The 57671-nt window shown below is 55.7% G+C and carries 56 protein-coding genes and 1 tRNA gene (2 of these 57 only partly in view); 28 read left to right on the plus strand and 29 right to left on the minus strand.

Features of this window, described 5'->3' with window-relative positions:
* Together IEW66_RS00925 and IEW66_RS00930 are read right to left on the minus strand one after the other, a co-directional pair.
* Positions 1-26: the 5' portion of a MoaD/ThiS family protein gene (locus IEW66_RS00925; RefSeq protein WP_188679530.1), read on the minus strand. 220 nt of this gene lie to the left of the window's left edge; only the first 26 of its 246 coding nucleotides appear in the window; the start codon lies at positions 24-26; its stop codon lies beyond the left edge, outside the window.
* Between the two features lie 47 nt (positions 27-73).
* Complete coding sequence (locus IEW66_RS00930) at positions 74-1672, minus strand: bifunctional N(6)-L-threonylcarbamoyladenine synthase/serine/threonine protein kinase (protein WP_188679532.1); 1599 nt, start codon at positions 1670-1672, stop codon at positions 74-76.
* Between the two features lie 52 nt (positions 1673-1724).
* Here IEW66_RS00930 and IEW66_RS00935 point away from each other — a divergent pair, with 52 nt between their 5' ends.
* Together IEW66_RS00935 and IEW66_RS00940 are read left to right on the plus strand one after the other, a co-directional pair.
* Entirely contained in the window at positions 1725-2300 is a 576-nt protein-coding gene (locus IEW66_RS00935) for an XTP/dITP diphosphatase (RefSeq protein WP_188679534.1), read from the plus strand.
* A gap of 363 nt (positions 2301-2663) precedes the next feature.
* Complete coding sequence (locus tag IEW66_RS00940; RefSeq protein WP_075057237.1) at positions 2664-3032, plus strand: DUF3198 domain-containing protein; 369 nt, start codon at positions 2664-2666, stop codon at positions 3030-3032.
* Between the two features lies 1 nt (position 3033).
* Here IEW66_RS00940 and speE read toward each other — a convergent pair whose 3' ends face one another.
* On the minus strand, positions 3034-3858 hold the full coding sequence (gene speE, locus IEW66_RS00945) for a polyamine aminopropyltransferase (protein WP_188679536.1): 825 nt from the start codon (positions 3856-3858) through the stop codon (positions 3034-3036).
* Positions 3859-4211: 353 nt separating this feature from the next.
* On the opposite strand from speE, the gene IEW66_RS00950 reads away from it, so the two are divergent.
* On the plus strand, positions 4212-4481 hold the full coding sequence (locus tag IEW66_RS00950; protein WP_188679538.1) for an HU family DNA-binding protein: 270 nt from the start codon (positions 4212-4214) through the stop codon (positions 4479-4481).
* 7 nt (positions 4482-4488) lie between these two features.
* Here IEW66_RS00950 and IEW66_RS00955 read toward each other — a convergent pair whose 3' ends face one another.
* Together IEW66_RS00955 and IEW66_RS00960 are read right to left on the minus strand one after the other, a co-directional pair.
* A complete protein-coding gene (locus IEW66_RS00955) occupies positions 4489-4779 on the minus strand; it encodes a DUF5611 family protein (protein ID WP_075057236.1) in 291 nt (96 codons plus the stop codon).
* A gap of 3 nt (positions 4780-4782) precedes the next feature.
* Positions 4783-5805 (minus strand): TIM barrel protein, encoded by a 1023-nt coding sequence (locus IEW66_RS00960; protein WP_188679540.1) that lies wholly within the window; start codon positions 5803-5805, stop codon positions 4783-4785.
* Positions 5806-6256: 451 nt separating this feature from the next.
* Between IEW66_RS00960 and dnaG the strand changes: the two genes are divergently transcribed.
* The 6 genes from dnaG (at position 6257) to IEW66_RS00990 (ending at position 13262) form a co-directional block, all read left to right on the plus strand.
* On the plus strand, positions 6257-7612 hold the full coding sequence (gene dnaG / locus IEW66_RS00965; RefSeq protein ID WP_188679542.1) for a DNA primase DnaG: 1356 nt from the start codon (positions 6257-6259) through the stop codon (positions 7610-7612).
* On the plus strand, positions 7594-9093 hold the full coding sequence (locus tag IEW66_RS00970; protein ID WP_188679545.1) for an ATP-binding protein: 1500 nt from the start codon (positions 7594-7596) through the stop codon (positions 9091-9093). The genes dnaG and IEW66_RS00970 overlap by 19 nt, the downstream gene beginning before the upstream one ends.
* Positions 9094-9138: 45 nt before the next feature.
* Positions 9139-10914, plus strand: coding sequence for a M61 family metallopeptidase (locus IEW66_RS00975; protein ID WP_188679547.1), 1776 nt, complete (start codon positions 9139-9141; stop codon positions 10912-10914).
* Between the two features lie 129 nt (positions 10915-11043).
* Positions 11044-11637 carry a regulator gene (locus IEW66_RS00980; RefSeq protein WP_188679549.1) on the plus strand — a complete coding sequence of 198 codons (594 nt, stop codon included), beginning with the start codon at positions 11044-11046 and terminating at the stop codon, positions 11635-11637.
* A 40-nt stretch (positions 11638-11677) separates the two neighbouring features.
* A complete protein-coding gene (locus tag IEW66_RS00985) occupies positions 11678-12628 on the plus strand; it encodes a transcriptional regulator (RefSeq protein WP_188679551.1) in 951 nt (316 codons plus the stop codon).
* Between the two features lie 4 nt (positions 12629-12632).
* Positions 12633-13262, plus strand: a complete 630-nt coding sequence (locus tag IEW66_RS00990) for a hypothetical protein (RefSeq protein WP_188679553.1) — start codon at positions 12633-12635, stop codon at positions 13260-13262.
* Here the strand turns inward: IEW66_RS00990 and IEW66_RS00995 are convergent.
* Both IEW66_RS00995 and gcvH read right to left on the minus strand, forming a co-directional pair.
* Complete coding sequence (locus tag IEW66_RS00995) at positions 13233-13838, minus strand: SAM-dependent methyltransferase (RefSeq protein ID WP_188679554.1); 606 nt, start codon at positions 13836-13838, stop codon at positions 13233-13235. The genes IEW66_RS00990 and IEW66_RS00995 overlap by 30 nt on opposite strands.
* Positions 13835-14218, minus strand: a complete 384-nt coding sequence (gcvH, locus tag IEW66_RS01000) for a glycine cleavage system protein GcvH (protein ID WP_188679556.1) — start codon at positions 14216-14218, stop codon at positions 13835-13837. Before gcvH ends, IEW66_RS00995 begins: the two co-directional genes overlap by 4 nt.
* A 251-nt stretch (positions 14219-14469) precedes the next feature.
* Here gcvH and thpR point away from each other — a divergent pair, with 251 nt between their 5' ends.
* Positions 14470-14979 (plus strand): RNA 2',3'-cyclic phosphodiesterase, encoded by a 510-nt coding sequence (gene thpR, locus IEW66_RS01005; protein WP_188679559.1) that lies wholly within the window; start codon positions 14470-14472, stop codon positions 14977-14979.
* Here thpR and IEW66_RS01010 read toward each other — a convergent pair.
* Positions 14967-15245 (minus strand): hypothetical protein, encoded by a 279-nt coding sequence (locus IEW66_RS01010; protein WP_188679561.1) that lies wholly within the window; start codon positions 15243-15245, stop codon positions 14967-14969. The genes thpR and IEW66_RS01010 overlap by 13 nt on opposite strands.
* Positions 15246-15416: 171 nt before the next feature.
* Here IEW66_RS01010 and IEW66_RS01015 point away from each other — a divergent pair, with 171 nt between their 5' ends.
* The gene (locus tag IEW66_RS01015; protein WP_188679563.1) at positions 15417-16124 is read left to right on the plus strand and encodes a type I 3-dehydroquinate dehydratase; all 708 of its coding nucleotides are present in this window, start codon (positions 15417-15419) and stop codon (positions 16122-16124) included.
* On the opposite strand, the gene IEW66_RS01020 is transcribed toward IEW66_RS01015, so the two are convergent.
* Positions 16097-16732 (minus strand): MarC family protein, encoded by a 636-nt coding sequence (locus tag IEW66_RS01020; protein WP_188679565.1) that lies wholly within the window; start codon positions 16730-16732, stop codon positions 16097-16099. The two genes, IEW66_RS01015 and IEW66_RS01020, sit on opposite strands and share 28 nt — an antisense overlap.
* Positions 16733-17079: 347 nt before the next feature.
* Between IEW66_RS01020 and IEW66_RS01025 the strand changes: the two genes are divergently transcribed.
* The 5 genes from IEW66_RS01025 to IEW66_RS01045 all read left to right on the plus strand — a co-directional run bounded on the left by IEW66_RS01025 (position 17080) and on the right by IEW66_RS01045 (position 20134).
* Positions 17080-17763, plus strand: a complete 684-nt coding sequence (locus tag IEW66_RS01025; RefSeq protein WP_188679567.1) for a DUF47 domain-containing protein — start codon at positions 17080-17082, stop codon at positions 17761-17763.
* 23 nt (positions 17764-17786) lie between these two features.
* Positions 17787-18692: an inorganic phosphate transporter gene (locus tag IEW66_RS01030; protein WP_229657404.1), complete on the plus strand. Its 906-nt coding sequence runs from the start codon at positions 17787-17789 to the stop codon at positions 18690-18692.
* Between the two features lie 59 nt (positions 18693-18751).
* Complete coding sequence (locus IEW66_RS01035) at positions 18752-19006, plus strand: MarR family transcriptional regulator (RefSeq protein WP_229657405.1); 255 nt, start codon at positions 18752-18754, stop codon at positions 19004-19006.
* Between the two features lie 179 nt (positions 19007-19185).
* Positions 19186-19797 (plus strand): peroxiredoxin, encoded by a 612-nt coding sequence (locus IEW66_RS01040; RefSeq protein ID WP_188679569.1) that lies wholly within the window; start codon positions 19186-19188, stop codon positions 19795-19797.
* A 1-nt stretch (position 19798) separates the two neighbouring features.
* Complete coding sequence (locus tag IEW66_RS01045) at positions 19799-20134, plus strand: carboxymuconolactone decarboxylase family protein (protein ID WP_188679571.1); 336 nt, start codon at positions 19799-19801, stop codon at positions 20132-20134.
* An 8-nt stretch (positions 20135-20142) separates the two neighbouring features.
* Here IEW66_RS01045 and IEW66_RS01050 read toward each other — a convergent pair whose 3' ends face one another.
* The 3 genes from IEW66_RS01050 to IEW66_RS01060 all read right to left on the minus strand — a co-directional run bounded on the left by IEW66_RS01050 (position 20143) and on the right by IEW66_RS01060 (position 22953).
* Positions 20143-21414, minus strand: a complete 1272-nt coding sequence (locus tag IEW66_RS01050) for an aspartate aminotransferase family protein (protein ID WP_188679574.1) — start codon at positions 21412-21414, stop codon at positions 20143-20145.
* On the minus strand, positions 21368-22507 hold the full coding sequence (locus tag IEW66_RS01055; protein WP_188679576.1) for a glutamyl-tRNA reductase: 1140 nt from the start codon (positions 22505-22507) through the stop codon (positions 21368-21370). Before IEW66_RS01055 ends, IEW66_RS01050 begins: the two co-directional genes overlap by 47 nt.
* Before the next feature lie 62 nt (positions 22508-22569).
* Complete coding sequence (locus tag IEW66_RS01060) at positions 22570-22953, minus strand: hypothetical protein (RefSeq protein WP_188679578.1); 384 nt, start codon at positions 22951-22953, stop codon at positions 22570-22572.
* Between the two features lie 275 nt (positions 22954-23228).
* On the opposite strand from IEW66_RS01060, the gene IEW66_RS01065 reads away from it, so the two are divergent.
* Positions 23229-23459, plus strand: a complete 231-nt coding sequence (locus IEW66_RS01065) for a nucleotide-binding protein (protein ID WP_188679580.1) — start codon at positions 23229-23231, stop codon at positions 23457-23459.
* Here IEW66_RS01065 and IEW66_RS01070 read toward each other — a convergent pair whose 3' ends face one another.
* On the minus strand, positions 23460-24134 hold the full coding sequence (locus IEW66_RS01070) for a GNAT family N-acetyltransferase (protein WP_188679582.1): 675 nt from the start codon (positions 24132-24134) through the stop codon (positions 23460-23462).
* Positions 24131-24835, minus strand: a complete 705-nt coding sequence (locus IEW66_RS01075; protein WP_188679584.1) for a metallophosphoesterase family protein — start codon at positions 24833-24835, stop codon at positions 24131-24133. The genes IEW66_RS01070 and IEW66_RS01075 overlap by 4 nt, the downstream gene beginning before the upstream one ends.
* A gap of 165 nt (positions 24836-25000) precedes the next feature.
* On the opposite strand from IEW66_RS01075, the gene IEW66_RS01080 reads away from it, so the two are divergent.
* From IEW66_RS01080 to IEW66_RS01090, 3 genes are all read left to right on the plus strand, one after another.
* Positions 25001-26011 carry an alcohol dehydrogenase catalytic domain-containing protein gene (locus IEW66_RS01080; RefSeq protein ID WP_188681126.1) on the plus strand — a complete coding sequence of 337 codons (1011 nt, stop codon included), beginning with the start codon at positions 25001-25003 and terminating at the stop codon, positions 26009-26011.
* A gap of 111 nt (positions 26012-26122) precedes the next feature.
* Positions 26123-27772, plus strand: a complete 1650-nt coding sequence (locus IEW66_RS01085) for a B12-binding domain-containing radical SAM protein (protein WP_229657406.1) — start codon at positions 26123-26125, stop codon at positions 27770-27772.
* 7 nt (positions 27773-27779) lie between these two features.
* Positions 27780-28889: a Cdc6/Cdc18 family protein gene (locus tag IEW66_RS01090; RefSeq protein ID WP_188679587.1), complete on the plus strand. Its 1110-nt coding sequence runs from the start codon at positions 27780-27782 to the stop codon at positions 28887-28889.
* On the opposite strand, the gene IEW66_RS01095 is transcribed toward IEW66_RS01090, so the two are convergent.
* The 6 genes from IEW66_RS01095 to IEW66_RS01120 form a co-directional block, all read right to left on the minus strand.
* Complete coding sequence (locus IEW66_RS01095; RefSeq protein WP_194446407.1) at positions 28861-30837, minus strand: type B DNA-directed DNA polymerase; 1977 nt, start codon at positions 30835-30837, stop codon at positions 28861-28863. The genes IEW66_RS01090 and IEW66_RS01095 overlap by 29 nt on opposite strands.
* Positions 30815-31072, minus strand: a complete 258-nt coding sequence (locus tag IEW66_RS01100) for a hypothetical protein (protein ID WP_188679592.1) — start codon at positions 31070-31072, stop codon at positions 30815-30817. Before IEW66_RS01100 ends, IEW66_RS01095 begins: the two co-directional genes overlap by 23 nt.
* A complete protein-coding gene (locus IEW66_RS01105; protein WP_188679594.1) occupies positions 31065-31475 on the minus strand; it encodes a hypothetical protein in 411 nt (136 codons plus the stop codon). The genes IEW66_RS01100 and IEW66_RS01105 overlap by 8 nt, the downstream gene beginning before the upstream one ends.
* Positions 31476-31696: 221 nt before the next feature.
* Entirely contained in the window at positions 31697-35737 is a 4041-nt protein-coding gene (locus IEW66_RS01110) for a thermopsin family protease (RefSeq protein WP_188679596.1), read from the minus strand.
* 60 nt (positions 35738-35797) lie between these two features.
* Entirely contained in the window at positions 35798-36880 is a 1083-nt protein-coding gene (locus IEW66_RS01115; RefSeq protein WP_188679598.1) for a site-2 protease family protein, read from the minus strand.
* Between the two features lie 242 nt (positions 36881-37122).
* Positions 37123-39672: an ATP-dependent helicase gene (locus IEW66_RS01120; RefSeq protein WP_188679600.1), complete on the minus strand. Its 2550-nt coding sequence runs from the start codon at positions 39670-39672 to the stop codon at positions 37123-37125.
* Between the two features lie 86 nt (positions 39673-39758).
* Here IEW66_RS01120 and IEW66_RS01125 point away from each other — a divergent pair.
* Positions 39759-39831 (plus strand) — tRNA-Val (locus tag IEW66_RS01125).
* Between the two features lie 488 nt (positions 39832-40319).
* Complete coding sequence (locus IEW66_RS01130) at positions 40320-42443, plus strand: ABC transporter substrate-binding protein (RefSeq protein WP_188679602.1); 2124 nt, start codon at positions 40320-40322, stop codon at positions 42441-42443.
* Positions 42444-42981: 538 nt separating this feature from the next.
* On the opposite strand, the gene IEW66_RS01135 is transcribed toward IEW66_RS01130, so the two are convergent.
* The 5 genes from IEW66_RS01135 to IEW66_RS01155 all read right to left on the minus strand — a co-directional run bounded on the left by IEW66_RS01135 (position 42982) and on the right by IEW66_RS01155 (position 47281).
* Positions 42982-43398 (minus strand): PH domain-containing protein, encoded by a 417-nt coding sequence (locus IEW66_RS01135; RefSeq protein WP_188679604.1) that lies wholly within the window; start codon positions 43396-43398, stop codon positions 42982-42984.
* Positions 43376-44296: an ABC transporter ATP-binding protein gene (locus IEW66_RS01140; RefSeq protein ID WP_188681128.1), complete on the minus strand. Its 921-nt coding sequence runs from the start codon at positions 44294-44296 to the stop codon at positions 43376-43378. The genes IEW66_RS01135 and IEW66_RS01140 overlap by 23 nt, the downstream gene beginning before the upstream one ends.
* A gap of 34 nt (positions 44297-44330) precedes the next feature.
* Complete coding sequence (locus IEW66_RS01145) at positions 44331-45299, minus strand: ABC transporter ATP-binding protein (RefSeq protein WP_188681130.1); 969 nt, start codon at positions 45297-45299, stop codon at positions 44331-44333.
* A gap of 9 nt (positions 45300-45308) precedes the next feature.
* A complete protein-coding gene (locus IEW66_RS01150) occupies positions 45309-46175 on the minus strand; it encodes an ABC transporter permease (RefSeq protein WP_373286578.1) in 867 nt (288 codons plus the stop codon).
* A 77-nt stretch (positions 46176-46252) separates the two neighbouring features.
* Complete coding sequence (locus IEW66_RS01155) at positions 46253-47281, minus strand: ABC transporter permease (protein WP_188679608.1); 1029 nt, start codon at positions 47279-47281, stop codon at positions 46253-46255.
* A 410-nt stretch (positions 47282-47691) separates the two neighbouring features.
* Between IEW66_RS01155 and IEW66_RS01160 the strand changes: the two genes are divergently transcribed.
* Positions 47692-48450 (plus strand): DNA-methyltransferase, encoded by a 759-nt coding sequence (locus tag IEW66_RS01160; RefSeq protein ID WP_188679610.1) that lies wholly within the window; start codon positions 47692-47694, stop codon positions 48448-48450.
* A gap of 78 nt (positions 48451-48528) precedes the next feature.
* On the opposite strand, the gene IEW66_RS01165 is transcribed toward IEW66_RS01160, so the two are convergent.
* Entirely contained in the window at positions 48529-49212 is a 684-nt protein-coding gene (locus IEW66_RS01165; protein ID WP_188679611.1) for a hypothetical protein, read from the minus strand.
* A gap of 161 nt (positions 49213-49373) precedes the next feature.
* Between IEW66_RS01165 and IEW66_RS01170 the strand changes: the two genes are divergently transcribed.
* Together IEW66_RS01170 and IEW66_RS01175 are read left to right on the plus strand one after the other, a co-directional pair.
* A complete protein-coding gene (locus IEW66_RS01170; protein WP_229657409.1) occupies positions 49374-50489 on the plus strand; it encodes a hypothetical protein in 1116 nt (371 codons plus the stop codon).
* Complete coding sequence (locus tag IEW66_RS01175) at positions 50486-51310, plus strand: hypothetical protein (RefSeq protein ID WP_188679613.1); 825 nt, start codon at positions 50486-50488, stop codon at positions 51308-51310. The genes IEW66_RS01170 and IEW66_RS01175 overlap by 4 nt, the downstream gene beginning before the upstream one ends.
* On the opposite strand, the gene IEW66_RS01180 is transcribed toward IEW66_RS01175, so the two are convergent.
* On the minus strand, positions 51307-52095 hold the full coding sequence (locus IEW66_RS01180; RefSeq protein WP_188679614.1) for a hypothetical protein: 789 nt from the start codon (positions 52093-52095) through the stop codon (positions 51307-51309). The genes IEW66_RS01175 and IEW66_RS01180 overlap by 4 nt on opposite strands.
* Positions 52096-52180: 85 nt before the next feature.
* Here IEW66_RS01180 and menC point away from each other — a divergent pair, with 85 nt between their 5' ends.
* Together menC and IEW66_RS01190 are read left to right on the plus strand one after the other, a co-directional pair.
* Entirely contained in the window at positions 52181-53272 is a 1092-nt protein-coding gene (gene menC, locus IEW66_RS01185) for an o-succinylbenzoate synthase (protein ID WP_188679615.1), read from the plus strand.
* Between the two features lies 1 nt (position 53273).
* Positions 53274-54377, plus strand: a complete 1104-nt coding sequence (locus tag IEW66_RS01190; RefSeq protein WP_188679617.1) for a M20 family metallopeptidase — start codon at positions 53274-53276, stop codon at positions 54375-54377.
* Here the strand turns inward: IEW66_RS01190 and gcvPB are convergent.
* A complete protein-coding gene (gene gcvPB / locus IEW66_RS01195; protein ID WP_188679619.1) occupies positions 54366-55784 on the minus strand; it encodes an aminomethyl-transferring glycine dehydrogenase subunit GcvPB in 1419 nt (472 codons plus the stop codon). The two genes, IEW66_RS01190 and gcvPB, sit on opposite strands and share 12 nt — an antisense overlap.
* Positions 55785-57116 carry an aminomethyl-transferring glycine dehydrogenase subunit GcvPA gene (gcvPA, locus tag IEW66_RS01200; RefSeq protein ID WP_188679621.1) on the minus strand — a complete coding sequence of 444 codons (1332 nt, stop codon included), beginning with the start codon at positions 57114-57116 and terminating at the stop codon, positions 55785-55787.
* Positions 57117-57201: 85 nt separating this feature from the next.
* Between gcvPA and IEW66_RS01205 the strand changes: the two genes are divergently transcribed.
* Positions 57202-57671: the 5' end (the start) of a mevalonate-3-kinase gene (locus IEW66_RS01205; protein ID WP_188679623.1), read on the plus strand. The gene runs 487 nt beyond the window's last position; only the first 470 of its 957 coding nucleotides appear in the window; it begins with the start codon at positions 57202-57204; its stop codon lies beyond the right edge, outside the window.

The following is a 57671-nucleotide window of genomic DNA, read 5'->3' on the forward strand; positions in this document are numbered from 1 at the left end:
GCAAAGTACCTGACAGTGACCTTCATGGATGGATAATGCCAACATTGCTTATAAGTAGGTGAGTGGCAGGCCCTCAGACGTACCTCCTGCGACCCTCGATCTCCTCTATCTTTCTCATCACACCCTGTGCATCTCCACCGGCCTTCCGGTATCCCTCCATGAACATGGAGAAGAGGCTCTGGTGCTCCGGGTGCTGGCTCCTCAGGCACTCGTAGAGCAGGAATACGTCCGTGGCGGTATCCTCCGCCCCAGCCGCCAGGCTCCCCATGCTCGGGTCTATCAGCCACACCTGTCCCTCAGCACCGACCAGGACGTTGTTGGTGGTCAGGTCCCCGTGGCTGACACCCAGGGAGTGCATCCTTGCCACCAGCGAACCCAGGGCCTCCATCACAGCGCTCCCTTCGTGGGCCATTAGGTACTCCCTCAGGGTCACTGCGTGGAGCCTCTCCATGGTCAGCGAGAGGGCCTCCATGTCCACATCGTATAGAACTGGCACGGGCAGTCCGTTCTCCATGAGTCGGAGGAGTATAGAGGCCTCGTTCCTTGTCCTCTCCCTCCTGAGCGCTGTGTCAAGGCCAGCTTCCCTGTACCCCTTCGGGAGCCTCCTCTTCGTTATGGCTTCCCTTGAGAAGAAGCGCAACACTTCGATCCTTGACTCCGCGCCCACCATGGAGAAGCCGCTGCCCTGCACCTCCGCCACCCAGGGTGCTGGTACCGAGTCGATCCTCTGCCTCTGCTGTATGCCAGTCTCCTCCAGTCTCTGCCTGATGCCAGACGTGAACATGAGGAGGCCAGCCTGTGCTATCATCGCCCCGTTGTCCATGCAGTATTTCGGGTCCGTCATGTAGGCCCTCACGCCCGCATCCCTGGCCATGGAGGAGACCATTTCCCTCAGCCTGGAGTTCAGGGCCACACCACCTGCTAGCAGTATCTCCTCCTTGTCAAGGACGTACAGGGCCCTCTCCAGTACCTCAACGAGCATAGAGAAGGCGGTCTCCTGTATGCTGAACGCTATGTCCTCCCTCCTCTCCCCTTTCCTGATGTGCCTCAGGGTGGCAGTGTACATTCCGGAGAACGAGGTGTCCATCCCCTTGACAGAATACGGAAGATGGAGCAGTTTCCTTCCATCCCTGGCGAGCCTTTCTATTTCAGGTCCCCCCGGGAAAGGTATGCCCATGTCCCTGGCCACCTTGTCCAGGAGGTTGCCCACCCCGATGTCCATGGTCTCACCGAAGACTCTGTACCTCCCGTACCTGTGGGCTATCACCTGGGTGTTGCCGCCAGAGACGTAGAGCATCACCGGGTCAGATGCCCCTGACAGCTTGCGGCCGATCTCTATGTGCCCAAGCGGGTGGTTCACGCCGAGGAGAGGTAACCTGTACTTGAGTGCCAGTGCCCTGGCTGCAGTTGATACCACCCTTAGGCAGGGGCCAAGGCCCGGGCCCTGGGAAAAGGCCACGAGGTCTATGTCATTCATGGTCAGTGAAGCCGCACTGAGTGCCTCTTTAACCACCCTGGTGACGTTCTCGAAGTGGTGTATTGATGCTTCCCTCGGGTGTATGCCTCCCCTCTCGGGCCTGTAGGTCGAGGAGACGTTGGAAAGGACGCGTTCTCCATCAACGATGCCAGCGCTCACCGTGTGTGCAGTCCCCTCTATGCCCAGCACTCTCATTTCCCCGAAGCATGTCAACCACATTTTTATCCGTTTCATCATACTGCCAGCCATGCGCATCAGGTTCGTCACCAGCAACCAGTGGAAGTTCAACGAGATCTCAGAGGCATGCAGGCGTAAGGGCATCGAGGTCGAATGGGTGAGGATGAAGTACGAGGAGATACAGGCAGACGACACCGAGGAGATAGCGAGAACAAGCTGTGAGAGGGTCTCCGCCCAGCTGGGAAGCGGCTTTTTCCTGGAGGACACAGGGCTATACGTTGGGGCCCTGGGCGGCTTCCCTGGCCCCTACTCCTCATACGTATCTAAGACCATAGGCAATGCAGGGCTCCTGAAGCTGCTTGAGGGAAAGGAGAGGGGCGCGTACTTCCTCACCGTGATAGCCTACTTCGACGGTACCGTGGTGAGGACATTCAGGGGCATTCTGGAGGGGACGATCGCCGATGCTCCGCGTGGGAGCAACGGCTTCGGCTTCGACCCTGTGTTCATACCCTCTGGGCACAGTAGGACACTGGCAGAGATGTCCACTTCAGAGAAGAACATGATATCACACCGTTCGTCTGCACTGTCCAGGTTCCTTGAATACCTTGCAGGTAGGGGCAACGGGAAGGCCGTGCATGGACAGTAAACGGTCAAGGTCAATCGAAAAACTGTGGCGGTGGGCTGAAATGCTGTACCGCATTGATTTTGTGGGCCGGCATAATGAGGCAGTTCCAGTGCGGGAAAACTGTGCCCTTCCCCTGCCCTGGCCTGTGGGCCTGGCATGACGGGCAATACTCTTATCCATTGAGTGTGGTCGAGCCATCTCCCTCCTGAGGTGTGGCGCCATAACGGTTCTCAGGTTAAGATCCGCCCTGTTAGTGCACGGAGACAGGGCGATTGGGTGGACGGGGCATACGGTACAGGTGGTGTAGTGGCACCCGCAGGGCCATGGCCCTGCAGAGACTAAAATAGCTCATTTTTATAAGATGGAATTCCATTAAGTCGGTGGATGACATCGAAGATTAGGGAATACCAGTTCCAGATCTACCTCGCACTCGGCGTCCTCGGGCTCATACTTTTCATAATCTCCTCAAACGATATCCTCTTCAGGAGCCCGTACCTGGACTCCGTATCCCTGAGCTACATTGGGAACTGGGACTACTGGGTGTTCGCAGTGGGCATTATCATGGCATGTGTCTTCCTGTACCTGACCTACAAGGTCGCCAGAGATACCCGCTGGTTCCAGGAGATACTCAGCGGGAACAGCAAATCCCTGTTCGTGAAGAACCTGAAGGAGCTCGAGAGAATATCCAGGTACCTGGGCCCGAGGTTTGAGGACGAGCTGAACCTGGCAAAGGAGAGGTGGAAGGTGAGGTGAGCTAATCACCTATTATCTCATGCACGAACTGCGGGAGAAGGAAGCAACCCCTCATTATATCACCGTTGAAATACCTGCCCACGCGGACGCCCTTCGGAGACGAGAACTCGGCATCGCTCCCCATGGTGAAGGACCAGAACCCGCTTGGGTATGTGGGTATGAAGGCCGTATAAACCCTGACGTTCCTGAACACTGACCGCATACCCCTGTAGGCCATCTCCAGGGCCCTTGGCTGGTAGAATGGAGACCCGGACTGCGTGACCGCAATGCCTCCTGGTCTCAGGGCTTCCTTCAGGTTCCTGTAGAATTCCTCCTGGAAAAGGCCCTCTGCAGGCCCCACCGGATCGGTTGAATCGACTATCGCGAGGTCGTACTGTGCCTTCTTCCCCCTTAAGAACTTCACGCCGTCGCCGATGACCAGGTTAACGCCAGGCTTCGAGAAGGAGCCTGCAAGGTCCGGAAAGAACCTCCTTGAGACCTCAACAACCTGGTTGTCTATCTCCACGTTGTCTATCCTCTCAACACCCAGCGAGAGGAGCTGGCCTGCGGCCCCTCCGTCCCCGCCACCTATGATGAGGGCACTCCTCACCGGTATGCTTGAAGAATAGAAAGGAACGTGGGTTATCATCTCGTGGTAGACGAACTCGTCCCTCTCGGTCAGCTGCACGGTACCGTCTATGGAGAGGAGCTTGCCGAAGTCATAGGTATCGAAGACATCTATCCGCTGGAAGTCCGTCCTCACGGAAAGCAGCTGGTCCTTTATCCTGAACGAGAGCTGCAGGTTATCAGAATAGCGTTCCGAGAACCAGTTCTCAATCATCTTCATTGGCCCTTGGATTGAGAATGCATATTTAACCTAACCTTCCTGGATGCGGGGCAGGAGACAGGCCAACCTTTCATGCTGCCCGGCCGCTGGAGCAGGCGTTCAAGATGTCACCTGTCAACGGGCAGGTTGCCCGGTATGGGAGTCAGCTTGTAGACCCAGTTGTCAAGCCTCAGAGAGAGATCTACGTCTGAAAACCTGCCATTTTACTATATTCGTAGCATTTTAATTTAACATGCATTAATTTTATTATAATTTCTGAATACCCCAAGACCCTTACTTTTTCGCATCTTATTAAATCACCGACACAAATATTTTAATATTGGAATGTACATTATACACTGGAGGTAACCGAGATGGTCGGAATTAGCGAACTGTCGAAGACCGTTGCCAAGAAGACCAACACAACGCAGAAAGTGGCAAGGAATGTAATCAAGACATTTCTTGACACAGTGATAGCAGAGGCCGACAGGGGCCAGAAGATAAACCTTGCTGGCTTTGGCATTTTTGAAAGAAAGAAGCAGAAGGCAAGGACAGCCAGGAACCCGCAGACAAAGGCCATGATCAGGGTTCCCGAGAAGAACAAGTTCGTCTTCAGGGCTTCCAGCAAGGTAAAGTACAAGTGAGCGGGGCTCACTTGGTCAACATCTTTTTTCTCTCTTTCGCGGAATAACCTGTGAGGTCCTCAATGAGCGCGTTGTATATCTTGACCGTCTTCTCAGGTTCCCTGTAACCCGTGTCTGTTTCCGTTGTAACGAAGATCTTTTTGCCTTCGGCATATATCTCTATTCGCTTTAGGCCTGGGACGGACATGAAGATGTGCCCATCCCGTGCATTGGCCTCCGGGTCGTAAGTCCTGCACTTGGAGAGCAGGGTTTCCAGGTCTGTCTTGAAGTTCCTCTTAACAGGATAGTCCCTGACCATGCCTCATGCCACCTGCTTCTTCGTCACGGATTTCTTCTGCATGTGCCTGGAGTAGCTCCTCATGAATATTATGTTCATGTACTGCGCATCGTGCTCCAGGAGCGGGGAGAAAGAGATCACAGTCATGTCGTCATCGTAGTTCATCATAGCCTCCGCCAGCGTCTCAAACTTCAGGTCACCGTGCTTTATTGCCGTGATCTTTTTCTCGTTCCCATCTGCGTATTCCACACCTGCGAATTCGGTGTATAGGTCTCCCTTCTTGTACCTGCTGAACTCCTCCATCACCTTCTCGAAGTCGCTGACCTCTAGGAGGGATCCGTTGCCCAGGGAGTGGACATGCGGGAAGTTGAGTATCGGCTCGATGTCAGGTATCTTCTTGGCCAGGGATATGACTTCCTGCTCCGTGCCGAATATCTCGGTCTTCCCTGAGGTCTCTACGCCCAGGTACGGGTATCCCCTCTCGGTTGAGAACTGCGAGGTTATCCTTGTGTAGACCTCCATGGCCTTCTTCAGGCTCTCCTTCTTACCACCCCTGTAGAAGCCTGTGTGCGTGATCACTCGCTTGGCCTCCATGGCCTTGCCTATAATCAGGGACCACCTCAGGTGTGTGTAAGATTTGTCGCCTATCTCCTCGTCATTCAGAAGGTCCATGTAGTAAGGCGCGTGTATGGACAGGAGGACGTCAAGTTCCTTTGCCAGCTCTCCGCCATCGTGGAGTTCGTCATAGTTCCTGGCAAGGTTCCAGAAGAGTTCCTCAACTATGTCGCCCTCCTCTATCACTGTGTCCACACCGATGCCCTTGTATATGCCGTCCTCGTCCTGCCTCAGGACGTCCACGATTATGCAGTCCTCAACGTCCCTAGGCCTCATGCCGGAGTATTCCTCTGCGGGGACAGACTGGACGTTGACCCTTAAAAGCTGGACCTCCAGGGCATTGAGGCCCAGGTTATGCGTGTCCTCAACCGAGTCTATGAAAGTCCTTCCCTTACTGGTCAGCGGGATCCCAGCCAGACCGAACCTGAACATGAAGATGCAGCATAGAAATACACTACCGATTATTTAACATCTATGCCGGGTGTTGTGATCTTCCGGGGGCTTCCGCATCAACCGGCTGAAGTGCCCCGGTATGCGCAATGGAGATCCAGCCATACCATGGAGTCCATGCCCCTGATCGGTATGGGCGATGACATCCAAACCTGCCGGTGAGCAGCAGTGGACTATCCGGGTTATGTGGTGCAGCCTGCATGGGACGCAAGGAGTGGAAAGGATCACTCCGGATCCACCCGGATCACCCGGGGCAGAGGCCCAAGGTGCTCTGATCGTATATCGCTGCATTGACTTGACCGTTTTATCCGGAAATCTTTGCCCTCAGGGTTAAGATTAAATACAGTTTAGGAATACAAAAGCCAGATGGTGATAGATAAGAGAAATGTGAATTTCTCGTTATCCCACATCAGAGGTACTCAAGGTGATGATTGTGAATGTAGATCCAAATATAACGAAATACCTGATCAAGGCAAAGATATCTACAGATGGGGTGGTTGAGAAACCCGATGTCGTCGGAGCTATTTTTGGTCAGACGGAAGGGTTGCTCGGAGACGAGCTTGATCTCAGGGATCTCCAGAAGAGCGGCAAGATCGGTAGGATAGAGGTCGAGATAGACAGCAAGAAGGGGAGGACAGAGGGATACGTCCTGATCCCTTCCGGGCTCGACCAGGTTGAGACCTCGATCCTGGCAGCGGCCCTGGAGACAATAGACAGGATAGGTCCTTGCAAGGCCAAGGTAGAGGTTGAGAGCATTGAGGACGTCAGGGTACAGAAGAGGCAGAGGATCATAGAAAGGGCAGAGGAACTCTACAAGAAGATGAGCGAAAACGGCAAGAGTGTCAGCGAGAGCATAATAAGTTCAGTCCGCGAAGAGGTGGAGAAGGGAGAGATCATAAGCTACGGTGAGGAGAAGCTCCCGGCTGGCCCGGCGATAAAGGACTCCGATTCAATAATAGTGGTGGAGGGCAGGAGCGATGTGCTTAACCTCCTGCGCTACGGTATAAAGAACACCATAGCCGTGCAGGGCACCAACATACCGAAGACCGTCCAGAAACTCTCCAAGGAGAGGACAGTTACGGTTTTCCTTGACGGTGACAGGGGTGGTGACCTCATCCTGAAGGAGATGCTCCAGGTGGCAGAGGTGGACTTCGTTGCCAGGGCACCGCCAGGGATGGAGGTTGAGGAACTCACATACAAGCAGATAGTGAAGGCCCTCAGGTACAAGACGCCTGTGGAGCAGTACCTGGCCATGCGCGGCATGACTGAGGAACTGAAGGAACTGACCGAGAGGAACAATGCGGAGAAGAACGGCAAGAAGAAGGCGCAGGAGAGCGTCAGTGAGCCCGCTGTTATCGTCCCGCAGACAGGTGACAGGGCCCAGGCGGCGAAGGTCGTCACCGCGGAGGAACACGCGGAGGAGCAGAAGGAGGAGAAGGACGGGGAGCAGCAGGGCGGCCAGGTGGCGGAAGCTGTACAGGAGGAGAAGGTCAACCTTGCGGACCCCAGGTCTGTGGAAAGAAGGGGCCAGGTACTGAACCAGGAGAAGACCATGGAACTCTATGATGAGGCAGGTAACGTTATAGCCTCGCTCCCACTTGCAGAGGCCGTGGAGAGGATGGCGGACATCAGCAAGGCCAGCACCATAATAACAGGAGGGGTCATATCACAGAGGCTCATAGACGTGGCATACAAGATGGGTGTGAGGAACATCTACGGTGCGAGGCTGGGGCATATAACTAAAAAGCCCCTGGACATAAGGGTAGTAGCATGGGATCACCATACGTGAATTTTGATTACGAGAACTTTCAGGACACATCTTACGTGCCGATACCGCAGAACCCCCTGGACAGGGTGATCGGCCAGGACGAGGCCGTGAAGATGGCCCTGATCGCCGCAAAGCAGAGGAGGCACCTGCTGCTTGTTGGCCCTCCAGGGGTGGGGAAGTCCATGATCGCGCAGGCCATGTCCTTCTACATCCCAAGGCCGCAGCAGGAGATCAGGGTTGTCCATAACCCCCAGTACCCGGAAAGGCCATTTGTGGAGATAAAGAGCCTGGCGGAGATCATAGAGGAGAAGAAGGAGATGAGCTCCGTTGAGGGGGAAGTGGTGGACCCGAGGCAGGTGCCCTCGAGCGTTGCTGAGCGGCTGGGCTACAGGTGCCCCAGGTGTGGTTTCTACTCCCTGCCTAGCGATGTGACTTGCCCGAACTGCGGACAGCCAAAGGTCACCATATCGGCGCAGGGGCCATTCGGTGACGTGTTCAACGTGATCGGTGCCGCGTTCGGTGTCCAGAACAGCCAGGAGAGGGTCACCTCCACACGGAGGGTAGGGGACAGGGAAGAAGTTATCGTTTACGAGAGGTACGGGGACAAGATAAGGATACTGGACGAGAAGACCCTGGAGAGGAGGAGGAAGCTGGACAAGAGGAGCCCAAGCAAGGTCATAGTCCCCATAGACAGGAACCCATTCGTACTTGCCACAGGGGCAAGCGAAACAGAGCTCCTGGGGGATGTGAGGCACGACCCCTATGGCGGGCACCCGCAGCTGGGCACCCTGCCCTATGAGAGGGTCATTGCCGGTGCGGTGCACGAGGCCCATGAGGGCGTACTGTTCATAGACGAGATAACACACCTTGGAAACCTACAGAGGTTCATACTCACTGCCATGCAGGAGCGCCACTTCCCCATAACAGGGAGGAACCCGCAGAGCGCGGGTGCCAGCGTCAGGGTGGACAAGGTACCGACTGACTTCATACTGGTTGCAGCCTGCAACATTCAGGACCTTCAGTATATACTTAGTCCGCTGCGCTCCAGGATAGTGGGGAGCGGTTACGAGATACTCATGGAGGTGGCGATGCCGGATACACCGGCCAACAGGGTCAAGTACATACAGTTCATCGCACAGGAGATCAACTCCGACGGGAAGATACCGCATATGACCATGGACGCCTGCAAGCTCATAATCGAGGAGGGCAGGAGGAGGGCGAAGGAGATAGACAGGAAGGACAACGCGCTCACACTCCGCCTCAGGGAGCTTGGTGGCCTCATAAGGGCAGCGGGTGACATTGCGGTCTCGAAGGAGAAGAATCTTATCGAGCCGGAGGACGTGAAGGAGGCACTCAGCGTCTACAGGCCAGTGGAGGAGAAGATAAAGAAGTACTACGGCAACATGGGGGCGGCGGTCTCCAGCGAGAGCACAATAGCGCAGCGCGGGGAGGAATACTACTTCTCCTACCACAACTACAGGGAAGACCGCTCTTACCAGTGAGCGGTGCATATTTTTTAATATCTCCGGTACGCTTTAAGCGGCGCGATGAGGATATCCTATACAGTTTCAATGGAAAAGCCACAGACGCACTTCTTCAGGGTCAGGATAGATGTGAGGGAGGTCAGCGATGACCACCTCGACTTCACCATGCCGGTCTGGGCCCCTGGGTCCTACCTTGTCAGAGACTTTTCCAGGCACGTCAGGTCATTCAGGGCGGTTTCAACCAGCGACGGCAGGAGCCTCGAGGTCCAGAGGCTTGATAAGTCCACATGGAGGGTGCGCACCGGCATGTCCAGGGAGGTGAGCGTGGAGTACGAAGTTTACGCGAACGAGTTCACGGTGGATACGAGCCACCTTGATGCGTCCCACGGGTACTTCAACGGCACCAGCGTCCTCATGTACATTGAGGGCTACAAGGACCAGAGCTGCGAACTCGTCATAGTGCCATACGGGGACTGGACGGTGAGCACCTCACTCGAGAGGATAGGGGAGAACAGGTTCAGGGCGCCCAGCTACGATATCCTCGCAGATTCGCCGGTTGAGATCGGGAAGCACAGGGTGCTGAGCTTCACCGTGCAGGGGAAGCCCCACGAGATAGTCATATACGGCCACGGGAATGAGGACGAGAAGAGGCTGGTTGAGGACATAGGGAAGATCGTGGAGGCGTTCGCCAGCATGTTCGGCCAGCTGCCCTACAGGAAGTATACGTTCATATTCCACCTCGTTTCTCCAGAGGTCGGCAGCGGTGGCCTTGAGCACCTGAGTTCGACGACCATTGACATCGACATGTTCACCTTCAGGCCCAGGGAGAAGTACATCAGGTTCCTATCGGTGGTGGCGCACGAGTTCTTCCACCTCTGGAACGTGAAGAGGATCAGGCCGTCGGAACTGGGGCCCTTCAACTACAAGCAGGAGAACTACACTAACTTCCTCTGGATCGCGGAGGGCTTCACCAACTACTACTCCTATGTGGCCCTCTACAGGGCGGGGATAATAAGCGAGAAGGAGTACTTCGAGCACATCATGGAGAGCATAAGGATCCATGAACTCCTCCCAGGCTCCAGGAGGGTTTCTGCATACGAATCTTCCTTCGATGCCTGGATCAAGCTCTACAAGCCCACACCGAACAACTACAACAGTTACATATCCTACTACCTGAAGGGGGAGATCCTGGGCCTCATACTGAGCATATGGATTGCTGACGTGACCAACGGCCAGAAGTCACTGGACGACCTCTTCAGGCAGCTGTTCGAGAAGTACAAGAAGGACGGCAAGGGCTATGGGGAGAAGGAGATACTGAACACGATACAGGACGTCACAAACCACGACTTCACGGATTTCTTCAGGAGGTACGCCAGTAACCCCGGGCCAATAGACTTCGATTCTGAACTGGCCAAGATAGGCGTCAGGATAATTAGGAAGTACGAGAAACTCGGTGGAACAGATGAGGTGGAGAGGGGCTACCTGGGCCTGGTAGTGAGGGACGCCGGAGGGAAGTACATAGTTGACGGGGTGCTGGAGGGTACGCCTGCATATGAGGCAGGCATAAACGAAGGCGACGAACTGGTTGCCATAAACGGCTACAGGTTCACGGATCGGCTCCTCAGGCCGTTGAGGAAGGAGAACGGCAAACTGAAGACGGATTACCTCGTTGACACCAGGCCCGGTGAGACCGTGAGCGTGAGCGTCTTCAGGAGGGACACACTCCTGACCATTGATGTCACAGCGGCAACAGCCCCTCACGACACCTTCGAGCCAGAAATAAGTGATGACAGGAGCTCAAGGCAGTACACGTTGAGGAACAAGGTGCTCAGGGGCTGAGGCCCCTTACCACAGGAGAACCCCCAGCCCGGCTTCTCCGACCATTCTGGCCGGTCGACGGAAGCCGTCCCTTACTCAAACTTAATTAACGTGTCTGGAATATTTATCCGTACCCGGAGGAAAGACCCGATGCTGCTAATACTGGAGGAATACTTCAAGAACTATCCCATAAAGAGGAGGATAGTTGAGGGTCTGTACAACCTCGGGATCTCGGTGGTGGACGGCAGGTTCTACCTGGGTGGCATGGAGATCTCCATCTCTGAAATTGCAAAGGCATTCAGGGTCAACAGGAGGACGGTCTATGACACGCTCAGGTTCATAGAGGCCACGCCGCAGGTGAAGGCGGTGATGGAGAAGATCAAGCCCAGCGTGGACATATGCGATGTGGTGCCCCTCATGGGACACCAGGTCATAACAATAAGGACCACCATGGGCTATTTCTCGCGGACTCTGGCCGCAGTCGGTGAGATCGTCTCAAGGTACGGGTGCTACATCAGGGAGTTCACGGCAAAGAACTACGGGTCGAACGACACGTTCATAAGGATCATCTTTTTCAGGCCGATACCGGAGAGGGTCATAAATGACCTCTCCGCCATAGACGGGGTGAGGAGGGTAGAGATCGCGTCACCCGAGCCGCTGGATGGCAAACTCCTCTGCGACATATGCGAGGTAAAGGTGTGCCCCAACAAGCTGTCGAGCGGCCTAAAGGAAATAGAGGAGTGACTGGAGCAACCTTTAAATACAACCTTTTATACTTGACTCTGTGGAAGACCCCCGGAAGGAAATACTCAGGAGAGTTATTACGTTCCTAAGAGGTAGGGGTTTTGCCGTATCAGACCCGGAGCTCGGAGGTCTCGTGGCATTCGACATAGTTGCCAGGAGAGAGGATGAGAGGTACATACTCAAGATCCTGTTCAACATAGACACCTTCAGGGCCAGCAGCGCCATAGAGCTCATCAGGGTGTCCAAGATCACGGAATCTGTGCCTGTCGTACTGGGGGAAAGGACAGGCAACGGCCCGCTTGAGAGGGGGGTGGTCTATTACAGGCACACGCTCCCGATAATGAACCTGGACACGTTCCAGGATTATGTGGATGGTGAGAGGCCTTACATATTCTCAGGCCCCGGTGGGTACTATGTGTCCATCGACGGGCAGAGGATGAAGGAGGTCAGGGAGAGGCTCAGGTACTCCATAGGATACATATCCAACAAGATAGGCGTTTCCAGGAGATCGGTATCACTGTACGAGAACGGCAACGCAGCCACAATAGAGATCTTCAGGAAGATCGAGGAGGTCCTGAAGGAGGACCTGAAGAGGAGGATCGACCTCAGGGAGGCCATGGAGGGGGTGAGCATACCTGATCCCGAGGCGCCGGAGGACGAGCTCGTGGGAGAGGTCATAGAGATCCTCTCCATGATGGGCCTTCACTCCGAGGTGGTCAAGAGGTCTCCCTTCGATGCCATATCCCTGGAGACCTACAGCAGGATGCTCTTCCTGGGCGTGGTGGAGGACATGTCAAGGGCGGCCAGGGCGGCTGCAATAAAGAGCATATGCGACGTCCTGCTTCAGACACCACTGGTTGTCAGCGAGAGGGACACGGACAAGGAGACGATCGGTGGGTGCCCGGTAATACCGGTCGGCCTCCTCAGGGCTACCAGGGACCAGGACGACCTGATAAGGACAATAGAGAAGAGGGCGGCGGGGCACAGCTGATCCGATGAAGAAGTCATACCTCGACGGAAACGGGAACACTGTCATCCTCGGTGCAATCAAGGGCCTTGTCTCAGATGGCAACGAGGTAAGAGATGCCCTGCGTGATTTCAGGCCGGAAACTGTTGCAGCGACCATATCACCGGAGGAGGCCGAGGGGCTCCTGAAGTTTCTTGACAGCCCATTTGAGGTCTCCATATCAGACTACGAGACGATATACGGCGTCAACCTGTCAAGGTTCGGCGAGGTGATGGTGCCGCCGCCCATGTTCATAGAGGCAGCGAGGTACTGCAAGGAGAACGGTGTGCCCCTGGTGGGCCTTGACATGGACGACGAGCACTACAACGAGGCCTACAGGAGGAGCGTGGGCACCATGGCGCTGGTGAGGCACTCACTGCGCAAAAACAGGGTGGCCAGGAAGGTCTTCACGTCCTCCAGTGCAGAGGAATTCGTGGATGAGTGGAAGAGGGAGATGTGGAAGGTGAAGGGCTTCAGGGTCCTGGACATGCTCAGGCAGGATGAGGTTGTGAGGAATATCAGGAGGCTCATGGGTGAGGGCAGGAGGCTGGCCGTTGTCTGCGAGCTCGAAATGTACAGTGATGTGCTCTCATCCATCGCCGGAAAATCCAGTGAATAGGATGTAGACCTCGCTGCTCTCCGCCCTAGATGCCCTAGGCTTCACTACCCTGGAATCCCGGAACCTGCCACTGTGCTTCCTTATGAAAGACTGCGTCATATCGCCCTGGAACTGCTTCACAAGGACACTGCCTCCCCTGGAAAGGAACTCCCCTGCGTAAGACATTGCAGCCTCGCAGAGGAGGTACGAGGACGCGTGGTCCCTGTTCCTGTCTCCGCTCGTGTGTACCATGGCGTCAGAGACTATTGAGCCTGCGTGAGCCAGGCTGAGCCTGGACATCTCTTCCCTCAGCCTCTCCCTTGTCTCCCTCCTCGTCATGTCGCCCCTTATCTGGACGACGCCCTCCCTTTCCCTGGAGGCCACTAAGTCTATGGAGAAGACAGGGTGGCAGCCGAGCTGGAGAAGGACCTCGGTCCACCCCCCAGGGCTGGCCCCAAACTCAATGACCGCAGTGCCAGGGGAGAGGAACCTGTACCTCTCCTGTATCTCCAGCAGCTTGAAGGCCGCCCTGCTGCTGTACTCATATTCCCTGGCGAGCCTAGAATAGAGATCCTTCCTCCTCTCCTCCGGCCTCATTCCTCGCCTATGAACTTCCTGTACTCGGATGCACTCATACCCTGCGGCTTGAACCCCTTTTCGAGGCGCATCTTCACCAGCCAGTTTGCATAACTGTCCTTGTTCAGCAGCTCTGGGCTCTTGCCCAAGCTCTCGTTGACCTCTATGATTTCGCCCGTCACAGGTGAGAACACATCCTCCGCTGATTTCACTGATTCTACTGTCAGGAGCACATCACCCTGCCTCTTCCTCTCCCCCTTCTTGGGGAGATCGACATAGACGACGTCTGTCAGCTGCTGCTGGGCATAGTCAGTAATGCCCACGGTCACAGTGTCCCCATCCACAGAGAACCACTCGTGTGTCTTCGTGTAAAGGAGGTTTTCTGGAACCTTGCTAGCCATGCTTACACGTAATGCTGGAAATTATAATACCCTTGGCTTCCTGCAACACGGTTGCCTGGAGTGCATTACCGTCCTCCACTGTCCATTGTTAAGGTTGTCTCTGCCGCTGAACTGTCGTGAGTGCTGCCGGAGCGGGGCCTACCTCCCACGGTGCGGCCAGGGGTGTGGCGCCTGTTCACCCACAACGGCCCGGGGGCCGTATGCTCCCCGCCACTGTCACTGTTATTTAGGACTTGAGGCATGACCATGCCATGCGCGCCTTCCTGGCAGTGCCCGTGAGCAGGGGCAGCGATACCGAAAGGGTGGAGCGTATGATCACGGCAATCCCCGGCCTGAGGCCGGTGAGGACGCCCGAGCTGCACGTTACCCTGAAGTTCCTGGGCGAGATAGGAGATGGGGAGGCAAGACGCATCTCCAGGGGCCTCTCAGCACTGAGGTTCCAGAGGTTCAGCTTCAGGATAGAGGGTGTCTCTGCCTTTCCGGCACCCGCAAGGGCAAGGGTGGTGTACCTGTCAGTGTCACCAGAGGGTTTCAGGCACCTCTATTCCGAGGTGATGGGGCTGCTCAACCTGGGCGTTGAGGCTGATTTCGTGCCCCACATAACCGTGGCGAGGCTAAAGAGCCCCATGGACCTGCGACAGTATGCCGTCAGGCTTGACGGAAACACTGAGAGGTTTGCTGAGAAGGTGTGCCTCTACAGGAGTGACCTCAGGCCGGATGGCCCGGTATACACAGCGATATCGTGCGCTCAGCTGATGTAGTTTGTCTTGTCGCCCTCTTCCCTCTCTGGCTTTGACTTTGCACTGACCAGCTGGTCCTCACTGAACTCTATCGCGATCAGATTCGACACAGGTATGAGCCTGATGAAGCTGCGCCCGTCCTGCTGCGTGACCCTGAAGCAGACCGCCCCCTCCTCGCCGAAGATCGTGTAGCCAACGTACTCGCCCTCAGTCTTCATGGGCTCATCGGTCCCGCTGTTTGATAAAACCGTGTACCTGCCACCTTTCTTAATCTCGATCATGTCCATACCAATCATTCCCAGTATGCTCTTCAAATCTATTTTCGTATCCACCACTTCATACGGCCCTGGGCCGCAGTGAGATGGCCATGGGCATGCCTAAAATAAACTTTCAGGTGCTCCACACAACCTGATAGGGCAAGGTGCCACTGTTTTTAGGGGAGCTAGAGATCAGGGATCATGCCCCTGGTCCAGTGCAGCCCCCTGAGGCTTGGTAGGTTCACCCTCCGGGAGAGGTGCATTCCAGTCATCTCAATAGGCAGGGAGGAGGATATCGCAAAGGTCGATCCGTCCAGGCAAATAGCTGAGCTGAGGGCTGACCTCATGGGCGTTGAGAGGGCCATTGGTGCACTCGAGAGGCTCGCTGCAGGCGGGGCCACAGCGATCTTCACGTTCCGCTCCAGGGACGCTGCGGCAGCTTCCGCTGCATACTCCAGGGCCACAGATGCGGGTGCCGCCTGTGTCGACATAGACGCTGCCCTGTTGGGCAGTGTCAGCTCCGACCTAGGCGGTGCCAGGGTGATAGTGTCCATGCATATGTTTGAGGGCGATGGCATTGGCAACTCGCTCGATGAGATTGGCTCCATCCCCGCAGACATCTACAAGGTGGCGGCAAATTATAACACCAGGATGGCCTTCTACAGAGACCTGTCAATGTGCGCATGGTTCAAGAGAGAGGTGAAGAAGCCAATGATTTTCGCTCCCATGGGCCAAGAAGCGCAGGACTTCAGGCTCATGTCGGCCCTGGTGGTCTCAGACCTCATGTACTGCTCTGCCGGCGCGCCCACGGCACCCGGGCAGACAGGTTGCCAAGAGTTTGGAGAGTACCTATCGTCGCTGGAAACTGCTGCCGGCCTGCGTCAGTGGAGTGACGATATGATCGAGTAGAGGCCCGAGGTTATGAACTCTATCGCTATGCTCGCAAGCAGAAGGCCCATTATCCTGGATATAAGCAGTGAGCCCGTCCTGCCAAGCCTGTTGAACAGGGGCACCGAGAACCTCAGGATGAAGTAGGCAAGGAGTATCACAATTATCCCTGCAACCACAACCAGAAGCCTCTCAACAACTGTTGCGCCGGGTGCGTTGAAGTATATTATGCCTGTGGTTATGGTGCCTGGGCCTGCAAGCAGTGGGGTGCCTATTGGCACTATGCCTATTGCCTCCCTCTCGAGGGTCTCCTGCTCCTCCTGCTGCGTGAGCTTCGTGTTGGACGTCCTGCCCTGCAGCATGTCAAACGCTACCTTGAAGAGGAGCACGCCACCAGCCACCTTGAAGTCGGAGATGTCGATGCCAAGCACCAGGAAGATGTAGACACCAACGAACATGAAGCCGAAGAGCATGCCTGCGGCCACCATGACGCTTCTCCTGATCACTCTCCCGATCTCATCCTGACTGTAGCCCTGGGTCAGTGCCACCAGTGTAGGCACGGCCCCTATCGGGTTCATTATTGCAAAGAGTGCGACGAGCACTGTTACGAAGAACACAGAGAGGAGCATTAGTCCGCTCAAACAGCTTCTTTGTATTAAATGTATCCGGGCACCACATCCTGGCTCTGGAAATACTGATCCTTTCAGGCGGAGTTGAACGACCCTTACCATAAAGCCATCGACGGCCCTTGCCTGCCATTAGAGAGGAAACGTATGTCCCTGGCCTGTGCGGGGTTGGGCCTGCAGTTCGTGATACTCCACCTATGCCTTACCACTGGTCTCACGGGCCAATAGGGCGCCCTGCCTGTATATCTCCTGTACCGTTTCTGACAGGCCCAGCCACAACAAGAGCCATGCTGTGAAATGGCATGTACCCTGCCTGGCAATATTTCTATAAGGGGCAGGCATCACCCGGCGTGGTAAATGCAGACTTCCTCAGGAGGCTCCTTGTTGTCGGGGAGAGGAGTGTCCTGGAGGAAATGACAGAGTACATCCCGCTGAGCAAGGAGGCCAGCGAGTGCATACGCACCATGCTCTCAAAGAGGGAGCAGGACCTGAAGCCTGAGAACGAGAGGGTGCGTGCACTTGAGAGGCAGGCTGACGAGATCTCCATGAAGATAAAGCACGAGATAACGAGCGGGGCAATAAGCTCAAACGTGATGGACAACCTGATAGAGCTTGTTGAGAAGTGCGATGACCTCCTTGACCAGTCATACTACATAAGCAGGGAGATAAAGAGGATGGGTCCCAGGCTGAAGGTGCAGAACGATGCCTCCAGGAACGCTGTTGATCACGCGTACACTGTCTTTGCAAACATGATCGAGATACACCTCAGGGCCCTCGACCATGTAAGGATCGCCTTCACTGGGAGGCAGATAGCCGAGGTGCAGGCGGCCAGGCATGAGATCGAGAAACTGGAAGAACAGGTTGACGAGATGAAGGACAACCTCATAGACAGCCTCTATGAGATGTCCCAGTATGTGTCCTACATAGTGTTCCTGCACCTCACAGAGCTGACGCACAAGATCGATGACCTTCTGGACGACTGCGAGGATATTGCAGACCTTGTCCAGACCGTGCGGCTCTCTGTGACGAAGTGAGCCGCGCAGCCTGGAGGGGGAGCTTGAATCCAGAGTACTTCGCATTCGGTATCGTGGTATCTTCCATCCTCACGGCCCTGGTGGCCGGGAACAACCTCTCGGCATCTGTGGGGACGCTGATAGGCTCCAGGATCGTGAGCAGAAACGCTGGCACACTGATAGGCGCTGCGGGCTTTGCCATCGGCCTCCTGATTCAGGGCCACAGCCTGAGCCGTGCGGCGGCAGAACTCTTCCCTGAGGGCCAGTCATACCGCCTCCTGGCTATGCTGATATCCCTGGCCATCTTCCTCGTTGCCAGCCTCACGAGGTCACCGCTCTCCCTGACCATGGCCATGGTCGGTGTCTCCATAGGTCTCTCACTCAGGTTCGGCGAGGCCTCAGCCCTCAGTTCCGTCAGGCCGGTTGTCCTGATGTGGGCCGTTGCGCCGCTTGTCTCTGTGGCTGGTGCTGTGGCCCTTAACAGGCTCGTGTCTGGCATAACTTACAGGGACGAGTGGGCCGCGGCTGCTGTCATCAAGACGCTGCTGATCATCTCGTCGTTCCTCACTGCAATAACCCTGGGAGCGAACACCCTCGGCTTCATAGAGTCCATGGCTGGTTTTAGCACAGCAACGACTGCGGCTATGGTTCTGTCCATATTCACCGGTTGCTTCTTCCTGAGCAGGGGAGTCATCAAGAGGGTGGGGGAGGAGATCTACAGGATGCGGTACACAAACGCTTTCATCTCGCTTATCGTCTCTGCCGCCCTGGTCGAGACCGCTACGCTCTTCGGCATACCCCTGTCAAACACGCAGACGCTCACATCGAGCGTTCTTGGCACCGCCCTGTCATACAGGTACAAGGCCGTGTACGTGAGACCATTCCTCATAGTCATAGCCACATGGGTCCTTTCGCCGGTCACAGGCATGGCACTGGGCTACCTGTTATGAAGGTGTATGCCATGTTATTACTGCAGATAATTTAAAGGCGCGCATATCAAAGGGGTTATATGCAGGCACACATGGTGTCCATGATGCTGGAGCAGAGGGAGATGCCACCCTCAGCTAAACTGGTGCTCAGGGTGCTCAGGGAACTGAAGATCGCCACGGTGAAGAGGCTCGAGGAGGAGACCGGCCTGTCAAGGAGGACTCTGATGTACGCAATCAAGGTGCTCAAGGAGGCCGGGCTCATAGAGACACAGATATGCCTTACCGACACAAGGAAGAGGTTCTACTGCATAAGGCTCGGCTCCCCGGAAACGTGACATGGTGCGGGCATTCCCTTGTGCATTCCTGCTTCGCTCTAGATATCTAGGAGGCTATGTCCAGGCCCGCTGGTATGCCGCGTCCTGCGTGAGTATAACTAATTAGTGGTCTGTGCAAGGCGTGCACAGTTAGAAACGTTATTCTCTATAGCGACTATCAGGTTATAGGTGGTTTAAAGATGCCAGTATATCTTGGACAGAAGGCTCCGGATTTCACCGTGAACACCACACAGGGCCCACTTACCTTCTCTGACCTGAAGGGGCAGTGGGTGCTGCTGTTCTCACACCCGGCTGACTTCACGCCTGTCTGCACAACAGAGTTCATGGCCTTTGCGGAAAAGTACGACGAGTTCCAGAAGCTGGGCGTCAAGCTCATCGGTCTCAGCGTTGACAGCATATACAGCCACATCCAGTGGCTCAGGGACATCAAGGAGAAGTTCGGCGTGGAGATACCGTTCCCTGTTATCGCGGACATAGACAAGGAAGTCGCACGTGCCTACAACCTCATAGACGAGAAGGCCGGAACTACGGTCAGGGGAGTGTTCATAATAGACCCGAACCAGATCGTGAGGTGGATGATCTATTACCCGGCTGAGATAGGCAGGAACATAAACGAGATCCTGAGGGTGGTGAAGGCACTGAAGTTCAACTGGGAGAGGAAGCTCGCCACACCGGCCAACTGGGAGCCTGGCCAGAAAGGCGTGGCATCCGCACCATCGACGTTCCAGGACAGCCTTAAAAACGAGAAGGAACCCGGCGCCAGGACGTGGTACCTCAGACTGGTGGACTGAATTGACAGCCGGCGAGAGGCTGAAACAGATACAGGGACTCTTTGAAGACCTGGGCGGGAAGTACCCTGATGTGCTGCAGAAGTTCATGGAGTTCAACCAGGCTGCAGTGGAGCCAGGCGCCATTGACCAGAAGACGAAGGAAGTCATAGCAGTGGCAGTGTCGGTGGCATCTCAGTGCCAGTGGTGCATCACATACCACGCGAGGCAGGCACTGGAGCTTGGGGCCACAGAGAACGAGCTGATCGAGGCTGGCCTGGTTGCTGTCTCGATTTCCGGCGGTTCTGCGGCGATGCACATGATACCGCTCAGGGAAGCCATTAGGGAGTTCAAGAAATAACCTCTTTTTTACTCCCTGATGAACTCCCTGAAGCCCTGAACGAATTTTTCAGTATCCTCTATTGTGTGTGCGAAGCTGACGAAGCAGGTCTCGAACTGGCTAGGTGGCACGTATATCCCCTTCACCAGCATGTGCCTGAAGAAGCGCATATATGTCCCACGGTCCGCGGACATGGCGTCCCGGTAGTTCTTCACGCTCTCCTTCCCGAAGAATATCTGGAACATTGGGCCCACCTGGTTCACTGTGGCCACCTTTCCTGAGCCCTCTATCTCCTCCCTTATGGCAACGGCCATGTCCTTCACAAGCCTGTTGAGGGTGCCGTAGTCGCTGTTTGCCAGCTTCTCCATGGTGGCAAGGCCGAAGAGCATGGATATGCGATTGGCCGAAAATGTGCCTGACTGGTACACAGGGCCAGAGGGCGTGACCCTCTCCATGACCTCCTTCCTGCCACCGAACAGGCCGATGGGCGCACCTCCGCCGATGATCTTGCCCATTGTCGTCAGGTCGGGCCTGATGCCTATGACGTTCTGGTAAGCTGAGAACTCAACCCTGTATCCAGTTATCACCTCGTCGAATATGAGTAGAGAGCCGTGTTCCGATGTCACCTTCCTCAGGTACTCCAGGAACCCCGGCTCCGGCGGTATGAGGCCCACGTTCCCGAAGACCGGCTCAGTGATCACCGCGGCGATCTCGCTGCCGAGCCTATCGAATATTGCCTCCACGCTTGCTATGTCATTGTAAGAGGCCACTGCCACCGTGGCGGAGACCTCCTCGGGCACGCCAGGGGTTGAGGGTGTGCCAAAGGTGAGTGAGCCGCTGCCCGAGCGGATCAGAGAGTAGTCATGGGCACCGTGGAAGCCCCCCTCCATCTTCACTATGACCTTCCTGCCAGTGTAAGCCCGTGCCAGCCTAATGGCGTGCATTGTGGCCTCGGTGCCGCTGTTCACGAACCTCATCTTCTCCACCCACGGTGAGCTTTCCCTGATCATCTCGCCCAGGGATACCTCCTCCGCGTTCGGGGCCCCGGGGAACCAGCCTTCCCTCAGGCCCTCCTGCACCCTGGCGAGCACGTCAGGGTCACCGTAGCCCAGGATCATGGGGCCGTATCCCAGAACGTAGTCTGTATATGTGTTCCCGTCCACGTCCCTGACCCTCTGCCCGCTCGCTCCCGCAATGAACAGCGGGTGTGGGTCGAAGTACCTTACCGGGGAGTTCACACCACCCGGGAAGAGGCTATCTGCCCGCCTGAACAGGCTCTCCGATTTCGCCGTGTTCTCCATCAAAAGACCTCCTCTCCAGTGCCGTCCTGAGAGATGCGAGGACGTCTCCGTCCCTACCCTCCCTGAGTGCCTCTATGACCGGCCTCAGTGCCTTCGATGTTATGGCCCTTGTCATGGACTCCAGGGCAGAGTCTATGGAGGACCCACCCGATACCTCCTTCAGGAACCTTGAGACCTCGCTGCGCCGCACCTCCTCGGCGTACCTGAACATGGATGATATTACCTCGTCCACCTGGTACCTGTTAAGTTCAACCATGAACCTCTGAACTGCTTCCTCGACCATGGCTTCCGCCCTTGCAACGTCCCGGGCCTTTGAGGCTCTCATTTCCAGGGCGTGCTGGGCCAGGTCTGGCATGTATCTGCACCTGCCCATGCCGTCGTCCACCACAGCGGCAGGGTTGGATATGTCCACAATCACCTTAGAGGCCCTCAGTGCCTCCATTGATGAAGGGTCGATCTTACCTTCATCTGGCCTCAGCGCAGCCACAGCGGCCGAAAAGCTGCGCCTGAGTGAGGCCACCTGGCCTGCGCTGCATGCAGTGACGTCCGTGAAGCCTAAAGACATGAGGACATTGTAGACGGAGCTGGCTGCCCTGCCAGACCCGATGACCAGAACAGGCAGGCCCGTTGAGCCGAGCTCACTGGCCACCACGTCGGCCGCAATGTCGAACACAGAGGACTTTCCGGATGATATGCCGGTCTCGGTCCTCACCCTCTTGCCCAGGGAGATGGCGCGCATGCAGAGGGTGGATAAAATGCCCCTGACCTGGCCCCTCCTTACCTGCTCTTCATACTCGTGCCTCAGCTGCCCCAGTACCTCGTTCTCGCCCACAGACATGGACTCCAGGCCGGCTGCGATCCTGAACACCCTCCTCACAACATCCTCGCCCTCAACGTGCCTGAAGCCATCCAGCGCAAGCGGCCTTTCGGAGACGTAAATCATCTCAATCCTGTTGCATGTGTAGAGGAGCATGTAGTTGTCTGAAACCGACCCCATCTTTTCCCTGAAGTAATCTGTACCCCTTTCAGCGGCCCGATACAGCTCTTCCCACCCGGTCCTGTAGTCCACGTAGGTGTCGTGAAGCTCACTCATGGAACCGCTTCCAGTTCCGTTATCTCAGTCCTGTATATAAGGAGGGGGCGGTACCCAAAAGTTCATTCCCTACCTTTACCCCGCCTGTCCTGCCTGTTCCTCCTCACCCGCCTGAGCACCGCAGGGCCGAATATCCTGGAGACCTCATCGTCCGTGAATAAAGAGAGAACGCGGAGCATGCGCCTCCTCATCGCCCTCTCTCCCTCACCTTCTGCCGACCTGGTCAGCAGGTCGACGATGAACTCCTTACCAGTGGCCTCCACCTGCCCGTGGACGACCCTTTCATCTAGCACAGAGAGGAACCACTTCCTGAACTCCTCCTCTTCCGTTTCCCTGATGCCCTGTATGTCTCCACTGAGGTAAGAGGACTTGAAGTCCACGGTCTTTTTCATAAGGTCGAACCTCTCGATCACAGAACGGAAGAAGGCGTCCCTGTCCAGGGTCATTGTTTTACCATCCCTCTTTCTTTGTTAACATGCAGCTCCATCAGGACACGTATCTTCCCCATAGGTTTAGTCCGTTGTAAATCTTTAGGCCACCACATGTTTAAATCAGGCACAAAGTTGTTTTATTCCGGAAAGGTGATTGGCATGTTCTTCGCGTTTAAGACACTCCACCTGCCCTCTCCAGAACGCGTTCTGCCGGAGGCAGTGCGAAATTAGATAACGCGTGCCTGCTGGACTCCAAAACTAATTTATAGGTAGATCCTGCTGTGGCTATCATGGAGAGGAAGTGCAGCAACTGCAACGTTGACCTAGTTGAGGTAGGCAACATGAACTTCAGGGTTGGCGGGTTCACCGGCATAGGCGGCATGTTCCTGGGGGGATGGAACGACCTGATGGAGCAGACACAGACGTTCACCCTGTTCAAGTGCCCCCAGTGCGGCAAGGTTGAGTTCTACGAGCCCTCCTCAGTATCGGATCAGGGCCAGAAGAAGCACCACTTCCTCTGACTATATTTTCCTTGAGAATAGGAAAAACACGCTCCTGTCAGTGCTCCCGGCCACCTCTATCCCGCTACCGACCTCAACGGCAGTGTAGCCCTCCGAAGGCAATATCTCGACCCTTGGAGTTGGCCTGAGGACATGGTAGGCCGTTTCTGAGGCCCTGTAAACGGTGATGCCCCCTGACATGAGGGCCCTGGGATGGAAACTGGCATGGTGTGCCCTGGCGAACCTCCACCCTATGTTCAGGAATGAGCCCCTTTCGATCTCCACATCCTCTGTCTCTCCCAGAAGAGGATTGCCACGGTGGAACTCGAATCCAGAGACCTTCCTGAAACCCAGCTTCGATACGAGGTTCAGTGATGGGGTGTTGCTGTCCTCCACGATCAGCCTCATCTCATCAGACCTTGCAGCCTCGCTTGAAATTGCGTGTTCCATGAGGGATGAAGCAACGCCGAGCCTCCGGAATTCCGGAGCGACCCTCATGCCGCTGGCCCATGTGGAACCATCCGGAAGGTCCTCCACCTTCACGAAGCCCATTATCCTCTCCTCTTCGGCCACGTATATCCTCCCCACCTGCAAGTATGCAGGCCCAACCTGGTTTATGTAGTCGTCGTAGCCTGCCCTGGAGGATATGGAGCTTATCTGTCCCCAGTCCTCCTGCCTGGCGAGACGGAACCTCATAGGCGGAAGAGTGATACGAGCCTCTTCAACATTTGCTGGTCCCCCACCCTTTCACGCAGTTCTTTCCGAAGCGGCGACTTCTCGTACCTCACTCTCTTAAACTCGAAGGCCTGCCCCTCCGTGTCAATTACACAGTACCCCGGCCATGGAGAGTTGTCCCGTGGCTGCCCTGCAGATCCAGGGTTCATGATGACCCACCCCATGTACTGTGTCAGGAACTGGTAGTGGGTGTGGCCGACCATCACCAGGCCCTCTGGCACCTCCCTGCCCAGGGTGTCCCTGAAGTCGTCCCGTGAGATCGACCATGGGTAGAGGTAGCGGTACAGGTGGTCTGCCGGGGTCGCGTGGTATGCCTGGGCCCTCACCCCGTCAAGGTCAACCTCAGCGCTTTCGGGCAGTGAGGCAAGGAACGACCTTTCCTCCCTACCCAGATCCTTCATGGTTATGTTTTCCCTTGTATAGACAGAGAGGTCATGGTTATCCTGCCCACACATGCAGTCAACACCGTGGGCTGCAGCGTAGTCATGGTTTCCAGAGAGGATAACGTCGAATGTCCTCAGCGTGTCCAGGACGTCGCCTGGCCTGGGGCCGTAGTCCACAGCATCTCCAAGGAAGACGGCCTTATCGTACCTCTCGCTTTCCACTATAGCTTTCAGGGCCCAGGGGTTCGCATGGACATCGCTGACCACAAGGACACGCATGTCCAGAGCATTGAAGGACTGGATAAAAGCATCGGGCACCTGCAATATATAGAGCTCCCATCCCTATATATATCAAGCCATTATGTATATTTATGGTCACACACTTATGGATAATACCCGTGGCCACCGTTCATGTATTTATAGAATGGTGACGATTTGAAGCACATGAAATCCATGGTGCTCAGGGAGATCAGGAAGGCTGAAGAAGAGCCTCTGGTGATGGAGGACCTTGATACCCCGGAACCTTCGGAGAACCAGATACTCATCAGGATCACATCCAGCGGTGTCTGCAGGTCCAACCTCCACATGATCGAGGGAGACTGGGTGCAGAACGGAGTGCCAGCAAGGCTTCCGATCATACCGGGCCATGAGGTCATAGGCAGGGTGGAGAAGGTCGGGGAAAACGTGGACTATTTCAGGAAGGGCGACCTGGCAGGTGTCCAGCCCCTCTGGACTGCCTGCGGCAGGTGTGAGTACTGCCTCTCGGGGAGGGAGAACCTCTGCCCCAACAAGCAGGTCACGGGCGAGACGCTGGACGGTGGCTATTCCGAGTACATGCTGGCCGACGCCAGGTACGCCTACAGGATTCCTGCTGGAATCGATGAGACTAGGGATGCACCGCTCTTCTGCCCCGGTGTAACGGCTTACAGGGCAGTGAAGCAGGCCAGACTTGGCCCGGCGAAGGAGGTCTTCATCTTCGGCGTCGGTGGAGTGGGCCACCTGGCAATACAGTTTGCGAAGCTGTCGGGTGCCAGGGTCACGGCTGTATCGACCGGTGAAAGGCACAGGGACCTGGCCCTCAGAGTCGGGGCCGACGACGTCATAGACCCTGGCAGGGACTATTCAGGCATCTCAAAGTTCTCGAGGGCTGCAGACAGGGCCATAGTCTTTGCACCCTCCCAGGCAGCCATAGACGCGGCCCTGAAGACGCTCAAGCCTGGGGGCAGGCTTGTCCTGGGCGTTTTCGGAGGGGCATCCAGCATACCCTTTGTTGACGAGATCGAGATCGTCGGGAGCGTCATAGGGACAAGGAAGGACATGAACGAGGTGCTGAGACTGGCCTCCACCGGCAAGGTGAGGATAGAGGCCGAGAGGTACAGGCTTGACCAGGCAAACGAGGTGCTCCTCAGGCTCAAGAGGGGCCAGATAAACGGAAGGGCAGTACTTAACCCATGAGGGGGTCGAGTCGTTACTGCCTTACAAAATATTTATGAATTAAAAGGATTTAACTTCTCTAGAACAGGAGTAGTGACCATGACCAGATTCGTCTTGGTATCAGATTCTACCTTGAGCTATGAATACAGGAACTTTCCACTGCTGGACTTTCTCCCATGCGCTCCGGGCAATGCGGTGCCTGCATCAATATACAGGTTCCTGAAGGGGCCTGCGCCACCGGCCAAACCCAACGGAGAGGCCGTGTACGCTCCCTACGCAATAAGGAAGCTGGAGGCCTCACTCCTAAGGAAATTCAAGAGAGAGGAGGTAGTGGTGGCCCATGAGGACTACCTGCAGAACTTCATAAAGGATGACACGGAGATAATAGCGGTATCCACCATGGACCCGCTTGGCCTCGGCCCGACCACCATGTCATACTACGCCCTCTTCGGGGGCGAGCTGAATGCCTGGGTGAAGAAGGAGTGGGACGCCCTGATGGCAAAGATAAACGCCATCAGGCAGGGCAAGAAGGCCAAGCTTGTCGTGGGCGGACCCGGTGTCTGGGAGTTCGCCATCCTGAGGGACGAGGTGGAGAAGAACCATATAGACTACATATTCCAGGGTGAGGCAGACGACGTTGCGCCCCTTCTGTTCGAGCAGATTGCTGAGGACAGCATAGACACTTCGGTCTTCTTCAACGGCTACTGGACATACGACGAGAACTTCAGGAAGGTCATGAAGAAGGACCCGGTGTTCCTGGCACGCGGCTTCTCGCTCAAGGCCTACCCGAAGCTCGAGGAGATACCCTCCATAGTGGAGCCGTCGATGAAGGGCATGGTGGAGGTCATGAGGGGCTGCGGTGTGGGCTGCGACTTCTGCGAGGTAACACTGAGGCCCCTGAGGTACTACCCGCTGGAGAAGATCGTTGAGGAGATAAAGGTGAACCTGAGGGGAGGCAACACCAACGCATGGCTCCACTCTGACGAGATATTCGGTTACAAGCACGGCCCCATGTTCGAGCCCAACGAGGAGGCCCTCCTGGAGCTGTTCCAGACAGTGCTCTCTGTGCCGGGCGTGACCTCTTCCAACCCCACGCACGGCAGGATCTCCATACCTGCCGGCTATCCGGAGATGATGGCCAAGCTCTCCAAGGTCCTCCGCGCTGGCCCCAGGAACTGGATCGGTGTGCAGACTGGGGTGGAGACCGGGAGCGAAGAGCTGGCGAAGAAGCACATGCCCAACAAGACACTGCCGCTGAGGATAGGCCCCGACGGCTCCTGGCAGGAGATCGTGTGGGAGGGCGTGTTCGTAGAGACCAGGAACTACTGGAGGCCTGCGTTCACAATACAGGTTGGCCAGGAGGGAGAGACGCCAGAAGACCTCTGGGACACCATAGCTCTCACGAACAGGCTGAGCAACTCCTTTGTTGACGGCAGGCCGTTCGAGTTCACGATAACACCTCTCCTGAATGTGCCTCTGGGCAGGATAAAGTCCAGGAAGCTTAACACTGACATGCTAAACGCAGACCAGCTCGCTGTATACTACGCATCCTACAGGCACCTGGCGAAGATGGCTGCCAGGGACGGCTACAGGGACGCCACAGGCAGCTTCCTGGCAAGGATGGGCACAGGCACCATAATATCCTTCGGCGGGTACGTGATGATGAAGTTCGTCGAGCACCTGGCCAGGAAGAAGGGAGTGGATATAGAGAAGGTCAAGCACTACGGCGTGGAGGGTGTGAAGGAGATCACGTCAAGGGCTGTCCTGAGCAGGGCCCTCTGAAGGCACCTTGATAGTATTAAACCCTGAACCCCTGGATTTTTCATTTCTACCCGAGACCCTTCCCCACAGGGAGAGGGAGATAGAGAGGATAGAGTCCATTTTCATCTCACCTGTCATGGACGGGCTCCAGACCTCGCTCCTCATACACGGCATCTCCGGTACAGGGAAGACTGCCACGGTGAGGTACGTGATGCGCAGGCACCCGGAGATATCGTTCCACTACATCAACTCCCTGGCCCACACATCGGTGAGGAGCGTACTGAACGAGTTCGCCTCTGGCCTCGGCCTGGTGCTGCCGCCCGGCCCCATCAACTATTCGGTCATTTTCAGGAGGATAGCCTCCAAGATATCCCAGCAGAGGAAACCGGTGGTTCTGGTCATCGATGAGTTCTCCTCCATAGCCAGGGCGGACTTCGAGGGCATCTACAACCTCCTGAGGGCCAGGGAGGTCCACGGAGTAAGCATACCGACAGTGCTTGTATCGCTTGACAACCCCCTCGTTTACTTCAAGGAGAGCGAGATAAGGAGCATCGGCAATGTGGAGAGCCTCAAGTTCCTGCGCTACGGTGTAGGTGAACTCAGGGACATAGTTTCAGACAGGGTGGATAGGGCCATAACGCCCGGTGCGTGCAGCGATGAGGTCATAGATTACATAGCGGACATATCGGAGCAGTACGGGAGCGCCAGGGTGGCCATAGAGGTCCTCCAGAAGTCCGCCTACATAGCAGAATACAGGCAGTCTGCAGAGATCGGGATAGATGACGTCAGGGCTGCAAAGTCCATGATCAACCCGTACATAACGGAGAGCAAGCTGGCCAGCCTCATGGAGGAGGACCTTGTGGTCCTGCTTGCGGTGTGCCGCTGCCTGGTCTCCTCGAGGTACTGCGAGAGTTCGTGCATAATGCAGGAGGTATCCGTGATCGCGGAGGACTTCCTGGGGTCTCCCATGCCCGCCTCCAGGGCTTCGGGTGTGCTAAGGAAACTGGAGACCGTTGGCTTGGTGGACAGCAGGGTCATCGGGCAACCCGGTGATTCCAGGAAGGTCTACGGCATCAGCGAGGTTCCCGTGAGCGTGCTTTCCAGGAAGATCATATCAATGCTGGGAAAAAAGCAGTGAGGTCCGGGCCCTTCTTCCTGATTATGTATGAGAATGGCTCCCATGCCATCTCTATCAGGTGCCTGTAGTACGCTGCGTCTATTTGGTCAGCCGCGGAGGCCCTGAGCACCTTCCTCCCCATGTCCGAAACAACCACCGGGACCTCCATTCCTGGCTCGAAGGCCACATGCTTTCCCTCTACCATCTCTGCCACAGCCCTCTGCATGTTCTTGACGGAGTACTCGCCTGGGTACCTGGATGGCCTCACCTTTACGGCGAGCTTCTCCACTGGCGCCGCCCTCAGTTCCCTCATGAACCTCCTCTTCACCTCTTCAAGCCTGCTGTAGTAGAGCGGGAACTCCCTGGAAGATCCGCATTCCGAGAGGACGGATAGGCACCTGGCCTGGAACTCCTTCACGATCGCAGGCATGTCGCTCCTCCTCATGGCTATGCCTCGTACCTTGTAGGTGCCGTCTGTCCTCAGGCCGAAGTAGCGGTTCAGTGCTCCCGTGCCGTCCCTGGAAGGGAGGAACACTATCCACCTGTAATGAGAGTCGAGGACTATGTCCAGGCGCGTCTCCTCCCTCACTCTCTCCAGCACCCTGTCTATGCTGCCGCCGCCCCTGAGCCAGAGAGAGTCCACGATGCCATGGATCACCTCGAAGCCCTCCTCCATGGCAATGGCCGCAGCGCGTGCCAGGAGCTTCCTGCCTATTGCCGTCACCATCTCGTGCACCTCTATCTTACCGAACCTGGCGTTCTTGTAGCCTGTGTAGCCGAATGACGTCAGGAGGAGCCACTTCAGCGCTGTGTCCCTGAGGGAGTTCACGTCTCCATCCGACTTGATGGACTTGTAGTACAGCCTGGTATCCAGGAGGTCTTCTAGTGCTCTTGAGAGGAAGCCGCGCCTTGAATTATCCACAGAGTACGGTAGGTCAGAAGGCCCCTGGGTTGGTCTGATGGTCTCTGGGGACAGGTTGTAGCGCACTATGATGGACGGATACATGGAGGAGAAGTCGATCTCGTAGACATCATCGTATATGCCCGGCTCAGGCTGCAGCACTGTGCCGCCCCTGTCTGAGGAGTAGAGCTGCAGCACAGTCTTCGGCCATTCGTGGTCATCCTTCACGTCCGGGACGAGGATGCCAGAGAAGAGGGCCTTCGAGACCTCCATGGAAGAGACGACCGTTCCAGGCGTGGAGAGTGCCACCCTCTCGGGCGGCAGCGAGGAGATGCGCGAGAGCGTCTGTATGCCCACGGTACCGGAGACGGAGAAGGTGAAGCTGTCGGAAGGTATGCACACCATGGCGGGCACAGATATGGTCGGCGGCCTGTAGGAGACCCTGCCGTACGATGCATAGTGGGACGGGCCTGATAGCCTGAACCACGGGTGCCCGTGCCTCTCCCTCACGATGGTGAGGATGTAAGAGAGGCCCACCGCGTCGTTGTAGATCAGGTACAGGGATTCCTCCATGGACCTGAGGAGGTCGTCCAGCGCGTCAAGAGATGGCCTGCCGTACCTGCGCCCGTTGACTGAGAGGTGCACCACCTCCCTCCCGTCCCTCCTCAGCTCGACCCTGCATGCCGGCAGCTCTGGCTCCGGGCCAGATAGATCCTCGATGTGAAAGAACCTCAGGCCCCTCTCCGCAGCGAACCTGTGCGGTGCATGTATGGATGAGTTGTACGTGCGCACCATGCCCCCGAAGAGCCTCTGCACTTCCCTGGAGAGTGCTGCGAGTCTGGATGGCCTTCCCCATACCTCGAGGCCCTCCACCACCCCGTATATGGTGGACCTCTCAGACCACATGGCACTGAACTGCTGGCCTGAGAGCTGTGCCTCGATCTCCTCGAGGCTCTGCCTCCTGCCCTCCAGGAAGACCCAGGTGAAGTAATCGTACCTCCTGGAGCGCAGGCCAGAATCGTAATACCAGAGCGTTACTGTGTCCTCACCTGTGGCGTTCACCAGCATCCCTGGCCGCCTCCAGCTGCCTGACCCTCCTCTCCAGGTCTATCAGGACGGAGAGCAGGAAAGAGAACTGGCTGTCCAGGCCCCCGAATGAGGCCTCTGGCACCCGGCGCTTTCCGCTCTCGAGTATGTGCAGTGCAGCGCGCCTCTCCTCTTCTGGGAGCATCTCCGACATGCGCAGTATCCCCTCCACCACAGGCCTGAGCACGGCCCTTGCTGTCGGTACCGTCCTACCCATTCACGGCAAGCCCCCTGGCAACATGGTCGAGGATGAACGGCGCCCCGAAGACAACCAGGGTTATCTGACAGCCCTGGAAGTATGCCTTCATCCTCATGATGTCGAGAACGGAGAGTGTTATCTCCATGCCCCACTCCGACAGCACCGAGGACGAGAGGACAATGAGGTGCGGCAAAGTGTCGCCCTCCAGGAGTATGCGCCTGAGCTGGAAGGGCGTGAGGATCCTCTGCACCATGACCATCTCTGACATATCCGTCCCCAGGTACCTCTCCACATCCAGCACCACGCCATCGGACAGCAGGAGGTGGCAGGAACCGCCCTCCTCCACGCATGACCTCAGCAGGCTGTCCAGGTATTCCTGGTCCAGGTCCCTCAGACGCCTTATCCGGAGTGAACTGTGCATGCATGCCCATTGTGCCCATGTGCTAAAGAGAGGCGACAGGTGTGGTGTGCCGGAGATCGCAGGCCAGCCAAGAGTTACAGGGGATCGCCATAAATGAATGCAGTATAACGCATCACAGTTGTGAATTCATTCAATTTCAATCATGCACATGGTAATGATGGGTGGACCAGAATGGAGAAATGAGGTGGCTAAAATTAAAGGATATCAAAAAAGGGCAGGTGTCACAGGCCGGAGCCTATGACTGCGGTGGTGAGGTAATAGTTCACCAGGTCCTGTGAGAGGTTAAAGGCCTGTATGGAACCGATGCCCACAAAGTCGTTCCAGCCTGGGCCCAGGTACCCGCTGCCCACCATGCCAGGGTACGGCTGCACGTAGTTGACCTGGAAGTAGGCCTGGTAACCGAACATGGTGCCGTAACCCAGCTCGTAGAGTGCGGGCTGCACCCAGCCGAGGTACCCAGCAGTGCCTGATATGCTGCCGTATTCCTGCTCTATGTCAGCGAATATGCCTGCGGTTATGGGCGTGGCAAACGATGTGCCGCCCGCAACACCGAAGAAATTCCTGAATGCGAAGAGCATCTTCGCAGCAGGCATGGCTAGGTCTGGCTGGCCCCTGTTGGTGAAGGTCGAGGGCACAACTATCGTCTCGGCGCTCTGGTATACTGGCCTGGCAAAGAAGAAGCTGTTACCTCCTCCGGAACCGACCGGGCCACCGTACCAGCTGAACTGTGGCTGGTACCACGCGTACTGCTGCACTATCTGGCCGGTGCTGTTAAGCACAGGGTATACACCCCCAACTGAGACGATGTACTGTGAGGCCATCACGGTGAGGTAGAATATGCTGTGGCTGTCGGCAGAACCAAGGAATATGGTCGTACCCTCTGCCACGGCCTGCAGGCCTATGAGGTCATATATCCTGGCGAAGCCGCTGTCGTGGTGGAACTGCAGCTCCGCCCAGCTGCCCGATATGACCTGCGGGCGTATCACGTTGAGCATGTAGTAGAGCTCGATGTTCACCGCATTGTCGCCTATGCCGGTGAGGTTGAAGGGCTGCATGACATCGTATATGGTGGCGTTGGGCGCCATGGCCCCGGACCACTCCACATCGAGGTCAGCCTCAACGCCCTCCGGATAAGGATTCATTCCGTTCGGGGTGAGGTTGACAAGCACAACGCTCGGGTTGTGTATTCCGAAGCGGTCCCAGAAGGCCCTTACAGCGGACATGTTGACAGACTCGCCAACGCCAAGTATCCCTATCTTGATGCCCTGGCCCGTGTAGCCCATCTGCTGGAGTTCACTGACGCCGTAGAACTGCTCGAGGTTAAGTGGTGTCACCACACTGCTCATGCTGATCTGGGACCCAGCGGTCTGCGTGGCACCAGTGACCTCAGTCTTCAGGTCCTGCCTGTTCACCTCTGATAGGAGGGCGTCTGACGAATAGCTCAGGCCATAGACGTGCACGATGTACTGGGAGAACTGCTCCGGTATGTACGGGTTAGCGGTGTTCGTCACGAACGTCGCGTATGAACCGTTCGGATATGTGAACTCATACTCATATAGCATCGTTCCGAAGGTATGCTCGAACATGCTCACGTTGCCCTGCAGCACTATCACCAGGGGCGCGTACCAGTAGCTCCAGACCTTGAAGCCCAGGCCAGAGTAGTATGCCTCTATCTGCCCGATTACAGATGCGGATGGGTAGTACATTGCCCGGAACTGCTGCGGTGTCAGGTAGTCCCCGAAGTATGGGCTCATCGGCGAGTTGACCTCGCTAACGAACTGCTCCAGGCCGCTCAGGTTCGTGAAGTTGAGGTAGAGGGTGACGTTGAGCTCCATGCTGCCATTCGCTGGCCCCAGGTTGATCAAGTACTGCTGGAAGTACGGCGAGGTCATCAGGTATGGCACGTTGCCCTGGAGCATCTGTGAGTGGGCGGGCCTCAGGTCTATGAGGTTAAGGGGCAGGTAGTCCCCTCCATACTCTATCAGCCCGCTGTCATTATAAGGGACCGTGCCGTTGAAGTTGTACCAGAAGTTGCCACCCTGGTACTTGCCGCCTATTATGCTGCCTGACAGGGGCTGACCGTCGAAGTAGTTCACCTGCGATGCCGGCTCCAGGGATATGTTCCACTCGTTAATGTACACACTGGCGTTTCCTGTGTATATGCTCGTCGATGGGCTTATGGCCGTGAGTGCTGTGGCGAAGAAGTTGTTGTATATTGTGTTGTTAGAGGAGTAGACTGCCAGGCCAAGTGGCGCGCCCCACAGATTCCATGCGGATTCGAGGGACGCGCTGGCAATGGCCGGCGAGTCCATGAAGTAGTTGCCCCAGACCGTGTTGTTCATGCCACCGAATATGAGCACTGAAGAGTCCATGGAGAGGAACTGGTCTGAGGCGATGAGTGAATCGGTGGTGTTCCAGAGTATCACGTTGGCCAGGGGCTCACCGGCATCGTCTGTGAAGAACCAACCGGTTACCCTGCTGTCCGTGAGCATGAAGTGGGACACGTTGTAGGCCCAGTAGCCCAGGTAGTTGAACGGGACCAGGCCCTCCACGAGGGCAGTGTCAAGGAACGAGCCCTGGTATATGACAGGGAAGGTCGGCATGTCCTTCGCCATCACGTACGCGCTCGTGTTTATCAGCATGACGCCCTCGAACTGCGGGAACGCGTAGTCGTTGATCTCACCGAACAGGGGATCGATGTAACCGTACTCATTGTTGAACAGCATGTATGGGTTCGAAAGGGTACCGTTTCCTGCATACGATATGTTCTGTAGCTGAGCGTTGTTCATCGCAAAGAGAGGTGTGTAGACCCCTGCGGACATGTCCAGCGGCAGACTGAACGTGTTTTCACCTGTCAGTATCTGGGCCACCGCCCTGTGGTCGCTGAGCAGTGCCAGGGCAGCGTACTGGCCGGAAGGAAGCATGAAGCTGTAGGTGCCCGAGGGAGTCAGTGGCACGTAGCCGGCCTGGCTGTAGTTGAGCGTCTCGCCCGGGCTCACGAACAGGAATGCATTGCTGGGCGAGACCTGGCCGGAGAACTGCTCCATGGTCGTGTCGGATGAGACGTTCCACATGCCATATAGTAGTGAGGGGCCTGTGGTCAGTATCGCCTTGTCCTGGCTGTTCCAGGTCACCGCAACGCCCGTGGACGTCTCACCGGTATCTGTGCCGAAGTCAAAGGCCGCAGGCACGTTGACGTAGGCTGCCTTCTTCATTCCCTGCTGAGGTGGAGGTGGAGGAGGGGGCGGGGGTGCCGGGTGGTTCCCGTTCATCGGGTTCTGCGCTGGGATGTACTTCAGGGAGAGGTTGCCGTTGATGCTGTAGAACGTAGTGGTCGATCCTCCTCCAGGGCCGCCCATCATGATCTCTGCGTCATACAGCAGGCCCACCGGTGCCAGCTGGGTGCCGCTCACCAGGAAGTAGGACGGTGGTGCCCTGTAGCCTGGCGGCATCCCGTATGTGGAGTTGAATGTGACCCTGTCGTATGTGCCGTTCACACCGAGCTGTGGGATGGAGTAATTGAAATAGACGACGTTGTTCCCATCGATTTCAGAGGTGTTCAGGTAGAGTGTGACGCTGAATGGCGGCTTGATCAGGTATGATGGCCCTATCGCTATGTGCACACCGGGATATGGATATACCTGCCCGGTGGAGTTGAGGATTGCGTTCGAGGACAGGTATGCAGCTGTGCTGCTGAAGTTCCATATGTTGTCCTCGAACCCCAGATCATGCGTCCTGACAGAATACGTGATCACGTTCTGCGTCCAGAAGGTGTACTTCGACTGGCCGAACAGGGTGGTGTTCGCTGTGACCGTGTTCAGCTGGAATGTCAGTGAGTACGGGGCATCGTTTGCAAGGTTGAATACGCTCAGGTTTGTGATGTTGACCGTTGCCTCGAAACTGGACGCGTAGTAGTTCGAACCGACCAGCTTGCCCGAGACGTTCTCAAGGCCGAAGAAACCAATGCCCATGGGCGCCGGTGACTGCGTGTAAAGGGGCATCACGGTTCCGTTCTGCATCAGGAACCTGTGCACCTTCGCTGGCATGAACAGGTAGTTGTTCACGGGCTTACTCAGCTGGGCCGGTAAAACCGAGACCTGTGTGGCCGTACCAGTGCCTCCAGTCCCGCTGCCTGAGGGAGCCCTGTTCCCAGTTGACTTTGGCTGGCTGCTTGGGGCATGCGTAGCCGCAAAGCCCATAAAACCAATGACAGCCACGACCGCAATGGCAACTGTCACAAGCGTGAGAAGTTTACTGCGCATGGCGACCTATGCTCAGTGTATATATGAACGTATGTGAATAACTTTTACACTCTGTGTACGCTAGGCCTGTGATATGGGCACCACGGTGAACGTGAGCACAAACATCACCAGTGCGAAAACGCCTATTGCTATGTCCCTGGGCCTTATGGGAGAGTAGTCATCCAGCGCAGGCGGGTGTGTGATCCCCATGAATATGACGAATATTGCGAGGAGCCACCACCCCGGGTACCTTATGCCCAGGTAGAAGAGTATGGCCACGAAGGCATAGTCTGCATATACGGCGTTGCGTCCCAGGAGGCCCCTGATCACATGACCGCCGTCAAGCTGCCCCACAGGGATCAGGTTCATCGCTGTGGCGAACATGCCGACCCACACGGCGAGGACCATCGGGAATATGGGCCTGGCCGTTGGGACCTGTAGGTGGAACAGGTGGTATATGAGGGGGAGGTGTATTATGAAGGGCACGTAGTCTGTCACAGGCCTGAATACCCTGGAAAGGTAGGAGGCCAGGAACATGAGGGGCAGCGCAGTCAGGAAACCGAAGATTGGCCCTGCAGCCCCTATCTCAGTCATTGCCCTCTTGTTCGGTATGGGGTCCCTTAGGGATATGAAGGCCCCGAACGTGCCCAGCTCCAGAGGGAACGGTATGAAGAACGGTAGCGAGGCCCTCACATGGTGCCTCTTGGCCACAATGTAGTGCCCTATTTCGTGTATGCCGAGGATCAGCATGAGGGGTGCGGAAAAGAACGCGAAGCCGTAGAGGAGGCTCAGCTCCTCCCTGTATGGGCCCGGGCTGACGAAGGCAGATGCGTAGCCAGACCCCACGTATATGGTGGAGGCCAGGGTCAGGATCAGCATCACCAGGTTCACTGTGTTGCTCCTGTACCTGACCTGGGGGCGCCTGTCGACCTCTATGAAAGCCTCGCCGTCCTCAGCAATGAAGGGTATGTAGCCCCTATCAACGAGTACCTTCCTAATGTCATCGAAGGCCTCTGCGATGTCGGGGTTGTCGGAGTGGAAGAAGAAGAACCTTATGTGTTCAGGGTTCACCTGAACATCGTATGTCTTGACCCTTGAGGTAACAGTCTTCACAACGAACTCGAGGTCATCGCTCTCAACCCTCACCTTCTCCTGGCTGTACATAAGTTTCCTCGTGGTTGAATCTTGATCTTCCCCACTTTAACGGGGACCAATCACCTTTCATGATCCCACTGACCCTGTGGGGATTTCTTCACCTGCCGCTGGTCGGACTTTCACAGCAAGGCCTGCGGCCATTTGCTAGGTTCGAGGCCCATGGCCCGGTGACATCTAGTCCTGTGTCGTCGTACCGCATCACCGTTCAGCGGTACTTCTATTGCAGGACATGGGTGTATCAAGAATGAGCCTTAACCTTTTTTCCTCATGTCAGTGTCAGTGAACCTGCATATGTCCCTGTATTCACACTCGCCGCAGAAGGCGCAAGGCCTCCCCCTGAATTCACCGGCCGACATCCCGGCGATGCACTTTTCAAGTTCCTTGTCGATCTTCGGGCCCGCATCGAGGTTATGCAGCTTTCCATCCCTGAGGTTGAGTACCTTCACGGACCTCACAATCATCCCCTGGCCCTCAAGCATTTTCCTGTAGACTGCGAGCTGCATGCTGTAACGCTTCATATCGTCCCCATCCCCGGACAGGTTAGACTTGTAGTCTATGACCTCAATGGACTCGCTATCAGGCCTGACCAGCAGGTCGGTCCTGCCCCTGAGGATCGATGTGCCAAGTGAGAGGTGCATCATGCCGTCCTCTGTACTCTGAACGTGCGCCGATTTCAGGTAATCCAGGACACCCATTACCTTTTCCTCCACGTCCTGCCTCACCCTCCGGACGTCTTCCGGCGTTGCATATGGCAGGTGGACCTCCCTCTCCACTATCTTCCTGACCTGTCCCCTCGTCAGCCTGTCCCTGTTGGCCGCTGAGGCTACGGCCTTCAGCACCCTGTGCACGGATTCCCCGAATCCCTTCATCCTGTCAGTGCCCTGCACAAAGCCGCACACGCTGCCCAGATAGTAGTGGTGCGGGCAGACGTAGTAGTCGGAGATCGATGTCGCGTCGAAGATCGAGTACTTCCGTGGGGAGGCCTTCGATCCGTGGACCCTGATCTCACTGGAGTTCTTGCCACCACCGAATATCCTGTTCCTGACAAACATCACGGTGTCCCTTGCTCTTGTGACGGCAACGTAAGCGAGGTTGTAGTGCTCCACGCCCCCACCTGAATACCTCCAGTGGTCGTAGAGATCCTTGCTCAAAACCGGCCTGCTCGGCCTTGAGCGGAGCTTGTCTATGTCCGGCAGGAATACGACGTTCCACTCCAGCCCCTTGGCGCTGTGGATGGTGCTGACAGTCACCGCGTCCCTGACCCTGTTTTCATCTGCGCTTATGCCATAGATCCTTTCCGATTCACTGTCACTGAGGTACCTCAACAGTCCCCTCACGTACGTTTTCCAGTGCCCGTTCCTGCCCCCCAGGCTCACTGACTGCTCGAAATCACCCACCATCTTTGAGAATGATGCCATGGCGAGGAGGAGGCCATGGTCTTCGGCCTTTGTGCTGTCGAGCCCCTTGATCCCTATGGCTGCATACACCATCTTGTAGGCCTGTGAGAATGCATCCAGCGCTGTGCCGGACGTCCTTCTGAACTTCTCCCTGGCCCTGGCAAGGTCAGCGGATATCACTTCAGCAGGCCTGCCGAACCTCTCCGACAGGATTCCGATCTCTTTCTCCGGTGGATCGCCACCTTGCCTAGAGGCGTCCACGAACCACTTGTAGACGGTCCTAATGGCTTCCATCTCGGGCATGGAAAAGATGGCGGAGTTGCCGAATATGACGAACGGTATGTCCCGTCTCCTGAACTCCGTTATCAGGCCGCTGGCATTGCCCTTCACGCTCCTGTACAGGACGGCAAAGTCAGAATACCTGGCCCCACCACCCTTCACGCTTTTCTCTATGGTTTCCGCTATCTCTGCTTCATACCCACTGAAAGTGCTCACTGTGCCCCTCTCTTCCCTCACTGGCCTCAACATCGACTCCCTGGGCGAAGACAGGTACGCTTCATCAATTGAGTTCGCTAGTCTTACTATTTCCGGCACGCTCCTCCTGTTCCTGGTCAGGTAGTATGTGGCAGTGCCCGGGAACGCCCTCTCGAACTCATTGATGAGTGACGGGTCCGAACAGCGCCACCTGTATATTGTCTGCCTGGGGTCGCCAACGACAAAGACGGAACAGCTTTTCCCGATGAGCCGGATGATCTCGAACTGAAGCCTGTTGATGTCCTGGAACTCGTCCACTAGGAGGTGTTCGATCTCTGGCCTGTAACCCTCTTTCAGCTTCGAGTGGTAGATAGAGAGCATGCGCGGGAAGTCTATGAGCCTCTTCTCCTCCATGTATTCCTCGTACTCCTCTATGAGGCCCATCACTTCCGGGTGTACCCTTTTCAGCTCCTTCCTATCAAGCATCTCCTCATAGAAGATGGAGATAACTTTCTTGAAATTCTCAACATCATAGCGCCCTTCAAGGAACCGCATGAGAACAGCGTTCTCAAGTCCCTCGTCCATCGGTGTGTAGCTGTCGTAGCCGAACCTCTTCTTCAGCTCGTTGAAGCAGAACGAGTGAATAGTTCCCACGAACATCTTTCCTATTGAGCCGGCATTGATGCCGCCCCCGCCGGTTCGCTCGTAAACCCTGAAGAGCATCTCAGCCGCTGCCCTCTCAGTGTAGGTGAATGCCACGACCCTCTCCTGCGGCACACCTCTGTCCTTGATAAGGTGTATTATCCTGGACACCAGTGTCTCTGTCTTCCCTGTGCCTGCGCCGGCTATGACCCTGACGTACCTCTCCTCAGCCATTACGGCACGGAGCTGCTCATCGCTGAGTTCTATACCGGCATCCGTGTGCTCCATGAAAATAGAAATTCCGTGGTGCGGATATAAATGTATGCGCGGTGCCGCGTAAGGGTTAAATTGTGCCAGTACCTTACGGATGCGAAGGGCCCGTGGTCTAGTGGTTATGACATCGCTCTCACACAGCGAAGGCCACCGGTTCAAATCCGGTCGGGCCCACTCAAACAATGTAGTTCGGACTAGTTGTAATCTTTTCACAGTGGAGATATTATCATCGCAAGGTGCCTGGATGTCGCACAGAACCAATCAAGATTCCTGGCCACAAATAACGCCTAGAATTTCCTTCATTCTTCTATCAGCCAAATGTTGGTGAACCATCTCGTGCCTCCGTTTCATAAATTTCTCACATGATATCTTACCTATGCCGGAAAGATGCCTTTGCCCAGGATGAGCAAAATGTTTCTAGGCTGCCACAAAGATTTACTGAACCCACACATGGAAGGAAAAAGAGGTTTGTAAAAAATGTGGAAATAGGGCTTTGATATTTCACGCGAAGGCTTCATTCATAAGGGTGGGCAAAACATATGACACTTATCAAGCCCTAAACTATAAATTTCGTGATATTTTCATAATTTTATATAATAATTATACAGAGTAGAATCCATCTCACGAAATTTTTATATATTGACTTTCAGATAAGACCGCCAATGGTAAGTAAAAAGGTCATAGCAGCAGTCGTGGTGGTGGTAGTAGTCATCGTGGCGGCGGTGGCCGTCATTGAACTGTACCATCCACAGAAGATCTACCATCCTACAGTATTCACCGACGTATCGCAGACAGCAGCTCCCAGTGAAGGGCTTGACCCGGCCACAGGATTCTTCACGACAGACGAGCCCCTGTTCACAGCCCTCTATCAGCAGCTTGTTGAGTACAACGTGACTTCCTTCAACGTGGTGCCCGTGATTGCGCAGAGCGTTACGTACAACGTGAGCAACCCGATGGTCTACAACTTCACCCTGAGGCCTTACGTGACATTCAGCAACGGCATGCCTGTAAACGCAACAGATGTGTGGTTCTCCATATACAGGGGAATCCTCATGGCCCAGGCACCATACGCCTCGGACTTTGGAAACATACTGTTCAACGACACGATATTCGCTGACTACAGCATAGAAATACCGTGGGGCATAGGCCACGCGCTCAGGGCTGCGGGATACACGATCAACGGTAAGAACGAGAGCCAGAATGTGACGATTGAGGCAAACGATCTGGCATACATACTGTCGCACTTCAAACTGAACTACACGGACTGGAAGGTCATGACATACCCAGACCAGGCTGTCTACCTGCCTGCCAGCGAGATCAACAGCACGGACCCGCTCAATGTCACCATACAGACCATGTACCCCTACCCCTTCCTGCTGCAGGACATAGCGAGCTCATACGGTGCCATAATCGAGCCACAGTACGTTGACGCCCACGGAGGCGTGAACGTTTCAGGTGAGAACTCGTACATAAACCAGAATGGGGCCCTGGCAACTGGACCGTACGTGATCTCAAGTGTCAGCAGTGGATACTCAACGATAGTCATAGTTAAGAACCCGCACTACTGGGTGGATGGTCACACTGTTAACAACGATACAATTGTCACGGTCAACAGCAAGACGCACATGGAGACCATTTCCACACCTGTGAACGACGTTCCCTATGTTGCCAGTCCGCCGAGCATTCCGGAAATTGTCATAGAGTACGGTCTAAGCCATGCGGACAGGATAGCTGACTTCGACACCAACCTGTCACAGATATCGACCGTGGGGCCCACCGGCTTCAAGCAGATAATTAACGGCTACTTCAACCCATCGGACAGGAACACTAACCTGGTGCAGGTGATACCTGAGGCGGGCGCACTTTACATATCGCTTAACGTCCAGAGGTTCCCGACGAACAACACGAACTTCAGGGCAGCACTATACTATGCCATGAACTACAGTGCTCAGCTGGCACTTTACGACAACAACTACAATGGTAGCCCACTGGCGTACATGGAACTTGGCCCAATATCCCCGAGCTATGGGCTTTACTACGATCCTGTGCACGCGCCTCTCCCACAGCAGAACCTGACACTGGCTATGCAGTATCTTAAGAAGGCACTCTACCAGATGCATGCCTATGTGGTACTCCCGAACGGTACGAAGATAGGTAACACATCTGGCACTGACCTGTCATCGCAGACCTTTGACATAACAGGTATATCGCCCCCGAGCACCCTTGAATCGGACCAGATAACCATTGCAATAGACTCATTCAAGCTGCTCGGCCTCAACTTCCAGGCCAAGTACGACACGGAGGGTACGGTGCTCTCCTGGACAAGCCCAGCATCAACTCCGAGGTTCGTTGACCTTGGGTGGGTCCCGGATTACCCTGACCCCGTTGGTCAGCAGCTCATGGCAATATATGATGTGACGGAGGGTGGGGCCTTTGGAGGCAATGATGCATGGGTCAACAACACGACACTCCAGAACCTCTTCGTGAACATGGACTTCGAACCCGAGTCTGTTCAGCTGAAGCAGATGTACGAGGTATACAACATTACTGACCACCTGTACGCCTACGTATGGATGCCGATGTCAGATAACGTGTTCTTCATACAGCCGTACATACACAACTTCTACTTCAACCAGTTCACCGGTTACTTCTACAACCTGCTGACAAGCCAGTACTCATTCAAAGAGACGGCGTCACCGTCCTCAGCTGTGACGTCTTCGAGTACTGCCTCCGTATTGGCCACAACATCCTTACTGGCTTCCGACGCCCTAAGGATGGTGTCATAAAGATAACCCATCCTTAATTTTTAAGTGGCCCTTTTTTAATCTTTAGGTAAATCTTCTCTTCTTGAGACTAGCCTGTTAGAATCCGTGTTTGAAGTGTTGGAAGTTATCTACCACAGGTAGATAATATAACCATGAAAGAAGGTAGGGCAGGCTAAAGCTACCCCACAGAGGTACATCTGATCGACCGTCTGTACCGTTATTGATGCCTGAACAGTTTCGGGTGCTGGTGGCAACAGATACAATTTTGGATTGTAGCATGCTGGTTTGCCTACATCTTCCAGTGGGAAGTGGCTTAATGTAATCTGCGGCTTGGGAGTGGAGGTACGCAAAACCCCGTGATCCTACTTCAATAGATTGATTGCTTGACTGGAAGCTTGAGGTACCCTTATTATCCACAACGGAATAGAGTGATATGGTGGCGCTTCCTGTAAGCCGTTTTTAAACTCAATAAAATAGTATGCTGAACCCGCCATTCCCTTTCCCTTGAAAGGTCCATGCGGAGCAGCATGACGAAGCCGATTGAGAAGTCCAAAAGATCTCACACAGATTGCCCCTGCTCCGTAGAATCGCCGGCGTGATTCGCCCGGTAAGCAGCATCCAGGGCTTCATAGACATGCCTTCCGTCCCGCAGGTCCTTTATGAGTATGTTCCCCCTCTTCGTTATAACGTATATCGATATCAGGTCGAACTTCCTCTGCAGGATGCCCTGGTTATAGAACAGATCCTGAATATCCGAAATCCTGAACCTCTTGGTGGATAGAAATGACTTCACTTCGACCTGATCTGAATTTATGATCACCCTCACAGTGGTCTTCCACCATATGTAGATGGCAAGCAGGAGGTAGGTAACCCCCAGGAATTCCAGATAAGAGATAAATGTCCTCCTGCTTATGTCAAGAAAGATGGAGAAAATGGCCACAAGGATGGTGCCCTTAATTAGGGTTTTCCACGGCATTCCCCACATAGAGCCAGCACGCAACCTTCACTCCATTTATTTCAGCAATCGGGGGTTCCTTCGAACAGGTCTCCATTGCAAAAGGGCACCTGTTCTTGAACCTGCAGCCCGGAGGTGGGTCAATCAGGCTCGGAACGTCCCCGGTTGGGGACCTTAACTTCTTCGATTCAAAGCTCGGAACGGATGATATAAGGAGCTGAGTGTATGGGTGCTTTGGACTGTTCAGGATCTTCTCCGTGCTACCGTATTCGAACACCTTTCCGGCGTATGTCACAACCATCGTGTCCGATATGTATTTTGCGACGGCTATGTTGTGGGTGATGAACACATAGGTCACAGAGTACTGTTTCTGGAGCTCAACGAAAAGATTGAGCATCTGTGCCTGTACGGATTCATCCAGTGCCGAGGTTGGCTCATCAAGAACGAGGAGTTCAGGATTCTTTACAAGCGCCCTGGCTATTGCCACCCTCTGGATCTGACCACCAGAAAGCTCCCTTGGCTGCTTGTCCTTTACATCGCTGTACCTCAAACCCACCGATTCGAGGACTTCGGCCACGCGGTTTTCATCGAACCTCCCCAGCGGCTCAGATACTATTGCCTTTATCTTCATCCTCGGGTTAACGGAGGTGGCGGGGTTCTGAAAGACCATGGAAACCCTCTTCCTCACCTCCTCCACGTAGCTGCCTCTGACTTCCTTACCTTCAAAGTAGTATGTTCCACCTGTGGGTTTTTCCATTGTTGTGATTATCTTGCCCATCGTTGTCTTCCCGGAACCGGACTCACCCACCACGGAGGTTACGGATCCTCTCACGATTGAGAGGTTCACGTCGTCCAGTGCCCTCACGTAAACTGGCTTTCTCCTGAATATCACATCAAGTAGCTGCCTCTGGTAGGCCATGTAGTACTTCTTCAGACCAACAAATTTTATTATCTCATCCACGGAGCCAACACCTCACACTAGAGCTGCCATAATTAACCAGCCTCGGTTCCTCGGTTTCGCACTTGCCAAAGACATACCTGCACCTCGGGCTGAACTTGCACCCCTTAGGTAGGGAGAAGAACGATGGCGGGCTTCCAGGTATGGAATAAAGTGGGCCAGCATTCTTATCATTGGTGGGTATGCTCATAAGAAGTCCCTCTGTGTAAGGATGCAGTGGTTTTCTTATGAGATCCTCGGCCGGACCGTCCTCCATGATCCTCCCGGCATACATCACCACAATCCTGTCTGCCAGGACATAAGCAAGACTGAGATCATGAGTGATGAAGATTATGGACATCTTCCTTGTCTGGTTCAGTTCCTTCAGCAGGTTCACCACCTGCGCCTGAATTGTCACGTCCAGTGCCGTGGTTGGTTCGTCTGCTATGAGGAGGCGCGGTTTCAGGAGGAGCGCCATGCATATAACAACCCTCTGAACCTGACCACCGGAGAGTTCATGCGGATATCTTTCCAAGATCCTCTCCGGGTCTGGGAGCCTGACGACCTTCATCGTTTCGACTACCTCGTTCTTCATCTGCTCCTCTGTCATGTTTTCGCCGTTACGCTGGTTTCTGATGCTAATCGCCTCCATCAGCTGGAACCCAACCGTTTTGACCGGGTTCAAGCTGTTAAGGGGGTTCTGGAAGATCATGAACATCGTTGTTCCCCTTATGTTTGACATCTCGTCCTCGGACTTCTTCGATATATCTATGCCAGAGACCTCTATCTTCCCATCCATGACGGCCGAGGGGGGCAGGAGCTTTGTTATCGCCTGTCCAAGGGTACTCTTTCCAGAGCCGGACTCGCCAACGATAGCAACAGTTTCGCCCTCCTTCATATTCAGGTAGAAGTCATCTAGGACGGTTATGGTACCAGCATATGACCTGTAACTCACCTTAAGTCCCTGTATTTCCAAGAACATCAGAGCACCCCTTCAGTATTCAATCCTGTTGTTTATCACGTCCTGGAACCTGTCGCCCACCAGAACGAAACCGACCACTATTATCAGTATAGCCAGACCTGGGAAGAGTGAATACCACCAGTCACCTGGCAGGTAGCCCAGACCGTTTGAGGCCATCGAACCCAGCTCGGGTATAGGTGTTGTTATACCGATCCCGAGGAAGGCCAGCGTGGAGTATGTGAGTATCACGTTACCGAAGTCGAGAGCAGCGTACGCTATGACCGGGTCAACACTGTTCAGGAATAGGTACCTGAAGAACAGTGCCCAGGGCTTGACGTTGTAGAGCTTCGCCGACTCCACGTAATCCCTGGCCTTGACCTGCAGTGTCTGTGCCCTGAAGAACCTGGCATATGTGGGCCACCATACAATTGTGAGGCCTATGAGGACTGAGCTGAAGCTGGCCTTCAGTGGTATGGATATGGCTATCACAAGCACCAGGGCTGGGAGGGATAGGAATGTATCAGTTATCCTCATTATTATGGTATCAACCCAGCCCCCCCTGTAACCCGCTGTTATGCCCAGAAGGGCGCCTATAACTATAGCAACCAGGACTATGACCAGTGATACGAAAGCATCCCTGGGCATGGCGTACAGCATTCTCGAGAGTATGCTCTCCCCCAGGGCATTTGTACCGAAGAGCATTGCAAGGGAGCTGTGTGATGGTGGAAGAAGCTCGTCTGCGAAGTCTATCTTGAACGGGTTAGAGGGCAGTAAAGCATACCCAAGCCTCGGATCATGGAAAAAGCCCGAAAGCACTTCCATTATGCCCTGAATGAGGGCCCAGAGCAGGAAGAGTCCGACTATCACCATTCCAAGGATCGCTGACTTGTCCCTGGACATCTGCCTTATATAGTCAAAAAATCTTGACCTGGCCCTGGCTACTCCGCTAACCTGTAAACCTGTCTTTACTTCCGTTGTCATTGTATTCTCACCCTCGGATCTAGTACACCGTAGAGGATGTCCGCAACGAGGTTTGCAACTATCACGGCAACCGCGACTATCACGGTTGTTGAGAGTATCGCTATGTAGTCAAGGCTGTAAATTGAGTTCACAATGAACCAGCCCATCCCGTGATAGTGGAATATGTCCTCAACTACAACTGCTCCTGCCACAGAGTATGCAAATGACAGCGCAAGAAGTGTTACAACAGGTATGGAGGCGTTTCTGAGGGCGATGCTGTAAACAGCCCTCCTGCGGGGTATTCCCTTCATGAGACCCAGCTTGAAGTAATCGGACTCCATTGCATCCAGCATGGAGGCCCTTGTCAGCCTAGTTATCACACCGAAGCTGATCAGCGCTATTGTTATGACAGGCAAAACGGCATGTATCACTAAACTGTGGAGGTAAACCCAGTCACCCGCTATGAGCGCGTTGAGGAACGGGAAGAATGCCCTGTCGGGTGGCGCAGGGAGGCCAGGCGCCACCATACCCACTGCCGGAAGCAGGCCAAGGTCATAGGCGAAGAAGAGCTGGAAGACTATTCCTATGAGAAATGACGGTGAAGCCCATGTGACCAGGTATACCCCCTTTACCACGTGGTCCCCAACCTTCCTCCTCCTGGAGGCGCCGATCGCACCTGTTAATAGGCCCAGGAGCATTGACAGTATTATCGCCGGTATCACCAGCTCAAGAGTCCTGGGCAGGTAGTGACCAATGAGCTGTATTTCAGGCCTGTGGTACACCGGGTCATAGCCGAGGTTTCCGTGAAACAGTCCAGAGATGTAGTTCAGGATCTGCACGTACAGTGGTGCACTCAGATCGTACTCCTTGACGATGGCCTCCAGCTCAGCCTTAGGCGCGTGATAGCCCGCATAGACCTTTGCGAGTGCAAGAGGAGTAGGTGCAATAATGTGAATCAAGAGTTCAAGTATCGTGATGATCAAGAGTAGGCTGATCACGGCGTATATGGCACGCCTGACTATGAATATTATTAGGTTACTATTCACGTTGATAAAAATGGAAATTCCTTATTTTAGACTTTCTCAAACGATACAAACAATTGTAGAGTGTGTTAACAATTGGCTTCCCCTATTGAAATGTACAGGTACCAGCATACTGTTACATAAAATGTATCCAATTATGTACTCATATCTAAATTTTGTTCAGGCTATCTACCCCTCAAGAACTTGTTGTCTTTACATGGTGTTCATTCTCGATATGCCAGCAGGTATCTGTCGGGTCTCCGGATTTGGGTAGGATCCCGGCATGTAAAAGTAGAAGGCGGAAAATATAGGGAATCAGACTACCGTGCCCCTGACAGAGTCCTTGTGAAGTCATTCATATGGTGAGGTGGTCGATAGCGGGCTGATATATGACAGATAAAGTGTTATCAGGTTACAAGACCTCTCTGAGCAAAATGTTCCCGACTGAGGAGGCGGAATCGCGGAGTGCAGGAGTCTATCGGATAATGGACATGAACGGTTGGTACGGTGTTGGAGCTGACCTTATACTTACAGACCCACCTTTCGGCATAGACTTTAATGGGAGGAAGGGGAACTACAACAGAGACGATAGTCTGGTTGTTGACGGTTACAGGGAGTGGAATAAGGAAGAATACGAAGAAAACGTGGCCAGTCTTCTCGAAGTGATTGAGAGGAACCTCTCTCCTGCGGGCCAGGCCCTCCTCTTCTCAGGCTGGAACAACAGCGGTGCAGTCAGCAGGGCCATTGAGAGGCACGGTGGTCTCAGGCTCAACGGAAAGATCTACTGGGTATACAACTTCGCGCCTGCCTGCAGGAAGAGGCCAGCACACAACGTGTACGAGATATTCTGGCTCGTGAAGGGCCACAGGTACACATATAACAGGAGGTGCAGCACCGAGCACTGCCTTTCCGGTGAGGCGAACCTCTCATCCTTCATATTCAAGAGGGACTACAAGAGGGCCATGCCAAAGTACCCGACGAGGCTTCCTTTCGAGCTAGTGAAGGCGCTGATCGAGCATTTCTCCTCCCCCGGAGACCTGGTGTTCGATCCCCTGGCAGGAAGCGGCATGGTGGGCATAGTTGCAGGAGTCACAGGAAGGAGATACCTCCTTGGAGATGTAAACCCGAATGCACTCGCGGTCTACAGGAGCCTTATTGAGTATTACAGAGGGCATTACATGTATAACCCCTGACCCCCGCCACATGGCATTCAGGGACTGGCAGTCCTCAATCAGAAGTGTGTTTCTGGGATGCCTCTTATCCATGTTCAATCAATGAGGCCTGTTCGAAGAACTGCCTGGCGCACTGCGCAGCAGCCAGTACCCTGCAGCGAAAAGCGCTACTGAGATTATCACAGATACAGAGAGGTACAGAGTTCCTGCCATCTCGGCAGAGGCCCTGTGCGTGATGGAGAATATGTCAGTGAAGACAAGGCCCCCGTCTATCCCAGCGTGCAAGATGATGCACAGCAAGAGTGCACCCAGCACTCTTGCCCTGCTGAAGAACGTGGACCACTTCATGAGGGCAGCTGAGCCAGGGTGGAGCGTTGCCTCTACCGCGATGTTCGAGGTGAACACGAACAGGAAGTAAGAGTTCAGGGACAGGAATGACGGTATCGATTGAACCACAAGCAAGAGGACGTCCACGACAGAGAAGCCAAGCCCAAAGTAAACGACTGCCCTTTGACAGATAAACCTGACACCTGCAAGGGTGAGCAACTCCTGGCAGATACCGGCAACCAGGCCAAGGTATAAGGAGATGAGTATTGAGTGGGCTATCTCGAACCCCAGATACCCCGGCGTGCCCAGCAGGTCACGGCTGCCTGAGGAGGCGTTGAACCAGGCCAGTGGTACCAGGTCCAGGACCTCCTGGACGAGAATTGCGCAGACCATGAGGGCTATTCCCAGCACCAGTGCAAGTGGCCTCTCCCTTATGAGTGTCCCGGCGTGTGGCATTAAGGCTACCGCTCCCCAGTGCAGAGGAATGGCGTACTTAAAATATGGCACTCACAGCCGATCAGGGTAGTACGGGGGCATGGGGCCCGTGCTTCGAAGACGTTTTTCCAGGGTCTCCAGCGGGGCCCCCACCTGCGCAACATGGGGAAGCACAACATAATATGGAGATAGACATTATGATCCCGGATATGAGCCAGGTCAAGATAGGCGACATAAAGGCCGCAACTGAAAATGTTGATGTCAGGGTCAAGGTCCTCTCCCTGAACCAGAGGGAGCTCCACAACCAGAGGGGCGACTCGATATACTTCTCTGGAATAGTTGGTGACGATACCGGGACGATATCCTTCACGGCCTGGACCTTTCCCTCCGCAATAAGGCCGGGAGACGTCATAGACATAAACAACGCGTACGTGAAGGAGTTCAACGGGAAGCTGAGGCTCTACGTGGACTCGAGGAGCGAGGTCATACTCCGGCCGAAGGACGAGATAGAGGTGAGGAGGAGCTACAGGGAGTTCAAGGTGAAGGACCTGAACACCAGGGACGCTTACGTGAGCGTGAAGGGCAGGGTGTCGGGCATCAGGGTAACCGAGCAGGAGAGGGACGGCCAGAAGGTCACAATCTACAGCGGCTACCTGGAGGACGAGACCGGCAGGGTAAGGCTCACCTCATTCGATGTGCCTCTGGTTGAGGGGGGCGTTTACCAGTTCGAGGGCGCCCGGGTCTCTGAATACAACGGCATCCTCAGGGTCACCGTGCAGAACAGGACAAGGGTCTCGCAGGTGACTGAGGAGATAAGCATGGGTAAGAGGTACTATTCGATAAGCGAACTGAACGATTCCATAGGCGGGATAACACTCACTGGCTTCGCTGTAACGGTGGGGGAGAAGAGCGGCATCATCTACCGGTGTTCTGTGTGCAACAGGGTGATCGAGGAGGTCAGGTGCCCGGACCACCCCATAGACGTGCCCAAGATGGACATATTCGCCTACTTCACCCTGGACGACGGCACCGGCACGGTGCAGTGCACGTGCGGAAGGCAGGTGCTCATGCCCCTTCTGGGCCTCACAGATGCTGACCTCGACTTCACTAAGAGCAGGCTCGACACCAGGACTATCTCCGGGAGGATAGAGGCTGCGCTCCTGGGCAGGGCCATCTCGGTTGAAGGCGACCTCACCAAGGGGACGAACGGCCTGACACTGAGGGCCAGGAGCATCTCGTATATATCGAAGGATGACCTGAAGGAGATATCGATCATGATACAGGAGGAAATATCATGATGTCCAGGAGGAGGGAGCAGGCCTGGTGGCTCTTCTCCAAGGAGCTCAAGGACACCACGGTCGTTGAGGAGAGGGACGAGGATCAAAGAGGGAGGCCCTACATCGTGACACCGCTTGGCGCCAGGGTGAAGAGGGTTCTGGTCTGCGGCCAGGTCACCCAGAAGAGGGCCGAGGACACCCAGGTCAGGCTCACTGTATCTGACCCGCTGGGCCCGGTGTACGTGAACGTGTTCGCGAGCGACTTCAACGAGAAGGTTATGGCTGAGGCCGCGAAGGTCAACGTCAACGACTACATAGTGGTCATGGGCAGGACCAACGTCTTCAGGAACAGCGAGGGAAACCTCTACGTGAGCGTGAACCCGGAGTTCCTGAGGCCTGCTGACGAGATGACCAGGGCCTTCTGGAACTTCAGGACGGCACACCTATCAATAAGGAGGCTCTACGCCATCAGGGAGGCATTCAAGTTAGAGAATCCATCTGTGCAGGATCTCGTAAGGCTCGGATACACAGAGGAGGAAGCTGAGTGCGCCATAAGGGCACACGGGCACTACAGGGAATACGACTTCCAGAAGTTCAGGGAGATGGTGGACATAGCCTTCACGGTGGCTCAGGTGGACGAGAAGGTGCAGGAGAACAAGGACCTGATCCTGGACTACATAAGGAACAACGACACCGACGGGAACGGCTGCCGCTACGAGGACATAATAATAGCGGCGGCAAACAGGAACATAGACCAGGCGCAGGTCGACGAGATCCTTAACTACCTGGGCTCCGAGGGCGAGATATACGAGGTGTCTGTGAAGAGGTACAAGGCGCTCTAGTCCCTGAATATGTTCTCCCCTAACTCATCCGTCTTCGTTAGTATGTAGTGTGTCACTGGCTCTTTGCCGAAGTCCACTGCGACGTAGCCCTGGTTGAAGAGGCTGGAGAGTGTGCTGCCGATGTACTGGCGCCAGGCAACCGCCTCCGTCCTGTCCCTCTCCTTGAGGGCAGCGAAGTCTGTGGGTATTGCCAGGCCGATGGTGTCCTCTCCCCCGGTGACCGGTTTCCTTGCAGGCCTGCCGTCCTCCATGTTCTCTATGGTGTAACCACGGCTCCGAAATTCTTGCCCCCCGCCTATGTACCATTCTGCCACGAGCCTGTCTGTCTTCATTCCCCTGTTTATCCTGTCCTCCATGGTTCCGTAGAAGTTGGGCAGGTATGTCCTTGCAATGGCCCCGAGCTTGTGGAGGTTGAAGTACGCGTTCAGGGACATCGCAGGGTCGAAAGTCCATGCGATGAGGCTGTAGCCCATCTCCCTGGCGATCCTGGCCTGTTCCATCTTCAGGGCGTAGCCTATGCCGGAGTACTTCCTCTCATCCACCACACCTGTCATGTGGGAGTAGAGGTACACCCTCCCCTTCCTGTACCCCGGGAAGCTGAAGTGCATGCCCACCATCCTGTCTCCGTCGTAAGCGCCGAGCACTATGCCGCCGTGGAAACGCATGGCCGCCACCACGTCCTTGACCAGGCTGGACATGTCCTCCATGCCCCATGCTGACCTTATCACAGGCACGATCTTCCATATCTCATCAGGATCGGTGATCCTCTTAACGGTCTCCCGCATAAAGTGAGGGGTTATCACCAGGAGCATTATCTAACCTCCGCACCGCATATGCGAAAGGTTATGCACACCCAATCGTTTTTCATACGTGAGGCTCGAGTTCTACAAGGTCAGGCTCCCCTTCAAGTCCCCGTTCACAACCAGCTTCGGCACTGAGGATGAGAGGGTCGGCTACGTGTTCACACTGGAAAATGAAGGCATCAGGGCCTTCTCGGAGTGCGTCACCAGTGAGGCCCCCCTCTACAGTTACGAGGACAACGATACCGCAATGCACGTGATAAGGAAGTTCCTGGCCCCCATGATTTCTGGCCTCCCTACACCGGATGAGTTCACCGCAAGGGCACAGGCCATAAAGGGCCACAACATGGCGAAGGCTGCGCTCGAGATGCTCCTGTGGGACTACCACGCAAAGGCTGAGGGCAGGCCCATGCACCAGTACATAGGGGAGAGCAAGGGCTACGCAGACGTGGGCATATCAATAGGCATCGACAGGCCTGAGAACCTCCTGAAGGCCGTGGAGGCGGCGGTGCAGAGGGGCTACAGGAGGGTCAAGCTGAAGATAAAGAGGGGCATGGAGCACCAGATCCTCGGGCCAGTGCGCGACCGCTTCCCGGACATAGTGCTGAGCGCTGACGCCAACAACGACTACACACTCAAGGACCTGGATGTACTGAGATCGCTTGACAGGTACAATCTCGTGTACATTGAGCAGCCCCTCGACCATGAGGACATAATCGACCATGCGAAGCTGCGGAAGGAGATCTCCACACCCATCTGCCTTGACGAGTCCATTACCTCCCCTGACAAGGCCAGGAAGGCCTTTGAGGTCGGGGCTGCCGATGTCATAAACATAAAGCCCGGGAGGCTTGGCGGCTTCGGGCCCTCGCTTGAGGTGGTCAGGATAGTGAGGGAGAACAGGGCGCACTGCTGGGTCGGTGGCATGCTGGAGACCGGAATTGGCAGGGCCTTCAACGTCGCGTTCGCATCGCTCAGGGACGTTGATTACCCCGGAGATACATCGCCCAACGACAAGTACTTCGAGAGGGACATTGTCCTGAACCCCTTCAGCATGGAGGACGGAAGGATCAGGCCCAACGCAGGACCGGGGATAGGCGTAACTGTGGATATGCAGTACCTGAGGAGGATGAGCGTGGACTACGGCTACATAACGGTGGGGTGACATGGAGGGCGTCAGGGAGTGGATGGCCGGGAAGAGGGAGGAGATGCTCTCCCTCCTGTCCACAATGGTCAGCATGGAGACGCCTTCCACAGACAAGGACCTCCTGGACGGGTTTGCGGAGTGGCTTGCAGATACTGTGGAGAGGCTGACAGGCATAAGCGCCAGGATCATAAGGCTGGGGAACTCTGGAAACGCAGTTTTATGCGGGGATGGGAAAGACCTTTTGCTGAACCACTACGACACCGTATGGCCGAAGGGCACCATCGGGAAAAGGCCGTTCAGGACGGACGGTAGGTTCGCTTACGGGCCGGGGGTCTTCGATATGAAGGCCGGCATGGTACAGTGCCTGTACGCCATGCAGTTCGCGGCGGAGCACGGTGGTAGCTTCGTATCCCTCTTCACCGGCGATGAGGAGGTAGGTAGCACGGAATCGAGGCCGATCATAGAGGATCTTGCTTCCAGGAGCAGCAGGGTCTTCGTGATGGAGCCGAGCCAGGACGGAAAGATAAAGACATCCAGGAAAGGAGTCGGAGACTACACTGTTACATTCAGGGGCAGGGCCGCTCACGCAGGCCTCGAGCCTGAGAAGGGCGTGAACGCCATAGATGAGATGGCCAGGGCAGTTCTCTTCCTCCATAGCCTCTCGGACACTGCCAGGGGCACCACGGTGAGCGTCAACGTGGCCAGTGGGGGCACCAGGAGCAACGTGATCGCTGACTGGGCCCAGGTGCAGGTCGATGTGAGGGTATGGACACTAAGCGAGGCAGAGAGGGTCGACGGGCAGATCAGGTCCATGCGACCGCACAACCCGGGAGCCACCATTGAGGTGTCGGGCGGCATAAACAGGCCGCCCATGGAGAGGACAAGGGCCACCGTGGAGCTCTTCGAGGAGGCCAGGAGGGCTGCCAGGACCCTTGGCATTGACCTTCAGGAGTGTGCGGTCGGGGGTGGCAGTGACGGCAACTTCTGCTCCGCGATGGGGAAGCCCGTGCTGGACGGCATGGGTGCCGTGGGCTCAGGCGCCCACGCGGAGAGCGAGGTGGTGAGCGTGGACGAAATGCCACTCAGGGCTGCCCTCCTGGCAGCGCTGATCTCACCACCTTAGCTTCGGCTCCCTGGCTGCCCTCACCTCGTCTATCCTGCCCACCGCGGTGTTCAGTGGCATCCTCTTCAGTCCCTCCGGATCCTCCCTGGCGGCCTCCAGCATTATGTCAGCGTACCTGTCAAGGTCGGCCTTGCTCACAGTCTCGGTGGGCTCTATCATGAGGGCCTCGTGCACTATGAGCGGGAAGTACACAGTTGGCGGGTGCATGCCATTGTCCAGGATGTACTTGGCGATGTCCTGGGCACGCCTTCCAGTGCTGTCGCTGGACACCACGACCTCATGCTTCTTCAGAGGCTTGTACGGTATCCTGTAAGCCCCGGAGAGCCTCTTCGCGAGGTAGTTGGTGTTGAGCACTGCCCTCTCGGTGTTCCTTGTGAGCCCGTTGCCACCGTGGTAGAGTATGTACGCCCAGGCCCTCAGGTGCATGAGGAATGAGCCGTAGTAGGACGATACCGCCCCGATGGTGTGCCTGAGGTCGTAGTTCAGGTGGTAGGCCTTTCCATCGTACTCGACAACGGGCACAGGCAGGTAGTCCCTGAGCTCGCCCCTGACGCCCACAGGCCCTGAGCCCGGCCCGCCACCCCCGTGGGGCGTGGCGAATGTCTTGTGGAGGTTGAAGTGCACTATGTCGAAGCCCATGAGGCCAGGAGAGGTTTTGCCCAGGATGGCGTTGAAGTTCGCGCCGTCGTAGTAGAGGAGGGCACCGGCGGAGTGGACCAGATCCGCTATCTCCAGTATGCGGTCCTCGAATATGCCCAGCGTGTTCGGGTTCGTTATCATGAAGAGGGCGGTCCTGTCTGACAGCGCGGCCCTCAGGGCACCCATGTCCACCATGCCATCCGGGGAAGAGGGTATCTCAACCACATCGAACCCGGCCATGGCAGCAGAGGCGGGGTTCGTGCCGTGCGCCGAATCCGGTATGATGACCTCCCTGCGCCTCTCCAGCTCACCGTGCACCTCATGGTACTTCCTGGCGATCAGTATCCCGGTGTACTCTCCATGTGCCCCTGCCAGCGGCTGCAGCGATACCGCGTCCATGTCGGAGATCTTCTTCAGGAACTCCTGCAGCTCGTACATAACCCTGAGGTTGCCCTGCACACTCTCCTCAGGGGCCAGGGGGTGCACAGTGCTGAACTCCGGCATGGAGGATATCCGGTCAGCAAACTTGGGGTTCAGCTTCATTGTGCAGGAGCCGAGAGGGTACATGCCTATGTCAACGGCATAGTTCATCTGCGAGAGGCGTGTGTAGTGCCTGACAACATCGTATTCCGCCACAGACGGAATGTCAAGGGACTTCCTCCTCAGGGATTCCGGTATGGCAGCACCGGACTCAACATGGTGGTAGTCGTTTCCAGACGATATCTCAGAAAGCAGCGGTTCATCGTACCTCGCCTGCCTGTACTGCACCTACTCCACCCCCAGCGCCTGTGCCAGTGCAGCTATGGCCTGATCCGTTGTCTTCTCCGTGACCGAGAAGAAGTATGTGTCCGGGAACTCCGCTGCAAGTGGCTGTATGACCGAGGGGAGCGGTATCCCACCGGCGATACCGGCACTCTCGAGCCTTCTCCTGAGCTCCTCGCGGCTGTATGGCACCTTGACTGGCACGTCAGAGAAGTATGTTCCCCTGAACGGCCCGGCAGAGATGCCGTGCAGGGAGGAGAGGCTTGAGATCAGGCGGGATGACATCTCCACCGTCCTGGAGGCAACGGCCCTGAGGCCCTCGGGCCCAAGCGTTGCAAGGTAAACGCTGGCCGCAAGTGCCATCAGTGCCTGGTTCGTGCATATGTTGCTCATGGCCCTCTGGCGCCTTATGTGCTGCTCGCGGGTCTGCAGAGTCATGACGAAAGCGCGCCGCCCGCTGCTGTCCACGCTCTCGCCTATTATCCTCCCCGGGGACTTCCTCACGTACTCCTCCCTGAAGGACATGATGCCAAGGAACGGGCCGCCGAAGTTGGGCCTCATGCCCAGCTGCTGACCTTCGGCCACCGCTATGTCCGCCCCGTACTCCCCGGGAGGCACAACAATGCCCAGGGACACAGGATCGACGTAGGCTATCAGCACGGCGTCCCCTATCACCTCCCTCACGTGCCTCACCTCAGGGTCCAGGATTCCGAAGGAGTTGGGGTTCTCCACCACCACCGCACAGGTATCGCTACCCACCTTACCCTTCAGGTCCTCGATGTCCAGGGATCCTGTGGAGCGGTCGACCCTGTAGAAGGCCTCCTTCATACCGAGGCCGATGGTGTAGTTCCTTATCACGCCCAGCTTCCTCGTGTATATGTTCTCAGGGAGCAGCACCTGGTGCCTTCCGTTGATCCTGAATGCCATCCTCACCGCCTCACCCAGGGCCGTGAAGCCGTCATACATGGAGGAGTTCGTGACGTCCATGGCCATGAGCTGGCTCATCAGGCTCTGGTACTCGAAAAGGGCCTGAAGCGTGCCCTGTGACACCTCTGGCTGGTACGGGGTGTAAGAGGTGAGGAACTCGCCCCTGGAGATGACGGTGTCCACAACGGCCGGGACGAAGCGGTCATAGACGCCGCAGCCCAGGAAGCTGTAACGGTATTTCCTGTTCATGGACGCCACGGACTCGGCCAGCGCTGTCAGTTCGAGCTCGCTGATCCCGTCAGGTAAATCGATGCCGCTTTTCCTGACCTTCTGGGGAATGTCGGAGAAGAGATCGTCAACGCTACCTATGCCCAGGTAGCTGAGCATTTCAACCTCATCGCTGTGGTTCATGGGAGACCAAGCTCGGTAACCCGAGCCAGTTATTTTACGTTCCCATCCGGCCACATTTTAATAGAGCATGCAGATAACGGGGAGGATGGATCCCAAAGGGCAGGCCAACTGGGCCGTTGCTTACCCGACCATCGGGATAATACTCCTGGGCGGCATCTCCGACCCGATGAGGAGGCGCCCGCTGCACCTCTCAGCCGGCATAGCATACACATCGGATGACGGCAGGACAATGGTCAGGACGAGGCTTTTCTACGCCTCACCCAGGCGCGGCACGGTCAACGGTGCCGAAATAGACGCGTCATCCCCCCGTTCACCGTTCAGGCTCATAGACAGGTATGCCAAGTACATAGATGGTGCGGAAAGGGTATCGTTCGAATCGGAAAACGTGAACGTGATCAGCGGCAGCTCAGACGGTGCCGCTGCGGCATTCGGCCTCTGCCTATCTTCAGCATCAGGCGGAAGTCTCTCCCTCGCTGAAATGGAGGACGACCTCAGGATGATATCTGAGAGCGTGGGCAGGAGCCTGTTTGGCGGCCTCACCATAACAGATCCGGA

This window comes from Thermogymnomonas acidicola (assembly GCF_014646795.1).
Lineage (GTDB): Archaea > Thermoplasmatota > Thermoplasmata > Thermoplasmatales > Thermoplasmataceae > Thermogymnomonas > Thermogymnomonas acidicola.

Coding starts and splice junctions, on each gene's coding strand:
- IEW66_RS00930 (WP_188679532.1), bottom strand. CDS start 1,672: ATGAGAGTGCTGGGCATAGAGGGGACTGCACACACGGTGAGCGCTGGC.
- IEW66_RS00935 (WP_188679534.1), top strand. CDS start 1,725: ATGCGCATCAGGTTCGTCACCAGCAACCAGTGGAAGTTCAACGAGATC.
- IEW66_RS00940 (WP_075057237.1), top strand. CDS start 2,664: ATGACATCGAAGATTAGGGAATACCAGTTCCAGATCTACCTCGCACTC.
- speE (WP_188679536.1), bottom strand. CDS start 3,858: ATGAAGATGATTGAGAACTGGTTCTCGGAACGCTATTCTGATAACCTG.
- IEW66_RS00950 (WP_188679538.1), top strand. CDS start 4,212: ATGGTCGGAATTAGCGAACTGTCGAAGACCGTTGCCAAGAAGACCAAC.
- IEW66_RS00955 (WP_075057236.1), bottom strand. CDS start 4,779: ATGGTCAGGGACTATCCTGTTAAGAGGAACTTCAAGACAGACCTGGAA.
- IEW66_RS00960 (WP_188679540.1), bottom strand. CDS start 5,805: ATGTTCAGGTTCGGTCTGGCTGGGATCCCGCTGACCAGTAAGGGAAGG.
- IEW66_RS00970 (WP_188679545.1), top strand. CDS start 7,594: ATGGGATCACCATACGTGAATTTTGATTACGAGAACTTTCAGGACACA.
- IEW66_RS00975 (WP_188679547.1), top strand. CDS start 9,139: ATGAGGATATCCTATACAGTTTCAATGGAAAAGCCACAGACGCACTTC.
- IEW66_RS00980 (WP_188679549.1), top strand. CDS start 11,044: ATGCTGCTAATACTGGAGGAATACTTCAAGAACTATCCCATAAAGAGG.
- IEW66_RS00990 (WP_188679553.1), top strand. CDS start 12,633: ATGAAGAAGTCATACCTCGACGGAAACGGGAACACTGTCATCCTCGGT.
- IEW66_RS00995 (WP_188679554.1), bottom strand. CDS start 13,838: ATGAGGCCGGAGGAGAGGAGGAAGGATCTCTATTCTAGGCTCGCCAGG.
- gcvH (WP_188679556.1), bottom strand. CDS start 14,218: ATGGCTAGCAAGGTTCCAGAAAACCTCCTTTACACGAAGACACACGAG.
- thpR (WP_188679559.1), top strand. CDS start 14,470: ATGCGCGCCTTCCTGGCAGTGCCCGTGAGCAGGGGCAGCGATACCGAA.
- IEW66_RS01010 (WP_188679561.1), bottom strand. CDS start 15,245: ATGGACATGATCGAGATTAAGAAAGGTGGCAGGTACACGGTTTTATCA.
- IEW66_RS01015 (WP_188679563.1), top strand. CDS start 15,417: ATGCCCCTGGTCCAGTGCAGCCCCCTGAGGCTTGGTAGGTTCACCCTC.
- IEW66_RS01020 (WP_188679565.1), bottom strand. CDS start 16,732: ATGCTCCTCTCTGTGTTCTTCGTAACAGTGCTCGTCGCACTCTTTGCA.
- IEW66_RS01035 (WP_229657405.1), top strand. CDS start 18,752: ATGCAGGCACACATGGTGTCCATGATGCTGGAGCAGAGGGAGATGCCA.
- IEW66_RS01040 (WP_188679569.1), top strand. CDS start 19,186: ATGCCAGTATATCTTGGACAGAAGGCTCCGGATTTCACCGTGAACACC.
- IEW66_RS01050 (WP_188679574.1), bottom strand. CDS start 21,414: ATGGAGAACACGGCGAAATCGGAGAGCCTGTTCAGGCGGGCAGATAGC.
- IEW66_RS01055 (WP_188679576.1), bottom strand. CDS start 22,507: ATGAGTGAGCTTCACGACACCTACGTGGACTACAGGACCGGGTGGGAA.
- IEW66_RS01060 (WP_188679578.1), bottom strand. CDS start 22,953: ATGACCCTGGACAGGGACGCCTTCTTCCGTTCTGTGATCGAGAGGTTC.
- IEW66_RS01065 (WP_188679580.1), top strand. CDS start 23,229: ATGGAGAGGAAGTGCAGCAACTGCAACGTTGACCTAGTTGAGGTAGGC.
- IEW66_RS01070 (WP_188679582.1), bottom strand. CDS start 24,134: ATGAGGTTCCGTCTCGCCAGGCAGGAGGACTGGGGACAGATAAGCTCC.
- IEW66_RS01075 (WP_188679584.1), bottom strand. CDS start 24,835: ATGCGTGTCCTTGTGGTCAGCGATGTCCATGCGAACCCCTGGGCCCTG.
- IEW66_RS01080 (WP_188681126.1), top strand. CDS start 25,001: ATGAAATCCATGGTGCTCAGGGAGATCAGGAAGGCTGAAGAAGAGCCT.
- IEW66_RS01095 (WP_194446407.1), bottom strand. CDS start 30,837: ATGCTGGTGAACGCCACAGGTGAGGACACAGTAACGCTCTGGTATTAC.
- IEW66_RS01100 (WP_188679592.1), bottom strand. CDS start 31,072: ATGGGTAGGACGGTACCGACAGCAAGGGCCGTGCTCAGGCCTGTGGTG.
- IEW66_RS01105 (WP_188679594.1), bottom strand. CDS start 31,475: ATGCACAGTTCACTCCGGATAAGGCGTCTGAGGGACCTGGACCAGGAA.
- IEW66_RS01110 (WP_188679596.1), bottom strand. CDS start 35,737: ATGCGCAGTAAACTTCTCACGCTTGTGACAGTTGCCATTGCGGTCGTG.
- IEW66_RS01115 (WP_188679598.1), bottom strand. CDS start 36,880: ATGTACAGCCAGGAGAAGGTGAGGGTTGAGAGCGATGACCTCGAGTTC.
- IEW66_RS01120 (WP_188679600.1), bottom strand. CDS start 39,672: ATGGAGCACACGGATGCCGGTATAGAACTCAGCGATGAGCAGCTCCGT.
- IEW66_RS01130 (WP_188679602.1), top strand. CDS start 40,320: ATGGTAAGTAAAAAGGTCATAGCAGCAGTCGTGGTGGTGGTAGTAGTC.
- IEW66_RS01135 (WP_188679604.1), bottom strand. CDS start 43,398: ATGCCGTGGAAAACCCTAATTAAGGGCACCATCCTTGTGGCCATTTTC.
- IEW66_RS01140 (WP_188681128.1), bottom strand. CDS start 44,296: ATGGCCTACCAGAGGCAGCTACTTGATGTGATATTCAGGAGAAAGCCA.
- IEW66_RS01150 (WP_373286578.1), bottom strand. CDS start 46,175: ATGTCCAGGGACAAGTCAGCGATCCTTGGAATGGTGATAGTCGGACTC.
- IEW66_RS01160 (WP_188679610.1), top strand. CDS start 47,692: ATGTTCCCGACTGAGGAGGCGGAATCGCGGAGTGCAGGAGTCTATCGG.
- IEW66_RS01165 (WP_188679611.1), bottom strand. CDS start 49,212: ATGCCACACGCCGGGACACTCATAAGGGAGAGGCCACTTGCACTGGTG.
- IEW66_RS01170 (WP_229657409.1), top strand. CDS start 49,374: ATGGAGATAGACATTATGATCCCGGATATGAGCCAGGTCAAGATAGGC.
- IEW66_RS01175 (WP_188679613.1), top strand. CDS start 50,486: ATGATGTCCAGGAGGAGGGAGCAGGCCTGGTGGCTCTTCTCCAAGGAG.
- IEW66_RS01180 (WP_188679614.1), bottom strand. CDS start 52,095: ATGCGGGAGACCGTTAAGAGGATCACCGATCCTGATGAGATATGGAAG.
- IEW66_RS01190 (WP_188679617.1), top strand. CDS start 53,274: ATGGAGGGCGTCAGGGAGTGGATGGCCGGGAAGAGGGAGGAGATGCTC.
- gcvPA (WP_188679621.1), bottom strand. CDS start 57,116: ATGAACCACAGCGATGAGGTTGAAATGCTCAGCTACCTGGGCATAGGT.